Consider the following 57,671-nt stretch of genomic DNA (forward strand, 5'->3'; position numbering starts at 1 on the left):
GGCGGAACGCTCGGCGGCGGCGGCGGCGCGCTCGGCGGCGACCGCGGCGCGCTCGGCGGCCGAGGCATCCGCGCTCGGGGCCGTCGCGGGGGCGGTGGCCTGCGCCACGACGGCGCGCGTGGGCTTGTCCTCGCGCGCGGGCTCCTTCGGCGCGGGAGCGGGGGTTTGAGCCTGTAACGACGTGGCGAGCAGCAGTGCGGCGGAAAGCATGACGACTCCGTGAAGGCAGTGAGTGGTGGGAGGGCTGGCGAGCGCAAGCCCCCTCGCCCGAGGGGTCTTTCTTAGCGCAATGCCGCCAGCATCGGCCCCCTCCTTTTGCGGACCGCGCGAGCTGCTGCGCCCCGGCAAGTCCACGGGTACCCTGGGCCCCATGCACCTGGTCCTCGCCACCGCTGCGCAGAAGGCACAGCGCGACGCCGTCACCCACGCCGCCTGGGGCTCACCGCTCACCGTGGCGCAGTTCCAGGGGCGCGAGCTGCGGCTGCGCTCCCATCCGTGGTGCCGCGCGGGCATGAAGACCTGGCTGTGGGTGGGGGACGACGGCGCCGTGCTCAGCTCGTGCGAGTCCTTCTCCAATCACAGCCATCTGCGCGCCCCGGACGGCACCCGCGAGGCCGGTGAGAGCTTCTCCATCGCGAGTGTCTATACAGAGCCCCACCTGCGCGGCCATGGCCACGCCACGCGGATGATGGACGCGGTGGCCCAGGAGCTCGGGCGCCTGTCTCCGCGCGCGCACGCCGCGGTCCTCTTCTCCGACGTGGGCGCCCCGCTCTACCGCCGCTCCGGTTACGTGGAATCGGCCGCCTGGGATTGGACGGCGCCGTCGGAGGGCGCGCCGCCTGGACGCGCGGAGCGGCTCGGCGAGCACGACGTGGCCTCGGCGCTGGCGCGGCTGCGCGTCCCGGATGCGCCCCTCGTGCTCTGGCCCAGCGCCGCGCAGCTCGACTGGCATCTGGAGCGCGAGCGCATCTACGCGGAGCTGCTCGAGCGGCCTCGCCCCCAGGCGTGTGGCGCGGTGGTGGGCGACTCCACGGCGCTGTGGTGCATGATGGCCCGCTATGGCGAGTTGGTACTGTTGATGCTCGACGCGCGCTCGCCCGCCGACGCCGAGGCGCTGCTCACAGAGGCTCGCCGCGTGGCGCAGGGGGCTCGACTGCCGCGCGTGGTGGTGTGGGAGGAGCCGGGCACCGCCGAGGTGCTCGCCGCCGTGGCGGGCCGGGTGGGTCTCACCCGCGCGGCCCGGGATGGCGCGCTGCCCATGACGCGGCCCTTGCACGCTCGGCTTCCCGTCGTGGAACCCGTTCCCTTCTCGCGCGCCCTCTGGGTGTAACGGCGGATAGGATGCGCGCATGGCCAAGCGGACCCGCATCATCGAGGGCACCTGGAACTGCACGTCCTGCGATGCGAAGAAGATTCTCGCGCGTCACAAGCGCTGCCCCTCTTGCAAGAACCCTCGCGAGCTGACGGGCAAGGAGTCCGAGTTCGACTTCGGCGAGGTGGACCACGCCTCCGGGAAGTTCCTGCGCGAGGGCGTCACGGACGAGAAGGCCCTGGACCTGGCGGGCGCGGGAGCAGACTGGTTCTGCTCCTTCTGCGAGGCCTCCAACCGCGGGGACGGCAAGCAGTGCACGCACTGCGGCGCCGAGCGCGACTCGGACGCCAAGGAGGCCCACGCCGACCCCGACGAGGACGAGGATGAGAAGCCGTCCGAGAAAGCCCCGGCGCCTCGGCGCTTCAGCCGCAAGACGATGTTCCTCCTCGTCGGGGCCCTGTTCTCGTGCTGCTTCGGCTCGTGCCTGTTCTCGCAGTGGGCGCGCGCGACGCACGAGGAAGACGCCGAGGTGGCTCGGAGCACCTGGCGGCAGGTCATCATCCGCGAGCGCTTCACGCCCATCACGCAAGAGGACTGGCAGGGCAACCTGCGCCTCACGGCCGCGGTGATGCCCGTCAATGGCGCGGGCGAAGTGCCGGGCGTCGCGGACATCCGCGCCTGCACGCGCAAGCAGCGCTCGACCCGCCGGGTCGCCGACGGCACCGAGCGCGTGTGCTCATCCAGGACGCGCCGGGTCGCGTGTGGCACGGAGGAGAAGTGCTCCCGCCGGAGCAAGGGCAATGGCTTCTCCGAAGAGGTCTGCCACGACGTGACGAAGTATTGCAGCGAGAGCTACCAGGACTGCCGCGACGAGACGCGCTACCGCACCGAGCCTGTCATGGACATCTCGTGCACCTATGACACGCATGAGTGGCAGCAGGTGGAGCGCACCGAGGCGACGGGCTCGACCGAGGAGCCGCGCTGGCCCGCCGTGGCGCAAGGCCCGCTGGAGCGGCTGCGCCGCGAGGGCACGTACGGCATCACGCTGCGCTATGCGCAAGGCAAGAAGGAGTACGAGCTCACGCCGAAGACCGAGACGGAGTACCTCCAGTGGCGCAAGGCCCCTGGGGCGCGTGTCACGGTGACGAACATGGGCAAGGCGCTGAGCGCGGTGCCTCGCTGAGGGATTCATGGAATGCACCCGCTGTGGCGCCTGCTGCGTGGCGCCGGACATCGCCGCGTTGGACAAGCCGCTGGGGCTGCGCTGCCCGCACCTGACGGAGGACAACCTCTGCTCCGTCTATGAGCGGCGCCCCCAGGTGTGCCGCAGCTACGAAGCGGACGAGGTGTGCCGGCGCATCGAGGCCCCCACGCTGGAGGAGCGCGTGCGCAAGTACCTGGACCTGTTCGGGCTCGCGGCGGAGGCTGAGGCCGTGAGCCAAGGCGGCTGTGGCTCCATGCGCGCGGCGCGGAAGCTTCGCCCAGGCGACGCCTGAGTGAACGCGGGCGCCCTGCTCGCTTGTGCCCCGCGGGCGCGGGCGCTATCTGACGCGAGGTGAGCTTCGAGCCGACCGAGCCCTTCGTCCCCGCGTCCGGATTGAGCAACACGCACGCACAGACCATCTACGCGTCCCTCGTGCGCCCCACCCACGTGCCGCCCCTGCGGCGCGAGCGACGTGAGTTGCCCGACGGGGACTTCGTGGACCTGGACACCTTCGATGGGGCTCGCGGCGCGCCCCACGTGGTGGTGCTGCACGGGCTGGAGGGGTCGTCCCGCGCCGGCTACGTCACCGAGGTGCTGCGCGGCGCCGCGAAGCGCGGCTGGGGCGCCACCGCGCTCAACTTCCGCTCGTGCAGCGGCGAGCCCAACCGGCTGGCGCGCTCGTACCACTCCGGTGAGATTGGGGATGCGCTGACCATCCTCCAAGACGCGCGCACACGGGCCACGGGGCCGCTGCTCGCGGTGGCCTTCTCGCTGGGCGCCAACGTGCTGTGCCGCCTGCTCGAGGAGACGGGGAATGACGCTCCGGTGGACGCGGCCACGGCCATCAGCGCGCCGTACGACCTGGACGCGTGCTGCCGCAAGCTCGATGGCGGTGGGGCCTTCCACCTGCTCTATCGCCAGCGGTTCCTCAACACGCTGAAGGACAAGGCCCGCGACAAGCTGCGGCGCTTCCCGGGCGCCTTCGACGGCCGCGCCATGGAGGCCGCGCGCACCATCCGCGCGTTCGATGACGCCGTGACCTCGGTGCTGCACGGCTTCCGCGACGCGGCCCACTATTACGCCGAGGCCTCGTCGGGCCCTCGGCTGAACGCCATCCGCCGGCCCACGCTGCTGCTCAGCGCCGCGGATGACCCCATGCTCGAGGCCCCCGTGATTCCGCTTCAGGCGCGGGACAACCCGCACTTGAGCGTGGCGCTGACGCCGACGGGAGGCCACGTGGGCTTCGTCGGTGGCAGCCCGTGGCGCCCTCGCTTCTGGGCGGAGTCCCAGGCGTTCGCGTTCTTCGAGTCCCAGCTCGGACTCGCGGCCTCCGCATAGTCGCGCTCAGAAGAAGAAGAGCGCGAAGCCCAGCTTGGCCGAGGGCCGCAGCTCGAAGAGGCCCCAGGGCTTCTCCTCGGCGGGAGACACCGCGTGGCGGAAGGGTTCGTCGAGTCCCGCGAGTCCTCGGGCTTGCAGTTGCACGCAACTGACGCCGCCTCGCACGAAGAACGTGAGCCGGCGAGAGGCGTGCAGTTCGAAGCCCACGAGCGCGCTGGCGTACGTGTAGCCCACGCCCTCCATGGACGATGAGGGCGGCTGGGTTCGGTCCTCCAATCGCCGCGACAACGCTTGCGCATCGGCGGGCTGTGCGTGCCCGGCCTCCAGCGTCAGCGAGGGTGACACGTTGCCTCGCAATGGGAGCAGCGTGAGGCCCGCGCGGGCCGCGCCTCGCAGGCCGTTGTGCGCGGCCCCGAGATGAAGCTGCAGATGTGGCGAGGGGCGGAACGCCACCGAGAAACCAGCGCCTCCCGGCATGCCCGCGTCCAACATCAATCCGAATGGCGACAACCGCTCCGGGTCCTGCGGAGAGCGCCCGGGCTCTCGATTCTGCGCCTGCACTCCTTGTCCCGCGAGGACCATCACCACCGTGGCGAGCACGGACACCGGCCCCATGAGCCCATCCCCCGTCCCTGGCGTCACGCAAAGCGCGACGCGCCCCCTCCCCCATCCTCGAGGACGAACCGGATGCCCAGGACCACCGCCATCCGAGCCCGGCGCCGTTCCCCGCCCGCGCTACCGCATCGCGACCGCCCATCCCCTGACCAGCGAGCCCCTCCCCCTCCGCCCCTGCGCCGCCCTGCCCCACCCGACCTCACTGCTCCCGCCCCGCCACTGTCCGCAACGCCCCTTGTACGGCCTCTCGGCGCGCAGCGGCGCGGCTCATCCCCGCCGCCATCCAGCCCGCTCACCTTTGCGGCGCTCCGCGAGGCGGCTCATGCGCGCCGCCACCCGCGCTGCTCGCCTGTCCTTCGCGGTTTGAAGCTGCGCTGCCTGCCCTCGCTCCTGATGGCCGTCCCGCCTATCCTCGCTCCTAGCAGCCGCCATGCCGTTCTCCGTGGATGAGAAGGACACCTCTTTCCAAGTGGTTGCAGTGTCCTGCGGCGCGTCCTGTGCCCCACTTCCTGAGCGTCCGGAAAAAAGTCCTGCCCCTCCAAGTGACCGACCTAACGTCTGGCGCGTCCGTTGAGGGGAGGATGGAGAGAACCGTGCGCCTGCTCGCGACCGTCGCCGTGCTGCTCCTGGCCGCATGCTCGCGGTCCATGGAAGGTCCCCAGCCCACGCTGCGGGGCGTCACCAATCCCTTGCAACGCGCCGAGACGCCCGCGCGAGTCTGCAACGCCCAAGGCGGACCGCAGGGCTGGCCCCTGGAGTTGATCGGGACGCGCTTCATGCCCGTGCCTCGCGACGCGCTCACCGACACGCCCACCGTCGAGCTGCCCGAGGTCACCCTGCGCGGGCCCCTCGTCGTCACGCTGGACGACACGCGGATCCACCTCGACAGCCCCGAGCTCTTGCGCGTGGACATTCCCACCCGAGACTCGTCCCCCGCGCAGGAGCTGCCCCCCGGACTCTACGCAGTGGACGTGACGAACCCACTGGGCGGCGCCGCCTCTCTCGACGGAGCGCTGCGCGTGGTGCTGCCTCCCACGGTGACTCGCGTGACCGCGCCCCAAGGCTTCACGCGCGCCGCGGGCGGACCGCTCGTCATCGAGGGCACGGACTTCCAGCCTGGCGCCCCACCCACCGTGGTCCTTCGCCGCCCAGGCGCGCCCGACGTACCCCTCGCCGTCTCGGGAGCCCCCTCGGCCACGCTCCTCGACGCGCAGGTTCCTCCGGGCGCCCCGGAGGGCGTTCATGATCTCGTCGTCACCCGCGCGGAGGGATGCAGCGTCACCCTGGCCCGAGCCGTCGACGTCGCCTATGCGCGCGTGGGGCCGCTCGACAGCAGCGCCCTGCCGCCCGAGTCCGGGGCGGCCCCATGAGTGCGCTGGGCTGGTTGCTCGTCGCGGCGCTCGCGGCCTCTCCACGGACTCCGAAACGCGCTCCTGAAGAGGGCGCGTCGAGCTTCGTCTTCCTCGCGCCCAAGGTGGGCTTCTTCAAGTCCACCACGCGGCTGTCGGGAGATCTCTTCATGGGCCTGGAGGTGGGCTACCTCCTGCCCGTGCTTCAGCGCCGGCTCGCGCTGGTCGCGGAGGTCAACTACCACCGGCCCCAGCACACCGGCACGCTGGACGACGCGCGGCTCTCCGAGTCGAGCGACCGCCGCTACACGCTGGCCGAGCGCGAAGTGGGATTGCTCGTGTCCGCCATCTTCCGCTTCGATGACGCGTGGGGCCCCATCACGCCGTATGCGGGCGCGGGCCCCGGGCTGTACCTGCACCGCGCCACGGTGGAGGTCCTCGGCGAGACGGCCTCCGAGAGCGGCGGACGCTGGGGCTTCCAGGTCCTCGGCGGCGCGGAGATGCGCGTGGGCCCGGGCGGCCTCTTCGTGGAGACCCAGTACCACCTCGCACCGCTGCGCTTCCTCACCACCGGCGAGGTGAACGTCGGCGGCTTCCTCGCGGCCAGCCTGGGCTACCGCGTGCGCCTGTGAGGTCCTTCAGGCCTTCCCCACGGGCGGCTTCAACGCCCCGAGGAGCGCGTGGGCGCACACGTCGCTGACCGCGCGCTTGAGCGCCACGAGCATCTGGTGCAGGGCCTCGGCGGAGTCGCCGGGCGCGTCGACGACACGCTCCTCCCGGCCGTCGAAGACACGCAGGCGTCCGGGAATCAGCGCGATGACAGGCAACGTCGGATGCCGCTTGCGCAGCAGCCCGATGAACAGCGAGGGGTCCTCATCCGGACGACGCAAATCCACCACGACGAGCGCGGGGCGCTGGGCCGTGATGGCCGTGAGCGCCTCATCCACGTCACCCGTCGCGCGGACGGTCAGGTGGGTGTCCGCGAGGATGCGGCCCAACAGCTCGCGCGAGGCCGTGTGGCCACTGACGATGAGCAGGTTCACGTCAGCCCTTCCAGACCGCGATGGCGGCCCCAGCGAAGGCCACCACCGAGCCGACGATGCGCGCGGCGGTAGCGGGACGGTTCTCCACGAGCGCATCCCAGACGAGCCCGGCCACGAGCTGCGCGGCGATGAGCAGCAGCACGGACTGCACCGCGCCCAGGCGGCTGATGGCCAGCGGCATGCCCGCGACGATGACGACGCCGCACAGCCCCGGCAACACGTGCCACGGGGTGAGACTCCCGAAGCGCGTGAGCACCGAGCCGCCCCCTGGCAGCACTCCCGGAGCCCAGCGCAGCAGCGCGTACACCGAGAAAGTGGCCACGAGCGCGACCGTCATGTTGAGCAGGGCCGCGCTCCACAGGCCCCACTGGCCCGCGAACCGACGATTGAGACCGCCCTGCGTCACCACGGCGAGGCCGCAGAGCAGGGGGACAAGCGGTATCCAACGCATGCCCGGCTGCTATCGCGAACCGCACCGCCGCCGCAAGACGGCCCGCGTCCCCGGGAACGGTGGCGGCCCGGGAGACAACCGGATACTTCCCCCCTGTCCCCATGACTCCCGCCTCCGCCGGGCCCCCGCCCACCGAGCTCCACTTCGACTGCGGCACCCTGGTGGCCCCGACGCTGCCGGAGGACTCGCGCCTGCGGACCCTCTTCCAGAGCGACCCGCGCACGGGGGTCCAGCGCGCCCCCGCCTGGCACTACCGCGAGGTGGTGCTGCGGCTGCGCGAGCGAGGCCTGCCCTACGAAGACAAGGCGCGCCGCTTCGAGCCGCTGGCGCTGTCCCTGGCCACGCCCATCACCCCCTTCCCCCATCAGCGCGCGGCGCTCGACGCCTGGACGAAGGCGGGCGGCCGGGGCCTGGTGGAGCTGCCCACGGGCGCGGGCAAGACGCTGCTCGCGGTCCTGGCCATCGCCTGGGCGAAGCGGCCCACCTTGGTGGTCGTGCCCACGCTGGACCTGATGGCGCAGTGGCAGAGCGTGCTGGCGCGGCACTTCGCGGTGCCCGTGGGCATGGTTGGCGGAGGCGTGACGGACCGACAGGCCTTGACGGTGACGACGTACGACTCGGCGGCGCTCCAGATGGAGTTCACCGGCAATCGCTACGGCCTGCTCGTCTGCGATGAGTGCCACCACCTGCCCGCGCCCCGCTACCGCTTCATCGCCGAGGCCGCCCTGGCGCCGTTCCGCCTGGGCCTCACCGCCACGCTGGCCCGCGCCGACGGCGGCGAGCGCGTCTGCGAGGAGCTGCTCGGGCCCTTGGTGCACCACACCGGCATCCACGAGCTGCAGGGCGAGTACCTGGCGCCCTACGAGGTGCGGCGCATCGAGGTGGAGCTGACGCCGGAGGAGAAGGCGCGCCACGACGAGGCCCGCGCGCGCTACCTGGCGTTCGTGCGGAAGCTGAGCGTGCCCTTGGCCTCACCGGATGGCTGGGCGCGCTTCCTCGCGCAGAGCCAACGCAGCGACGAAGGGCGCGCGGCCTACCAGGGCTACCGCGAGCAGCGCCGCATCGCGCTCACCTCCAGCGGCAAGCTGCACGCGCTGTGGCGCATCCTGGTGGAGCACCGCGAGGACCGCGTGCTCGTCTTCACCGACGACAACGAGACGGTCTACACGCTGGCGCACCGGCTGCTGTTGCCCGCGCTCACGCACCAGACCCCCATCCCCGAGCGCAAGGCGCTCCTGGCCGCCTTCGCCCAGGGCGAGCTGCCCGTGCTGCTCACCTCCCGCGTGCTCAACGAGGGCGTGGACGTGCCCGAGGCGCGCGTGGGCGTGGTGCTCAGCGGCAGCGGCAGCGTGCGAGAACACGTGCAGCGCCTGGGGCGCATCTTGCGCAAGCAGCCCGGGAAGCGCGCCCTCTTGTACGAAGTGTGCACCGCGCAGACGGCGGAGAGCGGCATCAGCGAGCGCCGCCGCCAGCACAGCGCCTACCAGGAGGGCGGCGAGTGCTGACGCGCGAGCTCTTGAACTCCCGCGTGCGGGACGGCGTGCTGCGCCCCACCTTCGTGAAGCGCGACGACGCGGCGCTGCTCGCGCTGGCCACGGAGCTGCTCGCGGACATCGAGGCCGCGAAGGGCCATCCTCGCGACGAGGTCGAGGAGGCCCTGGCGCTGAAGGCCGGCGCCTTCGCGCGCCCCAAGGTGGCGCGGGGCCTGGTGAAGCTGCTGCTCGACCGCGTCGTCTTCGACGAAGCCGAGGCCGGTGTCGCCGAGACGCGCTGGAGCCACCTGCGCACCGCGGTCCAGGTGCTGCGCGCGCTGCCACCCGACGCGACGCTGGAGACCTACGACGCCCGACTGGAGTCCGCGCTGGGCACGCCGCTCGGCGCCGTGCGCGAGGCGCTCTACGTGGACCTCCCCGGCAGCCGCGCGCTCCTGGGCTGGGATGGCGAGCGGCTGTCCGCGCAGGACCTGGTGGACCGCTACAACCTCGCGCTCGCGCAGGGCCCGCTGATGGGCGCGCGCCGCCTCACCTTGCGCGCGTTCGCGCCGGAGCTGCTGCGGGTGCGCAAGCTCCTGCGCTGGCTGAAGTTCTGCCGGCTGGTGGCCGAGGTGCGGCGCGTGGGCGACGACTGGACCCTGGAGGTCGAGGGCCCCGGCGCCATGCTGGCGCTCCAGAAGAAGTACGGCCTGCAGCTCGCGAGCTTCCTGTCCGTGGTGCCCGTGCTGGCGCACTGGGAGCTGAGCGCCGTGGTGGATGACGGGCGACGGCGCGCCACGCTCGCGCTGAGCAACAAGGATCCGCTGCGCTCGCCGCTGCCCGCCGCGCTGGGCCACGTGCCGCCCGAGGTGGCGTCGCTGGCGTCGGGCTTCGAGGACGCGGACTGGGAGCTGGACCTCACGCCGCTGCCGCGGCACATGGGCGCCGCGGGACTCTGCGTGCCGGACCTCACGCTCCGACACCGCGTGAGCGGTCGCGAGGTCGCGCTGGAGCTGTTCCATGCGTGGCACGCGGCTCCGCTCGACCGACGGCTGGCGGAGCTGCGCTCGCGTCCGGACGCGGGGCTCCTGCTCGGCGTGGATCGCGCGTTGGCGCGCGATGAGGGGCGGAAGGAGACGCTCGAGGCCCACCCCCAGGTGCTGCTGTTCAACGGCTTCCCCTCGGCGAGGAAGCTGCGCGAGCGGCTCGCCCTGCTGGAGCCCGCGCGCAGAACGTGAGGGGTGTGCTCAGCCCTTCGGTTTGAACTGCGAGGCGAGCACGCTGAGGATGCGGATGGAGCCTCGGTCCAACTGCTTCGCGCGGCGCAAGAGCCGGCGCAGCTCGGCGGACTCCCCGGAGTCGGACGGGGGCTCGGCGGCCCACTTCACGTCCTGCGACGGCTTGAGGCCCAGCGCCTCGTCCGCGGAGATGGACAGCACCACGCACAGCCGGCGGAAGGTCTGGATGCTCGGGAGCATGTGGCCACGCTCCAGTCGCCCGTAGACTTCGCTCGCGATTCCGATGCGCTCCGCGACATCCGCCTGGGTCAGGTTCAGGCGGCTCCGAGCGCTACGCGCTGCTCCTCCAAGTCGGGTTGCGAGGGTCTTTTCCATGGTCGTTAACCTACCGGGTTCGCCCATGTCGATATGACTTGAGAGGTTGGCATCCAAGAACTTCCGGGGTAGTCTTGAAGCGGTCCAACCCCTTGCGTTACGCCGTCCGAACCCACCCTCGCGCATGGCCTCGCACGACCCCAATCGCCCTCGGTTTCTCTTCGTCGAAGCGGATCCACGCGCGCTCGCGGCGCTGCGCCGACTGGCGCGCGAGCTGCCCGGACCCCAGCTCTTCGCGGACTGCGCGCGGCAGGCGTGCGCCCTCGTGAAGGAGCGGGAGCCCCGGGTGGTGGTGAGCGGCTACGGCCTGCCGGATGGCGACGGGCTGGCGCTGCTGGAGTGCGTGCGCGCCAGGGACCCACGCACCGCCTGCGCCCTGCACACCGCGCAGCCGCCCGCGCGCCTGCGGGAGTCGCGGGGCATTGCCTGGATGGATCGCGCCGCGCCGCCCCGACAAGTGCTCGCGCTGCTGGACGCCCTGGCCGCAGATGTGCCCAACGGCTCGACGTGACACGTCATCCCTGACCCAGGGACGCAACAGGTGCGCCACGGCGCCATGCCGGTGAGCGAGGTGCGCGTTAAGGTGCGAGTTCGCGCCATGAAGCTCTACGCCATCAGCGACCTGCACTTGCGTCACGCCGACAACCGCGCGGCCCTGGAAGCACTGGCCCCGCATCCGGAGGACTGGCTCATCGTCGCGGGTGACGTGGGCGAGACGCTCGCGGACATGGACACCATGCTGCGCACCCTCACCCCGCGCTTCGCGAAGCTCGTGTGGGTGCCCGGCAACCATGAGCTGTGGAGCATGCCCACGGAGAAGCCCGCGCTGCGCGGCGAGGCCCGCTACCTCCGGCTGGTGGACTTGTGCCACCAACACGGCGCGCTCACGCCCGAGGACCCCTACCCGCGCTGGCCCGGCGAGGGGCCGCACCGCATCCTCGTCCCCATGTTCCTGGGCTACGACTACACGTTCCGCCCGGAGCACGTCCCCCCGGACAAGGCGCTGGAGTGGGCCTGGGAGGAGGACCTGATGTGCACCGACGAGGTGCTCTTGCATCCGGACCCCTACCCGAGCCGGCAGGCCTGGTGCGCGGCGCGCGTGGAGCAGACCCGCGCCCGGCTGGAGCGCCTGCCCCCGGACGCCACCACCATCCTCATCAACCACTACCCGCTGCGCTACGAGCACGTGCGGCTGCCCCGCATCCCCCGCTTCTCCATCTGGTGCGGCACGCGCCTCACCGAGGACTGGCACACCCGCTACCGCGCCGAGGCCGTCGTCAGCGGCCACCTGCACATGCCCGCCACCCTGTGGCGCGACGGCGTGCGCTTCGAGGAGGTGTCGCTCGGCTACCCCATGCAGTGGCGCCACCGCGGCGAGGTGGACCGGATTCTGCGCGAAGTCCTCCCCGGCCCCACATCCCCTGCCAGGTAGTGGACCTGGGAGGTTGACGACCGGCATGGGCGGGCATCTGCTGCCGCCATGCCCGATTCCCCTTCTCTCCCCGCTGACCCGCCTCGCGCGAAAACCGAGGCCGGCCCAGTAGACACGTCCGAGCGCCTCACGCTCCTGGACGCCCTGCGCGGCTTCGCGCTGTGCGGCGTCTTCGTCTCCAACTGCTTCGGCTGGTTCAGCGGCCGCGCGCTCCTGTCCCGGGAGCAGGCGCTGGCGCTGGCGGCGCCGCTCCAGGAGACCGTGGTTGCCTCGCTCTACCAGTTCTTCGTGAACCAGAAGTTCGTCACCATCTTCTCGTTCCTCTTCGGACTCGGGTTCTCCATCCAGCTCGCCCGGGCGGAGTCGCGCGGCACCTCGCTGGTGCCCCTGTATGCGCGGCGCCTGTCGGTGCTGCTGGCCATGGGCCTGGTGCACCTGTTCGGCCTGTGGATGGGAGACGTGCTCTCCACCTACGCGGTGGTGGGCTTCGTGCTGCTGCTGTTCCGCCAGCGCTCGAACAAGACGGTGCTCACCTGGGCCCTGGTGCTGATGGTGTTGATGACGCTGGTGGTGCCGCTCGCGCAGCGCTTCATCCCCATCCTGACCCTGGGCGCACAAGCCGCGCTGGAGGCGTCCCGGGCCGCGCAGGTGAAGGACGCCGCGCATCGCGCCGGCTTCCTGGCGGAGCTGGCCAGCGACTCCTTCCGCGTCACGCAGGCCGCGAACGCGCGCTTCGCGGCGAGCAACTTCCTGGGCCCGGTGCGGCTCGTGTGGATGGGCGTGGTGCTGGCCAACTTCCTGTTCGGACTCCTGGCGGGGCGCCTGCGCTTGATGCAGGACGTGGCGGCGCACCGCGGCCTGCACCTGAAGCTCTTGCGCTGGGGGCTGGTGGTGGGCGGGGTGTGCAACGGCGCGACCGTGACGCTGATGCGCCTGCGCTCCCTGGGCGTCATCGACCCGGACGTGGCGCGCTGGACGTCCCTCACGCCCTTCATGATGGAAGCGGGCTTCCTGGGGTTCGCGGCGGCGTACGTGGCCAGCTTCGCGTTGTTGTTCGAGCGTGAGACGTGGCGCCGAATCCTCGGCGTGCTGGCGCCCGTGGGCCGCATGGCGCTCACCAACTACCTGATGCAGACGGTGATGGGGCTCGTCCTCTACGATGGATGGGGCCTGGGGTTGGTCGGGAAGACGCCGCCGGCCCTGTGCGTGGCGCTCGCGCTGGGCGGCTTCGCGCTGCAGGTGCCGTTCAGCCACCTGTGGCTCCAGCACTTCCGCTTCGGCCCGGCCGAGTGGCTGTGGCGCTCGCTCACGTACGGGCGCATGCAGCCCATGCGCGTGAAGGCGCCCGCCGAGGTGAGCGTGGCAACCTGACCCCGGACGAACGAAGCCCCGGGCGCCGCGAGGAAGCGGACACCCGGGGCTCCGCGGCGCGACTCACGCCGCGCCGTGACAGCGGACTACTTCACCTTGTACGAGGCACCCAGGACCGTCTTGATGTAACCGTTGACGGTGGTGTCCTTCAGGCTCTTCGCGCCGAAGACCTGGATGTAGTAGCGGCCGGCGGGCGCGTCCTTCAGGACGACGCGCTCAGTGGCGCTCTCGCTGACGCTGCGGCCGTCGTACGAGCTCTGGTTCGGGGCCGAGCCGCGCTGCACGTACAGGTCGGCGTTGCCCTCGCCCTCGCCCAGGACCACGGACAGGGTGTTGGTGCCGGAGCCCGTCTTGAACTCGGGCATCTCGATGACGAACACCTGCGACGAGCCCGGCAGACCTTCCAGGTTCTCGATGCGCGTCTCGTTGCCGATGTTGATGTAGCCACCCTTCCAGGTCACGGTCAGCGTGGTGCCGGAGTAGGCGGTGAAGCCCACCAGCATCACGTACCACTCACCCTGCGCCGGGGCCGCGAACGCGCAGGTCTCGTTGTTGCCGGCCTTGTACGGGCGGCAGTCGTAGGAGGACGTGGTCGGAGGCGTCCCGGCGCGGACGTAGAGGTCCGCGTCACCCGTGCCACCGGACAGCGTGAAGGTCAGGTCCGTGGCGCCCTCGGGCAGCGTGACGGAGAAGTACTGCTTCGCGCCGCGCGCACCGGACAGGTCCGGCACCGGGACGTTCTTCTGCAGCACGACGTGCTCGGGAATCTCGACGGGCAGACCCACGCCCACGGCCTTCCAGGCGTTGCCGGCGTCCGTGGCGTCGTAGCCAAGCTGCGTGGCCGCCTGCTCCGCGGCCGTCTTCGCGTTGGCGAAGGTGGAGTTGGGCAGCAGCAGGTCCACGTTCATCTTGTAGAAGATGCGCGCGGCCTTCTCGAAGCCCTGGCCCACGACGACCTGCGCGGACTTGTTGCGCGGGTGCGTGCCACCCTGCGACGTCAGGTAGAACGCCAGGTTGGAGATACCCGAGCTGTAGTGCACGTCGACGCTGTCGTCGTAGTCGGCGAACCAGTCGAGTGAGTCCCCGTCCTGCGTGGGGTTGTTCATGTAGCGCAGGCCGTCACCCGGGATGGACGGGGTCCAGACGTCGTCGCCGACGATCCAGGTGTTCGCGTCAACCACCTTGCCCTTGCTGTACCACTCGCAGACCGCGCCGAAGATGTCGGACATGGACTCGTTGAGGCCGCCCGACTCGTTGTCGTACACGAGGTCCGACTCGGAGCTGGTCACGGCGTGGGTCAGCTCGTGCGCCGTCACGTCCAGCGAGTTGGCCAGGTTCGACGCGTTCACGCCGTCGCCGTCGCCGTACACCATCTGCACGTCATTCCAGTAGGCGTTGACGTAGTTGGTGCTGTAGTGGACCGAGCTGATGAGCGCGGCGCCCGCGTTGTCGTACGAATCGCGGCCGAACAGGCTGTTGTAGCAGTTGTAGACGGTGCCGAGGTGGCCGTAGTTGTTGTTGACCACGGGGTCCGCGACCTCGGGCTGACCCTCGGAGCGCGCCAGCGTGCCGGGCAGGCTGGTGCCGTGCTTCAGGTCATACACGCGGCGCACGAGCGCCGAGTGGATGTGCGGGATGCGCTCGATGACGTCGCCGTTGAGGGCGTTGACGAGCACGGAGTCGTCGACCGGGGTCTTGTCCTCGAGCTCGCCCTTGACGCGAACCTCATAGACGAGGAGCAGCCGGTCGCCGTCACGCCAGTAGACGAGCTTCGCGTCGTCCGCCTTGGCGTCGCGAGGCGAGCTGCGATCCAGCGTGGCCGCCGACACCGCGGCCTCGGCCGCGATGGTGGCCTTCTCCGGCGCGGCCAGGTCGCCACGCGCGTTGGTGTTGGCCGCGAAGACCTTGCCGTTGCGCGCGTGCAGCCGCACCTCGGCGCCCTTCACCTCGGTGCCGTTCTTGCGGACGCCGTAGCGGAAGTGCGTGTCCCCATCGAAGCCGACATAGGCCTTCTTCAGGTACAGGTCGTTCGTGTCCAGGTGGAACACGGGCGCGACGTTCGCCAGGGTCGCGGTCAGCTGGGAGGCCTGGAGGGACTTGATGGACTCGGCGGTCGCCGGCGCCGTGCCCAGGTCACCCGTGATGAAGCTGGGAACCGCGTCCTTGTCGGCGGCCACCACAGTCTGGCCTCCGGCGAGGAGAGCGGCGGAGGCCTTCTGCTCCTTGGCCTCCTGGTTCGCTGCAGGGGTGCTGTCAGTGCAAGCACCCGCCATCATGGACAGCGCGATGAAACCGAGCGCGCTGCGAACTCGCTTCTCGACCATTTAATCCTCCTAAGTGGAAAGATTAGGAAGAAGAGTGTCACAAGAGAGCCGCAGTTTTCAAGTCTATGCGAGATTTCTGCTGTTTGCCTAATTATCATGATTTGATAGGGCAATCCAACTATCTGACTTAATTGGTTATTTCACACTTTAAGGACCTCTCCAGTCTGTAACTTCAAAGAGGACTCCTTGGAGTGTCAGAAGTGAAGCAGCGTGGCCGGACGCGGGTCTGGGGGGTCCGGCATGGCTTCCGGCGGCGGCGGGGGTGGGCTAGGCACGAGTGCTGGAGGAGACACATGCGCGCACTACAACTGCAGCGGCTGGAGGGGCCGGACGGGCTGGCGGTGGTGAACATTCCGGAGCCCGAGGCGGGGGACGGAGTGCTCATTGATGTGGTGGCCGCGGGCGCGAGCTTCCCGGATCTGCTCCTGACGCGGGGCCTGTACCAGATGCAGCCGCCGCTGCCGTTCGTGCCGGGGGTGGAGGTGGCGGGCGTGGTGCGCAGCGCGCCGGCGGGGGCCTCGGTGCGCCCGGGGGACCGGGTGATGGCGTTCACCTTCACGCTGGGCGGCTTCGCGGAGGTGGTGGCGGTGGCCCCCGAGATGACGTTCCGCATCCCCGAGCGCTGGAGCTTCGAGGCGGCGGCGGGGGTGGTGATGAACTACCACACCGCGCACTTCGCGCTGCACCGGCGTGGGCGCTTGAAGGCAGGCGAGGTGGTGGTGGTGCACGGCGCCGCGGGCGGAGTGGGCACCGCCGCGGTCCAGGTGGCGCGAGGCGCGGGCGCCAAGGTGCTGGCGGTGGTGAGCGACGAGCGCAAGGCGGAGGTGGCCCAGCGCGCGGGCGCGCACGAGTCGCTGTTGTCCACCGGGGATTGGATCTCCCGCGTGCGCGAACTGACGGATGGCCGGGGCGCGGACGTGGTGCTGGACCCGGTGGGCGGGGACATCTTCGACAAGAGCCTCAAGTGCCTGGCGCCCGAGGGCCGCCTGCTGGTCGTGGGCTTCGCCAGCGGGCGCATCCCCGAGGTGACAACCAACCGGCTGCTCTTGCGCAACATCGACGTGGTGGGCGTGGCCTGGGGCGCGTTCCTCCTCCAGGACCCGGGCCTCACGGCGCGCATCGCGGGCGAATTGGAGTCCCTGGCCGCGCGCGGCATCCTGGAGCCCCTGGTGGGACAGGTGTACCCGCTGGAGGAGGGCGCCCAGGCCCTGCGCGACCTGGAGGCGCGGCGCGCCACGGGAAAGCTGGTGCTGCGCATCCGTTGAGGGTGAGACAGACTTCTGTCTCATGCCTCGCGCCGTCGCCGCCCCCCTTCCCCCGCCTTCCCCCCTCACCCCCGAGGAGGCCCGGCGCTACCTGGTGGGGCACCTGGGTCTGGCCCGGCCCGCCTACCCCGCTGGGGCGAGGGGCGTGCGGGCGCTGCTCCAGGGGCTGCGGTGCATCCAGCTGGATCCGCTCGATGTCATTGGCACCAACGCGGACCTGGTCGCGCTCGCGCGCGTGGACGGCATCGCCCGGGGTGACGTGTACCGACACCTGCTGCCAGGACACGCCTTCGAGCACTTCGCCAAGGAGCGCTGCCTGCTACCCGGCAGCGCCTTCCCGTACTACCGCGAGCGCACGGCCCTGGCCCCGTGGCGACAGGCCGAGCGGCTCCGGCGCGTGCCCGAGGCCGTGCTCCACGCGGTGCTGGAGGAAGTGCGCGCCCGCGGCCCCGCGAGCGCCGAGGACCTGACCGACCACGGCCGCGTGGATCCGCTGGACTGGAGTGGTTGGAAGGGAACGGGCCGCGCCACCACCATGGCGCTCGAGGTGCTGTGGGCGCGCTGCCAGGTCGTGGTGTGTGGCCGAGGCTCCTCCGGCAAGGTCTACGACATACCGGGCCGCGCGCTGCCGCGAGTGGCCGAGGCGAAGCCCGCCGAGACCTTCGAGCGCTGGGCCGTGCGCGAGCGCGTGGAGGCCGCGGGGCTGCTGTGCCGCGTGGCCGGGCCGCACTGGTCCGTGCTCTCCGACATCCGCACCTCGGCGCTGCCGGATGAGCTGGTGCGCGAGGGTGAGCTGGAGGAGGTCGTGCTCCCGGGCTCACCGCGGCGCTTCCTCGCGCCGCGTGGCTTCCGCCAGCGCGAGGCCACCGCGCCGGATGACCGCATGAGAATCCTGGGGCCGTTGGATCCACTGCTGTGGGACCGCACGCTGGTGCGACTCGCGTTCGGGTTCGACTACGTGTGGGAGGTGTACAAGCCCGCCGAGCAGCGCCAATGGGGCTGGTACGTGTGTCCGCTGCTGTATCGCGGCGAGTTGGTGGGGCGCATCGAAGCGCGCGTGCGCGAGGACACGCTCCACGTGGAGAAGCTGTGGCGCGAGCCGAACGCCGTGCTCGATGACGCGGCGCTCGACGAGGCACTCGCGCGACACGCGAGCGCCTGCGGTGCCGAGCGCGTGCGGCGTCCGCGCTCCCGCAGCACGGCGCGGCGCGCGAGCTGACCTCGCGCTCGCGGACTGGAAGCCCGTCTCCACCGCCTGTCGGGGAGACATGCGGGCGCCCCCTGGTGCGCCGCGGCACGCGACACACGAGCCCTCGCACGACCTTCCGGACACATGCGCGATGAAACACGTGCGCGCGCTCCACCACATCCCTATCGGAAAAACACAGAACGACCGCAGTGCCGCGGCGTCGGAGGGACCTGTTGCTTCAAATACATACTCACACTGAAACGAAAACAAGAAAACCATGGATTAACTAGCGGGTGGTGAAACGCCCAGGGGTGGAGTGAGACACCCAATTCCGGGCGAGGGGTCTCTCCAACGCCTCTCATGCGTCGCATGGGCTGACGGTCCGCCGATTGATTCATGCCTGCCATCTACTGGACAGTCATTGGCCCGGCCTCTCCCCAGCGCCTGGAATAGGAAATCCCATCATGCCCTCACCGCTCGTCCTGCGGCTTCCCGAGACTTCGCAGGTTGTTTTTGGACACACGGTGCTGAATCAGCCGGAGTTGTTGCGGCGCGCGACGCTCATCGCCGAGCGGCTGCGCACGGACTTCGGAGTCGTGGCGGGAGACCGGGTGGGGTTGATGACCGTCCCCGGGCCAGACGTGGTGCCCGCCCTGCTGGGCATCTGGATGGCGGGGGCGGCCTACGTGCCGCTCGACCCCTTCCTCCCGGATGAGCGATTGCTGCGCATCGTGCGAGACGCGGGCCTGCGAGGCATTGTCACGCAGCGCGAGCACCGCATCACCCTGGGCCTGCTCGAGAGCTGGCTGGGCGGGGCCCTGCCCTCGTTCGCGGTGGACGCGGAGGAGGAGTTCTCCCAAGCGCCCGCCCGCGCGCCCTCCGCGGACCTGGAGGTGCCGCCCGAGCGGCCGGCCTATCTCATCTACACGTCTGGCAGCACGGGTGAGCCCAAGGGCGTGGTCTGCACCTTCCAGGGCGTGCACAACCTCATCCAGGCCGCGCGCCCCATCATGGCGCTGGGCTCCGCGACCCGTCATCTCCAGTTCGCGAGCATCAACTTTGACGCCTCGGTCTGGGAGCTGTTCCCCACCCTCTTCTGGGGTGGCACCGTGGTGCAGGGCAGCCGCGAGGAGCTGTTGCCTGGCCGCCGGCTGGCGCATGCACTGCATCACCATCGGGTGACCCACGTGTGCTTGCCGCCCTCGGTGCTGGGACAGCTCGGGCCGTTCGTGGACGCGCTGCCGGACCTCACCGACGTCATCATGGCCGGCGAGCGCTGCCCGCCTCCCTTGGCGGATCGCTGGCATGTCTCGGGGCGCCGCGTCTTCAACGCCTATGGCCCCACCGAGACCACGGTGTGCGCGACGATGTATCGCGTGCGCGGAGACGAGGCACCGGTCCCCATCGGGACCCCGCTGCCGGGGGTGCGCCTGCGCGTCATGCACGCCGGGGGCGAGGAGGCCCGCCCGGGACAGACGGGTGAGCTGTGGATTGGAGGCGCGGGCGTCGCCGCGGGCTACCGCAACCAGCCGGACAAGACGCGCGAGGCCTTCCCGCGCGATGCGGCCGGGGACGTCTGGTACCGGACGGGAGACGAGGTGGTGTACCGAGACGACGGCGAGCTCGTCTTCCTCGGGCGGCTGGACCACCAGGTGAAGCTGCGCGGATTCCGCATCGAGCTGGAGGCCATCGAGCAAGCGCTGTACGCCTTCCCCGGCGTCGCGCAGGCGGCGGTGAAGGTGTTCGAGGAGACGGACGCCCAAGGGCAGGTCTCCGGAGAGCTGGTCGCCTACTACGCCGTCCATGAAGGAGCCGCCGTCTCGCGCGACGCGCTGCGCGCGCAGGTTTCCGCGGTGCTGCCGGACTACATGGTGCCGCACCACTTCCAGTCGCTGCCGCGGCTGCCATTGATGCCCAACCTGGGCAAGGTGGACCGCCAGGCGCTGCCGCCCCCTCGGGACTGGAAGCGCGCCGACGCGGCCCGCCCTCCCAGCACCGCCAGCACCCCCATGGAACGGCTGTGCCGCGTGTTCGAGCAGACGCTCCGCGCGGCGCCGGGCACCTTCACCGAGTCCACCCACTTCTTCCATGCCGGCGGGGACTCGCTGGGCGTGGCCCGCGTGCTGGCGCGCGTGGAGGAGGAGTTCGGCGTCTCGCTTCCCTCTCGACAGCTCTACTCCCACCCCACGCCCGCCGCGCTGTTGCCCTTCTGCGCCACGGATGGCGGCGCGCTCCCCCAGCCAGACTCCGTGCGCGACACGCTGCTGGCGGACGCGGCCTCCGTGCCGTCGCTCCGGCTGAACGCCCGGGGGACTCAGGATGCGCGCCCACCGCGCGCGGTGCTGCTCACCGGGGCCACGGGGTTCCTGGGCATCCACCTGCTCGCGGCGCTGGCCTCGCGCGTGGAGCGCGTCTACTGCCTGGTGCGTGCCCGGGACACCGCCGAGGCCCAGGCCCGCGTGCGCGCCACGGCGGCCCGCTACGCCGTCACCCTGCCCTGGAGCGAGGACCGCATCCGCGCGGTGCCGGGCGACATCACCCGCGAGTCGCTGGGCATGGAGCCGCTGCTGCATGACACGCTGGCGCGCGCGTGCGACGCGGTGGTGCACGCGGCGGCGAACATCAGCTACATCCTGCCGTACGCCGACGCGGGCCGGCCCAACGTCGCGGGCACCCAGAACGTGCTCGCCTTCACCGCCTACGGCCGGCTCAAGGCGCTGCATCACGTGTCCTCGCTCAGCGTGTACGGCGCGCTGGGCACCCTCAAGGACCGGCAGGTGGTGCCCGAGGACTTCGACCTCGACGAATCCCTGGACCTGATGCGCTACGAGAACGGCTACACCCGCGCCAAGTGGGTCGCGGAGCGGCTCGTCACGGCCGCGCGCGCGGCGGGGATGCCCGTGAGCATCTACCGCCCTGGCTTCATCGAGGGCCACAGCCGCACGGGCATCGGCAACGCGGATGACCTCTTGTGCCGGCTCCTGGTGGGCAACATCCAGATGGGCATCTACCCGGACTTCCCGCAGAAGTACTGGCTGCCCGTGCCGGTGGACTACGTGGCGACGGCCATGGCGCACCTCGTGGTCAACCAGCCACCGGGTGGCAACTACAACCTGGTGGCCGAACGCAGCCAGGAGCCCTCGCACAACGAAATCTTCGAGAGGCTCGGGGGCAAGGGGCATCCGCTGTTCCGCGTGCAGCCGCACGTGTGGCTGCGAGAGCTCACGCGGTTGGGACCGGACAACGCGCTGTTCCCCTTGGTGGGGTTCATGCGCGAGAAGGTCTACCACGGCACGCGAACGCTGCTGGAGCTGCACTACCGCTCCCCCATCGCCGACACGACGAACACGCGCGCGGCGCTCGCGGGCAGTGGCATCCAGTGCCCGGACATCGACGAGGCCCTGCTGCGCCGCTACCGCACGCACCTGCTCCAGCGACACCGCCACGCCGTCCGCGCGGCCTGAGGCAGACGGGGCCGCGTCGTATTAGAAGGCACTCCGCATGTCGTCCACCGCCCCCCGCCGTCGTGAGCCGCACGCGCCACCCCGCTCCTGGTGGCGGCAGGTGCTGGACTTCCTGGAGCTGTCCAGCCCCGAGGGACAGAAAGGCCTCGCCCTCGTGGTGGGCCTGCTCGTCGTCGGATTCGGGCCGCTGGTGCTGCTCGCGGTCCTGGACGTGAGTGGCCCTTTGCGCAAGCTGCTGGTCGCGCTGGGGCCCGTGTCCATCTGTCTGGGATTCGCGGGCCTCGTCCTGGTGTGTGGCTACCGGTATGGCGAGGCGCTCAAGTGGTCGCGCCGCCAGACGTGGGGACTCGCCGCGATGTTCGTGGGCCTGGGCCTGCTGGGTGGCCTGGGGCTCTGGTTCAGCGAGAGCTCGCCGGAGCACGGCCAGCGCCCGTCCTCGGTCGGGGACGAGCGCCCGTGAGCACCTGGAGCGGTCAGCCCTGCTCCGCGCCCTCGAAGACGACCTTCGCCTGGTTCATGACGTGCTCGACCGCGAGCAGGTACCAGCCCATCTCGGTGAGGCGCCTGGTCGTCTCCGGCGTCTCACGCAGGGCGGCGTGCACGTCCGCCGCGGTGAGCCCGAAGGGCTCCGTGGAGTCGCGGATCAACTGCTCCAGCTTCTCCGCCGTGAGCTGTAGCTTCGCGGCTTCGGTGACGGCCTTCAGCACGAGGCCAATGTGCAATCCGCGCTCGGCGTCCGCGCGCGTGGTCGGGTCGGTGAGCCAGCCGCGGAGCGCCTCTTGCTGCTCCTCGACGTCGAACTGGTACGCGACCATGGCCTGACCCTCGGCATGGACCCAACGGCGGCGGAGCTCCTCATCCACCAACGTCGGTGACAGCTCCACCGGAGCGCGCCGGGCCACCTCGTCCAGCACCAGGTCCTGGGCCTGCACCCACAGCTGCGCCGCGAGCGCGTCCTCCATCTCCTCACGCAGCTGGCTCATCACTTCATCCAGGGTGCCGCCCATGCCGAGCTTCGAGAGGAACTCGGGCGAGGTCTCCGGCAGCATCGTCACCTGGTGCGCGCCGAGGATGTCCACGAGGAAGCGCGCGGGCTTCCCCTGGAGCGACTCCACCGGATAGTCGTCCGGCAGCACGAGGGCGATCTGCATGGACTCGCCCACCTTGCCCCCTTCCGCGACGCCCTCGCAGAACCCAGGCAGCGCCTCGATGGGCGCCAGCTCCGTCCGCATTCCGAAGCGCGCGCTGAACGGGATGAGCGTCCCATCGCAGTAGCCCACGATGTTGAGCTGCACGTCGTCGCCCAGCTCCAGCGACTCGCCGGCCTGACGCTCGCGCGTGGTGGCCACGGCCCGGCGCTTCTCGTGGAAGTTGCGCAGGAGGTCTTCCTCGGTCAGGTCCTCCGGAGTGGGGACGCGCACGGAGAGCCCGTCCAGGGACGGGGCCTTCACGTGGGGGAGCTTGAGGGCCTCGGCGGAAGCGCTGCTCACCACCGGGCTCATCTTGAGCAGGCGCTCGACACCCCGACCTGATGATTGCTTGCTGCTCACGGATGCTCCCGGGAGATAGGCGTGCCAGCGCCCGCGCCAATGGGGAACAAAGCGACGGCTCGGCATGGACCCAAGGCTTAGTCCAGCCGAGCCGCTCTGACAAACGACGAAGCGGTGAGGCTTACTTGAAGAAGGCGCCCACGATGCTGGACACCGTGGAGACCGCGGCGCCGACCTGGCTGACCACCGGGATGTTGGTGGCCGCGGCGATGGAGCCCACCGCGGTGATGACAGACGTCACCTTCTTGCCCACGCCCGCGTTCTTGTCCATCAGCGTCGCGCCCGCGTTGGCCACATCGACGGCCGCGATGGCGACGTTGACGCCCGGAGCGAACCGGCCCAGCGCCTTGGCGGCGGTGCCAGCGGCGGCCTTCGCGCCCGCCTTCACCGCGACCTCACCGGCCTCCTTGCCCACCGCGGACAGCGCGGCCTTGGCGGCCGAGCGGGTGCCGCTGCCCAGGATGCCCTTGGCCAGGGAGCTGCCCGCCTTGGCGGCATCGCCCGCGGCGGTGCTGATGGCGCGACCCACCGTCTTGGCCGTGCCGGACTCGAAGAGGCCCTTGGTCGCCGCGCCCTTCACGGCCTTGAGCACGTCCTCGCTGGCGTGCGGCAGCGCCTTCTTGAAGGTGTCGAGCGCCTTCTTCCCGGCGTCCAGCTTGCCCTTCATGATGTTGCCGCCCAGGATGCCGCCCATCACCTTGCCGCCGACGATGCCGCCCGTCGTGGCGGTGATGCCCGCCTTGGCCGCGTCCATGCTCGACCGCGTGGCGGCGAGGATGTCGTCCTTGCTGCCCGTGCGGATGGCCTGACGGATGTCCTTGAACGCCGTGGCGCCCGCCATCGCCGCGCCGGGGATGCCCGCGTAGCGCATGGCCGCGTTCATCTTGGCGCCGAACTGGGTCACGCCCTTGAACGTGCCCTGCGCGAACGTCGGGTTCCGGACGAAGTCCAGGTTCGTCTTCCCGAGCAGCCCCTCAGCGCCCTGCTTGAGGTTCTTGATCTGCTGGAAGGCGTCCTTGCTGAACGCGAAGCCCTTCACGCTCTGGCTGGCGACAGCGACCCCGCCCTTGATGAGTTCCTTGTTCTCCGACAGCGTCTTCTCGACGGTCTTCTGAACGTTGGTGCGGACGGTGTTGAAGGTCTTCTTGATGTCGGGGAAACCCATGGCGGGGCCTCGCGAATTGGCGAAAGGGATGGAACCTGCCTGGATTGTCGTCCCCAATTCCTGAGAGTTGCGTCAGGACGCTCGAGGCTCGATGGCAGCCTGCGTCATCCGCCTGCGAGTGGCGCAATTCGTTGCATGGTCAACCATTGCGTGCGGTAGGCCCGCAAGAGTCCGCCTGAGCTGTTCTTGCAACGCTTGCCTGCCTGGGTCAGTGGCGGCCGGACGGCGCGCTCGCGGCCTCTCGGAGCCGGTAGTGGGACAGCACTGGCTGGTGGTCCGAGGACTCGGTGGAGCGATCCACCTCGAAGAGCACGGGCTCCAGGCTGGGGCTCGCGTAGAAGTTGTCGAACCGCTTGCCGGTGGCGGGAACGAGGCCCGCTTCATCCGGCAGGGACGACAGCGTGGCGCAATCCGCCACATCCTGGAGCCGCAGCCACTCCTGACCGCCGCGCGCGACGTGGCCCGAGCGCAGCGCCTCGCGCGCCGCGTGGGGCGTCATCACCGAGCCATCCGCGAGGCGCACGTGCACCTGCGCCGCGTGCGCGATGGTCTCGGGCAGCGCGTGCTCCAGGTGGTGGAGCGCGTGGCGCAGGCGCGGATCCGCGATGTTGCCCACGCCCCAGTCGCCCACCGTGGCCCTCGGCGTGCCGTACCGGGCGCGGTACTCCTCCACCGTGTCCGTGTCGTCGTACGCCCCCCAGTGGGCCCACAGCCAGGAGCCACCGCGCTTGATGGCGGTGTTCGCGTTGAAGTCCCCCAGCACCACCGCGTCCGCGTCCTCTCGGTGCCGCAGCAGCACGTTGAGCTGCCGGAGGTTGTGCGCGTTGATGCCCGAGTCTCCCAAGGCGTGGTGCAGGTTGTAGAGAGACACCGAGCGCCCCGCCACGTCGATGCGCGCCCAGAGCACGCCTCGGTCTTCCACCAACTCGCCGGGCTCACCCTGTCGCGCGATGGCCGCGTCGCGCTCCGCGTCCGCAATGACATACGTGAAATGCGCCGCGTCCCGCAGCGGATGCCGACTGAGCAAGGCCTTGCCATTCACCAGCCGCGCCGCGCTGCCGCCGTCATTCCCCTGATAGGCGAGGTGGAAGCCGAACCGGGACGCCAGGAGCGCGGCCATGGGCACGCTGGCTTCCTGCAACCCGATGACATCCGGCATCCGCCCGGCCTTCTCCAGCTGCGCGAAGTACGCGAGCAGCGGCTCGCGGTACAGCCCGCCGAGCAGGATGTTGTAGCTCATGACCGTGAGGCCCGGACCTCGCGGCGGGGTCACGGCGGGGTGGCGAACCACCAGCGTGCGCCCGTCTCCCAGCCGGCGCTCGCCCGACGGCCGAGGCAGCGCGGTGAAGTCGGTGAAGCCCAGGGTCTCCTCGCGCCGAGGCCACTCCTCGGTCCCGCGCGCGAGCCGAGGCCCCACCGCGGGCAGGTGCTCCAAGAGCTCAGGGACCTTCATGCCGGGCCCCTCGCGCGGCGCGCGTGGGATAGCGAGAGTCTGGCAAGGTGAGCCTCCGGGGTTCTCCCCTCAAGGTCGGGGCGGGGACGCGGTCACGCCAGCGGCGAGGACCCTCCACCCTCACGTCCGGGCGGCGCCTCGCTCGCCACACGGCCATCCCCTCAACTGGCTCGACGCGCCGGCTCAGCGCGAGCGCAGCACGACGCCGTCAGGGCCCGCCACCACCACGTCCGTGGCCAGCCCCAGGAACAAGCCATGCGCCAGGATTCCCGCGCGCGCATCGAGCCGCGCGGCAAGCTCCACGGGCTGCGCGATGGGCCCGAAGGCACAGTCCAGCACCGGGTTGCCCTGGTCGGTGAGGAACAGCGCGCCGTCCGCGCCCACGCGCGGCACCGCCTGCGCGCCCAGGGATTCCAAGAAGCGCGCCTCCACCCGCAGCGCCATGGGCACCACCTCCACGGGCACCCTCGCGCGCGTGCCGAGACACGGGGAGAGCTTGGCCGCGTCCACCACGATGACCTCGCGGCGGCTGGCCTGCGCGACGACCTTCTCGCGCAGCATCGCGCCGCCCGCGCCCTTGATGAGCGAGAAGTCCGGGGCCACCTCATCCGCGCCGTCGAGGGTGAGGTCCACCTCGGGCCTCGCCTCCAGCGTGGTGAGGGGGACGCCCAGCTCTCGCGCCAGCCGCTCGGTTTCGATGGACGTCGGCACGCCCACCACGTCGAGCAGGTGTCCCTCGGCGCGCAGCACCGCCAGCCGACGCACCGCGAACGCGGCGGTGCTGCCCGTGCCCAGGCCCACCACCATGCCCGGCTGGATGAGCTCCACGGCCCGCTCGGCGGCCTCGCGCTTGAAACGGGACGTGGCGCTCACATCGAGGGTCATGCGGGCGCTCCGGTGTCCAGGTGGGAGGGCAGCGCGTCCATCTTCTGCGCGATGCACTCCATCAGGCGATCCCAGGATGCCACGAACGCGTCCGCGCCCTCGCGCTGGAGTTGCTCGGCCAGCGCGTCCACGTCCACGCCATCCGCGGCGAACGCGGCCAGCACCTCCTCCGCGTCACCGCCATCCCTCGCCATCAGCTGCCCCACCCGGCCGTGGTCGGCGAAGGCCTTCAGCGTGGGCTCCGGCAGCGTGTTGATGGTGAAGGGCGCGGCGAGCGCCTCCACATACAGCGTGTCCCGCGCCGCCGGGTCCTTGGTGCCCGTGCTGGCCCACAAGAGCTGCTGCACGCGCCCGCCTTTGTCCACCAGTCGACGCATGGACTCGCTCTCGCGCAGCTGCGTGTAGGCGCGGTAGACGCGCCCCGCCATGGCGATGCCCAGCCGATTGCGCAGCGCGGGCGCCACCTTCTTCTCCACCGCGCGGTCCCACCGGCTGATGAACAGCGACGCCACCGAGGGCACATCGGGAGAGCGCCCCGCCGCGAGCCTCCGCTCGATGCCCAACCGGTACGCGTCCGCGGCGGCCAGGTACTGCTTGGCGGAGAAGAGGAGCGTCACGTTGACGGGCACACCCGCGAAGGTCGCGTCCTCGATGGCGCGCATTCCTGGCGGCGTGCCCGGAATCTTGATGAAGAGGTTGGGCAGCCCCGCCAGCGCATGCAGCCGCACGGCCTGCTCCACCGTCCTCGCCGAGTCGTAGGCCAGGAGCGGCGAGACCTCGAGCGACACCCAGCCATCCCGCCCGCCCGTCGCCTCGTGGATGGGACGGAACAGCTCGGCCGCGCGCGTCAGGTCCTCCAGCGCGAGCGGGAAGAAGGCCGCCTCGCCCGTGCGCCCTTGGTCGCGCTGCTCCAGGATGGAGGCGTCGTAGGCATTCCCCTGGCGGATGGCCAGGTCGAAGATGCTCGGGTTCGAGGTCAGTCCGCTGATGCCGTACGCCTCGGCGTAGCGTGCGAGCGTCCCCTCGTCGAGCAACCCGCGGGTGATGTTGTCCAGCCAGAGACTCTGGCCCAGCTCACGAAGAATCTGGGTGGCGAGCATGCGCCCCCTCCTTGTCCACGGCCGCGCGGAGCGACCTCCTGTCGCTCAAGGTGCGCACGCCGCACGCGAGGGACAGGACCCTCGCGCTCCGCGTCATGGGGTGTCACGGATGACAGGGCCGCGAGAGGACGCCATGGGTTGGGTGGAGTCTTGAGATGCGGGGCCCGCAGCGTCTATGACGCGCTCGCCCCCCCAATGGGGGCGCTCGCTCAAGGACCGACCATGCTCAAGAAGATTCTTCTGGGTCTCGCCGCCGTGATCCTCATTTTCGTGGGCATCGTCGCCACGCGCCCCGCCACCTTCTCCGTCAGCCGCACGGCGACGCTCCCGGGCACGCCGGACATCGCGTTCGCGCTGGTCAATGACTTCCACCAGTGGGGGCAGTGGTCGCCGTGGGACAAGTTGGATCCGAACCTGCAGCGCACGTTCTCCGGCGCGGAGACCGGCGTGGGTGCCGCCTACGCCTGGACCGGCAACCCGCAGGTGGGCGAGGGCCGGATGAACATCGAGGAGAGCGTCGCGGACACGTCCATCCGCATCAAGATTGAGTTCCTCAAGCCCTTCGTGGCCACCAACACCAGCCGCTTCACGTTCAAGCCCGTGCCCGAAGGTGTCTCCGTCACGTGGAGCATGGAGGGGGAGAACAACTTCATCAGCAAGGCCTTCTCGCTCTTCTTCGACATGGACAAGCAGATCGGCGGGGACTTCGAGAAGGGCCTCGCGAGCCTGAACGCCCTGGCGAAGGCGGAGTCCCTCAAGCGCGCCGAGGCCGCTCACGCCGCCGAGGAGAAGGCCGCCGCCGCACAGGCGCCCGCCACGGGCACGCCGGCCGTCGCCGCGCCCACGCCGTAGCCCCTCCCATCGCATCTTCCCGGGGGCGCGCCGCGACCTCGCGAGCGCGCCCTTTCTTGTCTGGCTTGGCGCGCATGCCTCGCGCGCTGTTCAGCCGGTGGATCTCTTCGGGACCCGAGGGTCATGGACCTGGGGGGTCGCGCCTCGCATCGTCCGCGCTCCGCCCCATGGGGGCGCCTACCTGGAGCGCGCGGTGCGATGGACTATCCTCGGACGCGGCTGGCCCCTCTTGCTCGCGCTGACCTTGGCGAGCGGCGCGGCGGCGCAGGACGCGCACTACTGGTCGCGACAGTTCGGCAATCGCGCGTGGCTGCTCGGCGGTTCGCTGATGGGCGCGCCCGCGGACATCAGCGCCGTCTATTACAACCCGGGCGCGCTCGCGCTCCTCACCACGCCCGAGTTCGAGCTGTCCGGCTCCGTCGTCGAGTACTCGCGCATCACCGTGGCCAACGGGCTCGGGCCCGGCAAGGACCTGACCACCTCGCGAATCAACGTGCCGCCCGCGCTGCTCGCCGGCACGCTGCGCTTCGGCTGGCTGGGCCGAGCCCGCATGGGCTACGCCTTCATCACGCGCGAGGGTTTCGACACGCGACTGCAGCGGCAGGACACCTTCTCGGGGATGGACGTCCTGGGAATCAGCGGGCTGCAATCCCTCTCCACCGACGTGCGGCTGGAGCAGGGCGTGCGCGAGTACTGGACCGGCGTCAGCCTCGCGTACCCCCTGGGGCGATTCCTGGGCGTGGGCATCACCCCCTTCCTCGCGGTGCGGGACGAGCACGCGTCGCTGCTCGCCATCTCCCAGGGCGCGGGGAACGAAGGCCAGCTGCTGCTCGCCACGCTGAACCGCGACTACCGCATGCAGCACGCGCGCTTCCTCGCCAAGCTGGGCATCAGCTACCAGGAGCCGAAGTGGGCCGTGGGCCTGACCGTGACGCTGCCCAGCCTGAGCCTGTGGGGCAAAGGCGAGGCGACCTTCGAGCGGGCGCTCGCGCACGAGGGGCTCTCGCTGGGGCCGCTGACGCGCGTGTCTGACTTCCAGCAGAACACGCGCGCCACGTTCCGCTCACCGCTGGCGGTGGGGCTGGGTGGCAACCGCACCTTCGGCAGCACCACGGTGCACGCGGCGGTGGAGGCCTTCGCGAAGGTGGCGCCCTTCCGGATGGTGGACACCCGCCCCATCGAGCTGCCCGACGGGGAGGAGCTGCCCAGCGCCGACATCTTCTATGGGCTCGACCCCGTGGTGAACGCGGCGGTGGGCGTGGAGCAGCGATTGGCGGAATCGCTGCGGGCCTACGTGAGCTTCCACACCGACTTCAGCGGCGCGGTGGACCTGCCCAACACCAGCTCCCTGCTGTCCACGTGGGACCTGTACCACTGGGCCATGGGGTTCTACTTCCGCGTGGGGTACTCGCGGGTGACGCTCGGCACGGACCTCGCGTGGGGACGCCGCACCACGCAGCGCCTCACCGAGCTGCTCGCCCAGTCCGGCCTGCCGCCCACCAGCGAGGGCCAGGGCGTGCGCTACTTCCAGGCCACGCTCATCCTCGGCGCTACTTTCGGACTCGATGACCCTCGGCCCTTTCAGTGAGGCGGGGTCCCCTTACCTTCCGGCGTGGGGCGCGACGGCTTTCGAGGCCCCCCGCGCGCGGAGGACATCGGGCCGGCGAACAACAGGCCCTCATCCACCGCGCCGCGCATGAGCGGGAGGGCGCGGGGGTGCACGCGTCGCCACTCCTGCTTCCACTTCCGACGGCGCGCGCGGTGGACTTCCTGGAGGACGACTTGCGTGGCGGCGGCCACGGGCACGGCGATGACGGCGCCCAGGAGCCCGGCCATTCCGGCGCCCACCAACACCACCACGGAGATGAGCAGCGGGTTCATCTTGACGGCGCGGCGCTGCACGAGCGGCCCGAGCAGGTGGGACTCGAGCTGTTGGTACAGCATGAACAGCGCCAGCGCGATGAGGGCGCGGCGCAGCCCGACCGTGGCGAGCGTGGTGAGGCTGACGAGCAGCGCGCTGATGACGCTGCCAATGTACGGAATGACACCGAGCACCGCCGTCATGAGTCCGAGCGGGAGGAAGTACGGCACGCCGAGCACCAGGGACACCAGCGCGGTCATCGTGCCTCCGAAGGTGGAGACGAGCAGCGTGCCGGCCAGGTAGTTGCCCACGGCCTCGCGCATGCGGCCCACCACGCGGCGGACTTGCACGCGCCGACGCGGGCGCACCCAGCCGAGCATCGTCGCGTAGAGGTCCTCGCCGAAGAGCAGTCCGAACACGGCCAGCGCCAGCATGGTGATGCCGGCGCCCACCAGGGCCAGTGTCGACGAGAGGACATCCACGAGGGGCTTGGCCAGCTCTCCGGGCGCGACGTCGAAGGCCTCCTGCGGGCGGGTGAGCACGCCGTAGCGTTCATCCAGTCGGTGGATCCACTCGATGCGAGACAGCTCCGCCACGAAGCTCGGCAGCGCACGCACGAGGCTCTGGAGTTGGTTGACGAGCATGGGGACGAGCGTGAAGACGAGCAGCCCGGTGAGCGCCAGGAGGAGCAGCGCGACGAGCGCCACACCCGGGCCCCGGCGCACGCCCCAACGGCCGAGGAGGCGGACGAGCGGATCCATGGCGAGGGCGAGGAGGAGCGCCAGCGACAGCACGGTGAGGACGGGCCCCAGGTGGCGCAGCGCGGTCCCGACCAGCACCAACAGCACCACCTGGGCCCCGACGGCCCACACCGTCCGAGGCGGCACGTAGACGGGAATCTGCCGACGCGAGGCCTTCATGCGCCACAAGGTAGGGAGCGGCGACGGCATCGCGCCGAGCGAACGGCCGCGCCCTCATGGGCCGCCCCGTATCCCTCTTGCCATGCGAGCAAGCATGGGGTGCTTCGTGGCGGGTCATGCTAGGCACGCGGGCGCATGGACCAGGTCAGTCAGACGATGACGTCTTTCGTGAAGGTGTTGGTGACGGACGCGGAGCGCTCGGCGCGTTTCTATGAGGCGCTCGGCTTCGAGCGGATCAGCGCGGAGCCGCCGTTCATCCGCTTGCGGTGGGGAGAGCAGGCGGACCTGTACCTCATCACGCCGCCGCCGGGAGTGACGATGGAGGGGCGCAAGGGGATGGGCGTGCTGCTTGGCTTCCGCACCGGCGAAGGCGGAGTGGACGCGCTGCTCGAACGCGCGCGAGCCCAGGGCGCGCAGGCCGACGGGCCCACCCGGCAACCCTGGCACACGCGAGAGATCATCGTCACGGATCCAGACGGCTATCGCCTGAACTTCATCGAGCCCGCGTAGGCAAACGCACGGCTGAAGCTGGCACACTGCGCCAGCCCCAAAGTCGCATGCGTATTGGGACCACATCTGCGTCAACGGGCATGTCTGACCAACGTGATAGCCCAAGGGCTTGGCCCTGAAGCAGAAACGGGTCTGGAGGACGACATGCTGCCGAAATGGGGGGGAGCACTTCTACTGGGGTTTCTTCTCGTTGGCTGTGCGACGAGCCGTGCGGTGCGCCTGGATACAGGGCAAGGAACGCCCATCGTCTACACTCCACCGACGAGGGCAAGCCCCGTTGAGATCCACGAGCGCGAGTTTCGACGAGCCATGGCCATGCTCCTCCTGGACATGCGCTTCTCGCTCCGTCCCACCGAGGAACGAACCCCACCTGTTCAGCGCGCGTCGTGGGATACCTCTGACCGTCACCATGGCCAGGACTATGACAGTTGGTGTTTCCGACAGGTCAATCCCGGCGAGTGCCGAGCCCTGCTGGGGCGCGGCCTCACCCTCATGGACGGCCCAGCACGTCGCGACCTGGCACTGTCCTTCGCATGGGATGGGGTCTGGGCAGGCGCTCAGGATGTCGTGAGTGAAGTCATCAATCCGCTCGCGCTCAAGGTCATGATCACGTCGGCCATGGCGACCTACATGCTGCTCGTTGTGGCCCCTGAGCCCATCACCAAACTCGTGGCAATTGCTCTGACGACCTATGTCATCGCGTACATCGGACTGGAAGCCTTCACCAGCTTGGTGAAGGGCTGGCAGCAGCTGACGTTCGACTCAGAACGAGCTCTTACTTTCGATGAACTGGAGGATGCAGGCCATCGGTTTGGACAAGTGATGGGGCAGAACGGCGCACGCGTCCTCATTCTCGCGCTGACAGCTGCGCTGGGTGGAGGTGCATCCAACATGGCCTCGAAAGGCCCCATGCTACCGGGATTCGCAAGCGCGGCGCTGGCGGCAGAAACGAACATCGGCATTCAGGTGTCCGCAGCAATGTCGGGCGGAGTTCGCGCCATTGCGTTGACCGAGGGAGCATTGGCAGTGAGCCTCGCGCCCAATGCAGTCGCCATGGCGGTGCATGAGGGGGCTGCTGGAAATCACCCGCCAGCATCGACTAGCGAGCATCAGGGCAAACTTCTTGCAAACCAGCAGCCTCGGCTTCTCGCAACTGAACTGGAAACCGCACAACGCCTTGGCATCAGGCCAGCATCCTCGACGGATCCAGCGTTCCTTCAGTATGTGAATGAGGGCCGGATCAAATGGGTCGTCACTGAGGAAGGCGTTCTGCGAATCGTTCCTCATTCCTGGCGAGGAATCGAAATCTCTCACGCGGTCGCCAGCAATGGCCGCTCAGTCCTTGCTGCAGGTGAGGCCGACATCGCCGTTCATGGGGGCAGTCGCGTCGGAATCGAAATCTCGTCTCAAAGTGGACACTATCTAAACGGCGCATCCTCGGCGGTGAGCGCCCGAGCGCTCGAAATCGGGCGACAAGCGTTCGCCAACTTGGGCATCATCTTCCCTCCGTAACACAGGGCCCCATGGACACGACGCAAGACGTGCTGAGCGCAATCCTGACCCGTTCCCCAGAGGAAGTGGAGGCATGGCTCGATGGGCAATCCATTGGCGAAGACGTTGATGGCTCCCAATTCAACTGGGAGGTGTTCGCATTCACGGCGGCGGCCCGGGCGGGCGACGAGCGCAGCACGGCTTGGGCCCGCATCGCTCTGCGCATCTATGCGGCGCTTGCCGCGCGAGCAGCGCCCCGCATCGCACATGCATACCGGTTCTCGGCGATGAACTTGCGTGCGCGAATGATCTCCGAACTGGGCGTGCGCGACGGCGATCGAGTCCTGGACCTCCAGCCTCTCATCGACTGGTTCCAACGACTCGCCACCGTCTCGCTCGATGAGGCCACCTCGCTGGCGACCACCTCGGAGCTTCGCGCCATTTCACCGACCCACCTCGTCACACTCAGAGACCTCAAGAACGCGTTGAATGTCCTCGCCTTGCTCGCGATCTCCGGCGAGGTGCCGGGACATCCAGAGCTGACGGGATGGCTCCAGCTCAGGCCCCGACTGCCCTGACCCCGCTGCTCCTGTCCTGCCAGCCGGACTTTCGCCTCGGGGCTCGCGCTCCTAGAGGGGCAGAGCGTCATGGAATCCGCGCTCGCTCAGCGGGCTGGGGAACCAGCCCTCGCCCTTGATCGCCCGATGGGCATGCGCGAGCCTTGGGATTCCGCCTTGAGCCCGCCCCGCTACTTCATCCCCCACGCCGCCAGCCCCGCCGAACCGGCGCGGATGGACGCGTCCGCCATGACGCACGCGGTGGATGCCTTCACCCTGGACGCTCCCTACCTGGGCGACCAGGAGTTCATCGTGGGCACCGACATCGTCGGCAACGTCCTCGTCGTCCCCGCTCGAGAACGCGACACCCTCGCCTCCTCCATCCAGGCGCAGCTCGCACACCACGAGGTCGCATCCGCCCGGCCGCCTCGGCGCGTCGATGCCCATGCGCTGTTCTTCTTCTCCATCGAACTCGTCGAGCACCCCGCCAACGCCGAGGGCCTCAACGACCCCGTCTATCTCTACGGCACCCTCACCGGCCCCTGGCCCGGAGAGTCCGCCGCGCGCGTCCCAGGACAGCTCACCGTCACGCGCGGCGATGTGCTCGCGGCCTTCACCCGCTGCGCCCCCGATGCCTTCCAGTACGCGCGCGACGCCGAGAGCAAAGACGTGCCGCGCGGCTTCCACGCCCTCCTGCCGGGAGATCGCCCGGCCGCGCTCGCGGAAGGTCGCGGCCTCGTGCTCGCCTACCCTGCCGTCCCCGCCGAGCTTCAGTCGAGCCACGCCGCGAATGGCCCCCAGGTGGCGTCCCTCCTCCACGATGTGCTCGCGCGGCTCCAGGCCGATGCGCGCGAGCACGGCGGAATGTCCGCGTTCGCCTCGCGCGAGCTGCCGGTGCCGAGCCGCGCCCTCGCCATCGCGGAGCTGGAGCTTCGCGGCTACGAGGTGACCGGCGACGTCGCGCAGCAGAAGAGCTCGCGGCCCGGGCTCGCGGGCAAGCTCGCGGAGTGGCTCCACGGTGAGAAGGTGAAGGTGCCACGCGAGGCCCCGCCCGTTGAGTTCCTGGAGCTGGCCCAGAGCGCGCTCGAAGCGCTCCCTGGCTGGCCCAGCGAGACCGAGCGCACGCTGCGCGCGCGCAGCCGTCCGGGCACGGGGGGACCCGCTCCCCGCGTCGTGCCCGCCGCACCATCCGCGCCGCCGCGCGTGATTCCGCCGCGCGCGCCCCAGCCGCCGCCGCGCCCCAGCGACTGGATGCAAGACTTCCTCGACGCGCACGCCACCCAGCGCGGCGCGAAGTCGACCGTCACGCGGCTGCAAGCCCCGGCGCGCGCGCCCGAGCGCAAGTCGAGCGCGCCCGAGCGCAAGTCGAGCGCACCCGAGCGCGAGTCGAGCGCGCCGGATTGGATGACAGACTTCGCCTCCGGACCTCCGGTGCCCGCTCGACCTCGCGCCGAAGCTCCGCGCGCCGCCCCCGCGGGTAAGCCGGATTGGATGAAGGACTTCGACGACTGACCGCAGAGGAACACCATGGGACACGAGAAACCCGTCGAGCCGTTTTCGGACCTCCACCTGGAAGAGGGGCGCGTGCGCGCCGTCCTGCTCCATGACCCCACCGTCGAGGGGCTGGACATGGCCATCTACGTGGATGCGTCCGGCAGCATGAAGAACGAGTACGCCTATACTCAGCCCACCCGCACCTTCCTGGAGTGGCTGCGTGGCACGCCACTCAAGGAGGCCTCCAACCAGGTCGAGCCTCAGGTGCAGTGGATGCTCGAGTACCTGGCCACCAAGGACCGCAACGGCCTCTTGCGCGTGGCGTATTGGGCCACCGGCAACAGCGGCAAGGAGATTGAAGTCATCGGCGAGTTGAAGGGCACGGACGTCAAGCAGTACAAGTTCCCCGGCGCGAAGAAGCTCGGGGGCTACACGTACCTGGTGCCCGCGCTGAAGGACTACGTCCGCTATATCAAGGAGCAGACCAAGCAGGGCGCCAGGCGCGGCTGCGCCATCATCGTCACCGACGGGCGCCTGCATGACGCGGAGGAGGTGGAGCGGTTCTCCGCCGAGGTCGCGCGGGAGATCGCCGCCGGTCGCCTGCCTCGCCTCAACTTCGTGCTCGTGGGCGTGGGCAGCGGCGTGGACGAGGAGCAGCTCGAGAAGATCGCCCATCAGGAGTTCCCCGGCGTAGGTCACCTGTGGTGCCACCGCATCGCGAAGGAAATCACCCAGGTGGCGGAGCTGGTCGCCGTGCTGGTGGACGAGACCATGACCGTCGCGGCCGGCGGCACCATCTACGACGACAAGGGCAAGGTGCTGAAGACCTACGAAGGCCGCCTCCCCGCGGTGCTGGAGTTCGACGTGCCCGAGGGCGCGGAGAGCTTCACCCTGGAGGTGAATGGCCAGCGCTACACCCAGCCGCTGCCGGATGAAGACCACCACGACGAGGACGAGGACCACCACTGATGGCCGGGCATGAAGTCATCAAGCGTCCGTTCTCGGACGTGCACCGCATGGGCAACAAGGTCGTGGCCACGCTGCTGCACGACCCCACCGTGGAAGGGCTGGACGTGGCCCTCTACATGGACGGCTCCGCGAGCATGGAGAACGAGTATGGCCCTCGCGGCATCCTCGCCAAGCTCGCGCCGGTGAAGAACCAGGTCGAGCCGCAGATGCAGTGGATGCTGGAGTACCTGGCCAACAAGGACCGGGACGGCAAGGTGCGCGTGGCGTACTGGGCCACGGGCGACGGCACGCAGATCGAAATGGTGGGCGACCTCACCGGGCCCGAGGCCAAGGGCTACCGCTTCCCCGGCCCGCGCGCCTACGGCAAGGCCACCGTGATGCTGCCCGTGCTGCGCGACTTCGTGGCGCACATCAAGCAGCAGGTGCCCGTGGGCGCCAAGCGCGGGCTGGCCGTCATCATCACCGACTCGCAGCTCAACGACGCCCAGGACGTCATGGCCTACGCCACGCAGGTGGCCAAGGAGATCGCCTCGGGCCGGCTGCCTCGCATCAACTTCGTCTTCGTGGGCGTGGGCAGCAACGTGGACGAGGAGCAGATGGAGGAGGTCTCTCACACCAAGTACCCCGGCGTGGGCCACCTGTGGTGCCACCGCATCGCCGACCGCATGGAGGAGATGGCGGAGTTGGTGGCCGTGCTCGTGGATGAGACGATGACCGTCGCGGCGGGCGGCACCGTCTTCGATGAGCAGGGCGCCATCCTCAAGACGTACGAGGGTCGCCTGCCCGCGGTGCTCGAGTTCGACGTGCCCGCCCAGTGCAAAGCCTTCACCCTCGAGGTCGCCGGGCAGCGCTTCACCCAGCCCATCCCCGAGGACCACGACGACGACGACCACGACGAGGACGAGGCCGAGCCCCCACCCGCTCAGGCCCCCGCCCGTCCGCAGCGCGGTCACCGCCACTAAGACTCAGTCGCAGGGAGCACCATGTCGGAGCAGAACAAGAGTCCCTCCCGCTTCGGGCAACTTCGGATCCAGGGGGCCAAGAGCGCCACGCCGTCCCTCAAGGCCGCGCACACGCACGGCCCGGACTGTCAGCACGAGCACGACGGGCACCACGACAAACATGCGCACGGCCATGAAGGCCACGCGCATGGCGCTGCCTGTGACCACGAACACAGACATGCGCACGGCCATGAAGGCCACGCGCATGGGGCCTCCTGTGGCCATGGCCACGACCATGACCACGGGCACTCGGCGCGGCGGCTCCACCCGCCCGGGTATCGGGCCGCGGAGGGCGGAGGCATCGCGCTCCAACTCGACCTGGAGGCCACGCTCCCGGGCGAGACGGATGACCACGGCCGCTTCGAGAAGCTGGAGGCCGCGCTGGAGGCCCACCGGGGCATCATCGACGTGCACCTGCGCCGGGATGCGGGCCACGCGGAGGTATGCATCCACTATGACTCCACGCTCGTGAACGCCACGCAGCTGCTCGCGCTCGCGCAGAGCACGGGCACGAAGGTGGCGGAGCGCTACAAGCAGCACACGTGGTTCGTGCGCGGCATGGGCTCGGCGGACGCGGCGACCGTCATCGAGCACGCGGTGGGCAAGCTCCCGGGCGTCCTCACCGCGAGCGTCGCCTACGCGAGCGAGCGCCTGGTGCTGGAGTACGACAGTCAGGTCCTCGCGCTGAAGGACGTGGAGGCCCGCGCGCAGGCGCTCGGGTACGCGCTGGAGGTGCCGACCGCGGGGCACGCGTGCTCGCACCACGCGCACGGCGGCGGCCTGGCGCCCAAGCTGGAGCTGCCGTTGGTGGTGGCCTCGGGCGTGCTGCTCGCCTCGGGGTGGGTGCTGGAACGCTTCATCCCCGCGCCCCCCCTGGCGTCCGTGCTCGTGTGGGCGCTCTCCATGGCGAGCGGCGGGTTCTTCGCCATCCGCGGCTCGGTGCAGTCCATCCTCCAGCGCCGCATCGACATCGAGACGATGATGGTGGTGGCGGCGCTCGGCGCGGCGGTGCTGGGCGCGTGGTTCGAGGGCGCGTTCCTCTTGTTCCTCTTCAGCGCGGGACACGCGCTGGAGCACCGGGCCATGGAGCGCGCGCGCCGCTCCATCGAGACACTGGGCGAGCTGCGTCCCGAGGTCGCCCGCGTGCGGCGCGGCAACGACGTGGTCGAGGTGCCCGTGGCGGAGGTCCAGCGCGGCGAGCGCGTCGTGGTGCGCCCGGGAGACCGCGTGCCGCTCGACGGCGTCATCCGCGAGGGCAAGAGTTCGTTGGACCAGGCGGCCATCACCGGTGAGTCCATCCCCGTGGCTCGCAAGCCGGGAGACGAGGTGTTCTCCGGCACCATCAACTGCGAGGCCGCGCTGGAGGTGGAGGTGACGCGCGTCTCCTCCGAGTCCGTGCTCGCGCGCGTGGTGGACATGGTGGCGCAGGCCGAGGCCCAGAAGGGACGGCGGCAGCGCTTCGCCCAGCGGCTGGAGCGCACCTTCGCGCCCCTGGTGATGGGCGCCGCGGTGGTGTTCCCGGTGGTGCTGGTGCTGCTCGGCACGCCGCTGAAGGAGGCCATCCTGCGCGCGGTGGGATTGCTCGTCGCGGCGTCTCCGTGCGCGCTGGCCATCTCCACGCCGTCCGCCGTGCTGTCCGCGGTCGCGGCGGCGGCGCGAGGCGGCGTGCTGGTGAAGGGTGGCATCCACCTGGAGCTGCTCGCGGGCGTGCGCGCCGTCGCGTTCGACAAGACGGGCACGCTCACCGTGGGGCGGCCTCGGCTGCTCACCACGGCTCCGACGCCGGACTCGACGGCCGAGGAACTCTTGAGCACGGCCGCCGCGGTGGAGTCGCTCTCGGCGCATCCGCTGGCGCGCGCCGTGGTGGACGCGGCCCAGGCCGCGGAGCTTTCGCCTCCCGCTGGCAAGGACTTGGAGGCCATCCACGGACAGGGCATCCGCGCGAAGGTGGGCGAGGACACCGTGGAGGTGGGGAGCCTCGCGCTCTTCTCGGCGGCCCCCGTCCCCGAGGCGCTCTCGCGCGAGGTGAACCGTCTGGAGGAGCAGGGCCAGACGACCATGGTGGTGCGCCGAGCGGGGCGCTTCCTCGGCGTGCTCGGCGTGGCGGACACGGTGCGCCCCGGCGCGCGGCAGGCCGTGCTCGCGCTCAAGGAGCACGGTGTCGCTCGCACGGTGATGCTGTCCGGGGACAACGCCCGCGTGGCCAGCTCCATCGCCGCGCAGGTGGGCATCGACGAGGCCCGCGCGCCCCTCATGCCCGCGGACAAGGTCACCGCCGTGAAGGAGCTGGGCCAGGAAGGCCCGGTGGCCATGGTGGGCGATGGCGTCAACGACGCGCCCGCGCTCGCCGCGGCGGCCGTGGGCGTCGCCATGGGCGGCGCGGGTTCGGACGCGGCCCTGGAGACCGCCGACGTGGTGCTGATGAGCGATGACCTCTCGCGCCTGCCCTTCGCGCTGGAGCTGTCGCGCCGGGCCACCGCGGTGATGCGCCAGAACCTCGTCATCGCGCTCGGCGTGAGCGGCGTGCTCGTCCTCGCCACGGTGCTCGGCCTCACGCGCATCAGCCAGGCCGTGGTGCTCCACGAGGGCAGCACGCTCCTCGTCGTGTTCAACGGACTGCGGCTGCTCGCGCTGCGTCCGAGCGCGAGCACACCCGAGCCCTCCGCCGCGCCTCACGCCGCGCCCATCACCGGCTAGCCAGCGCATCGCGTCGGGCCCATGACTCCTCGCGGCATTGCTTGGGATGCCAAGGGCTCGGACGCTGCGACGAGACGAAGTCATGCAGGCGGTACGCGGTCCGCCTGCTTCGGCCGGAATCCGTCACATGTCCGCATCACGGCGGCCGAGCGTGCGAGCGAAGCGCCAGGGACGTGGCATGGTGCGCGCCCATGGCCGTCAGCGTCTTTGACCTCTTCAAGATTGGTATTGGACCGTCCAGCTCGCACACCGTGGGCCCCATGCGCGCGGCGCGGCAGTTCGTCACGCGGCTGCAGGACGCGGGGAAGCTGACGCGGGTGGAGCGGCTGAAGGTGGAGCTGTTCGGTTCGCTGGGCGCCACGGGCAAGGGGCACGGCAGCGACAAGGCGGTGCTGCTGGGCCTCCTCGGCGACACGCCCGAGGGCGTGGACGTGGAGGCGATTCCGGAGCTCATCACGCGCTGGCGCGCCGAGGGCCGCATCCGCCTCTTGCGCCAGCACGAGGTGCCCTTCCGCGACGGTGAGCACCTGGTGATGCACCGCCGTCGGGTGCTGCCCTATCACCCCAACGGGATGCGCTTCACGGCCTGCGCCGGGGACGGCACCGAGGTGGACACGCGCGTCTACTACTCCGTCGGCGGAGGGTTCGTGGTGGATGAGGCCGCGGCCGAGGGCCAGTCTCCGCTGCGCGCGGACGAGACGCCCCTGCCCTTCCCCTTCAAGTCCGCCGCCGCGCTCCTGGAGCACTGCGAGCGCGAGCGCGCCTCCATCAGCACGCTGATGCTGCGCAACGAGCGGGCGTGGCGGAGCGAGGAGGAGATTCGCGCGGGACTCCTGCGCATCTGGGAGGTGATGCAGTCCTGCGTGCGCCGAGGCTGCACCACGTCGGGAATCCTCCCGGGTGGCCTCAAGGTGGAGCGCCGCGCCGCGGCCCTGTATCAGCGCCTCTTGAGCCGCCCCGAGGCCGGGCTCACCAACCCGCTCACGGTGCTGGACTGGGTGAACCTGTACGCGCTCGCCGTCAACGAGGAGAACGCGGCGGGAGGCCGCGTCGTCACCGCGCCCACCAACGGCGCGGCGGGCATCATCCCCTCGGTGCTGCACTACTACTGGCGCTTCGTCCCCGGCGCCAACGACGACGGCGTCGTGCGCTTCCTCCTCACCGCGGGCGCCATTGGCGTGCTGTACAAGGAGAACGCCTCCATCAGCGGCGCCGAGGTGGGGTGCCAAGGCGAAGTGGGCAGCGCGTGCTCGATGGCCGCGGGCGCGCTCACCGAGGTGATGGGCGGCACGCCGCTCCAAGTGGAGAACGCGGCGGAGATCGCCATGGAGCACAACCTGGGCCTCACGTGCGACCCCATCGGCGGGCTCGTCCAGGTGCCGTGCATCGAGCGCAACGCCATGGCCTCCGTGAAGGCCATCAACGCCACGCGCATGGCCCTCTCCGGAGACGGCCGCCACTTCGTGAGCCTGGACAAGGTCATCAAGACGATGCGCGACACCGGCCGCGACATGAAGGACAAGTACAAGGAGACCGCGCGCGGCGGCCTCGCCGTCAACGTGCTCGAGGTGGCCAACCTCAGCGTGGGTCTCCCCGAGTGCTGAGCGGCTCGGCACCGCGCGGGTGAGCCGCGACGCCAGTCTCAGTCAAAAGGCAACGACATCCACGGAGTGTGAACAACCACACACTCCCGTCAGAGTCCGCACTAGCATTGGCGAGCCGGGACGGAGTGCCGGTTCCGGCGTCTCTGCGGCAAAGAGACACATTCACCTCAGGCACGGGGCGCGGCGCGTCCGCGCCCACGAGGTCGCTCGCCCATGTCCGCAATCCAGAAGAACCTCTCGCCCTGGCGCGCGCTCGCGCTGGGAGCCGCCCTCGCTGTCTCGGGCGGCTGTGAGTCCCCTCCCGAGGCCTCACCGCCCTCGGAATCCCTCTCACTCGAGGCCGCCGAGCCCGTGCTCCACCCGGAGCGTCGAGGCATTGGCGCCATGGTGCTGCCGCCGCGTGGCCCCTCCGCGATGTCCCTCTCGGTGGACTCGCGCAGCTCGCTCATCGTCACCGACACAGCCATCCTGGTGAACTTCAGCTTCCAGCGGGTGATGACCCAGTTGGTCGCGCAGTCTGGCGTCCCGGGGCTCACGCCGCTGCGCTTGTTCCAGGAGTGGTGGGACACGAACAACTCCGCGCCGGGCCTGGGGCTGGGCGGGCCACACTGCGATGACGCCGGCTTCGAGGGGCAGGCGGCGCTGAACCTGTTCCCCTATCTGTGCGCGCGCATCGAGGGGACGCAGGCCACCCTCAATCCGTTTGATCCCAACGCCAAGGCGCCAGCCTACGTGCCCGCCGCAGTGGTCAATCGCTTTGATCTGGCGCCCGCGAATGGCTCGGACTGCGGCGAGTACCGCATCGTCTTCGTCAAGCGCACCGGCATGACGGACCCGAGCAATCGCAACCTCCTCATCTTCGAGGCGGTGCTGCCCAATCCCAATCCCGCGCAGGGGCTCAATGGCTGCCGCCCCGTGGCGGACCTGTGGGCCAAGCTCAGCACCGTTCCCGACGCCGCGGAGCGCTCGAAGATGCTGTCCAACTTCTACTTCGAGGGGCTCGCGGGCTTCATGCCGGTGGTGCACATCGACAACTACGGCAACCGCTCGGGTCCCGTGGCCACGGGACAGGTGCGCACCAACCAGTTCATGGCGCCGCCCTGGACGCTGCGCGAGTACAAGGTCCGCCAGCAGTTCTGCTCCGGCGTCACGCCCTGCGCGATGCGCTTCATCCCGGTGACGGTGAAGACCAACCCGGGCGCCACGCTCTTCTCCCTCTTCTCGGGGCACCCGCAGGCACCCGCCTTCCAGAGCACGGCCTTTCCCTCGCAGGTTCCCTTCCTCGCCTTCAACGACCTCAACCTGTTCAACTACTCCGTCGCGGACAGCTTCAACAGCGGCGAGAGCAATGCACAGGGTACCGACAACGACTACATCCAATCCTTTGGCTTCAGCACCAGCCCGTTCCGAACCACCATCCAGGCGCGGCTCACGGCGACCGGCAGCACGCTGAGCCCGGTGGACATGATCGCGCGCGCGCAGGCGCTCTCCTGTGCGGGCTGCCACCAGCTCAGCAACGGCGCGAACCTGGGCGGCGGCCTCAGCTGGCCTTTCTCCGCGGGATTCACGCACGTGTCGGAGCAGCAGGAGACAGGCCCGTTCGGCCCGCGCTTCCAGATTTCCACCGCGCTCACCGGCACGTTCCTGCCCCACCGCAAGGCCGTGCTGGAGACGTTCCTCAACAGCTCCTGCGGCGACGCAATCTGCCAGCCGTGGGAGACGCACGCGGCGTGTTCGAAGGACTGCCCGTAGCCTCGCTCGGTGAGAACAGACGGGGCGGCCCATGTCTCATGGGGCCGCCCCGAGGGCCAAGGGTCATGGAATGGACTGGGGCCAGGAGCGTCCTGGAGGACATCTGTGGCGCCCTTCGCCAACCACTGCGCGATGAGAAGGGCGCAGCAACGTGGCGCACCGCCATACCCACGGGCGACTCCAGTTCCGGGCAGGCGTCTTCGTCGGTGAGCAGCATCAAGAGGAGTTCATTGCCGAGGCTGAAAGTGCTTGCTCCGCTGCGGTAACGAGCCCACTGAACGCCTGCCCCCGGACCATGGAGGGCCGGCGGTCATCGCCCGCGCCAAGTGTCGTGCGCCCCTCGAGTCTCGCCACATGTGGCGCATGGGTTGCGGCGTGAGTCTGGCGCCGCCCAGGTTATGTTCCTTTGCCCTTGAGCCAGAACGAGCGACCGTCGGCTGAGGTCAGTGCCCCTGCCAGGAACATCGCGAAGGAGGGCGTGATGACCGGGCAGTATTCGGGCTCGGGAAACATTTCGCGGTAGCCATCACGGATGGGGTAGCGGCCCTCACGCTGCGCGCTGACATCGACCAGAGCGTAGTTGGAGTCTTGGAGATCGCAGACGATGTACCAGTCTGGCGGACCCCATTCGTCCGTGTCCGCGAGGCCCATCACTGCCCGCGCTCGCACGATGTCCGCGAGCGGCCGGAACATGTAGGGCGAGTTCGGGCTCATGAACAGGGCTGCGCCGTCGCAGTGCAGATAGAAGGCGCGCAAGTCGTCGTCGAGCCGCCAGCCGATGCGCTTCTCGAACGCCTCGATTTGTGCCGGCGACGCGGGAGGATTCGGAAGGTGGTGGGCCGAGATCTCGCGCAGGAGGGCATCCATCGACACAGGCTCATTCACCATAGGGGTAATCCGCTCCAATGCGAGTCCACGGCGAATTGCCGGCGTAGCACTGGTTATAGAGGCCCCTCAGGGTGTTGTGTACGGCTGGGTCCATGGGGATGAGGTTGTCCCAGTCGGTCGGGTTTCCGCCGTGCCCGAGATCTCGGATGTGGTGCCCTGGATAGTTGTTGCCCTGGATGTCCTGCGGCCATGCCCCCATCTTCTTCGCCCATTGAGCGCGGAAGCCTTCGCGGATGGCTTCCCATCTGTCGCGGCGCGCCGCTATCTGCGCGCTGGGCAGCACGTCGTAGTTGCAGCAACAGTGGGTGATGCCCGCGCGAGAGCCCGCATCGACGAAGCGCCCGTTGAAATCCATTTTCACATCGGCCAGCCACATACAGCCCTGGAGCATGTAGCCCTCGCCCGAACACTTCTCGCGGCAGTACGTCCAGAGAGACTGACTGCATTCCCACGGGCCGTACCAGATGACGGTACGCCACTGCCCTCCGGCGCCAAGGCTGATGACCGGCCCCTCCCACTTGCGACCAGCACCTGTCGTGATGGGAGCCACCGAGCCACATCCAGCGACGGTGACCACAATTGTGGCAGGTACCGCGACGTGCCTCAGTACGCCAGTCATGCGCACAAACGCTAAGGCCGCATAACACGAAATCCAAGCCATGCGGTCCAGCGCACGGAGACTCCGTCCGGCGCGTCTTTCAGGCGGTTGGCTCCCTCGCCAATTCGGGCCCTGTCCCATCGTGGCGCCCCGAGTGGGAACCGCCCCGGCCGCATGCGACAGGGGGCGAACCCGACCCCGGCCTGCAACGAATTCACTCACAGAGTGTGAACAACCACACACTCGCGTCAGAACCCGCACTAGCATCTGCGGGCCAGGACGGAGTGCCGGTTCCGGCGTCTCTCCGACAAAGAGAGACACGCTCACCTCAGGCACGGGGCGCGGTGCGTCCGCGTCCACGAGGTCTCACACCCATGTCCGCATTTCCGAAGAGCCTCTCGCCCTGGCGCGCGCTCGCGCTGGGAACCGCCCTCGCCTTCTCAGGCGGATGTGAACCCGAGCCCGCGCGGGAATCCTCACCTCCCACCGACACCACCCCCACCGAAGCCGCCGAGCCCGCGCTCCACCCGGAGCGACGCGGAATTGGCGCCCTGACGCTGCCGCCCCGCGGCCCCTCCGCCCTGGCCATCTCGGTGGATCCGCGCAGCTCGCTCACCGTCACGGACACAACCATCCTGACGAACTTCACCTTCCAGCGCGTGATGAACCAGCTGGTCGCGCAATCCGGCGTCGCGGGGCTCACGTCGCTGCGGCTGTTCCAGGAGTGGTGGGACACCGCCAACCCAGCGCCGGGCCTCGGCCTGGGCGGGCCGCACTGCAATGACTCCATCTTCGCGGGCCAACCGGCGCTGAACACATTCCCCTATCTCTGTCCCCGACAGGAGGGCGTGCAAGCCACCACCAACCCGTTCATCAGCCCGGGCACCAACGCCGACGAGTACGTGCCGGCCGCGCTGGTGAATCGCTTTGACCTGGCGCCCGCGAGCGGCTCGGACTGTGGCGAGTACCGCATCGTCTTCGTCAAACGCTCGGGCATGACGAACCCCGGCAATCGCAACCTCATCATCTTCGAGGCCGTGCTGCCCAATCCCAATCCCGCGCTGGGGCTCAATGGCTGCCGCCCCGTGACGGACCTGTGGGCCAAGCTCACGTCGCTGCCCAACCCCACGGACCGCGCCAACCTGCTGAATGATTTCTATTTCAATGGGCTCCCCGGCTTCATGCCGGTGGTGCACATCGACAACTACGGTAACCGCACGGGCAGCGTGGCCACGGGACAGGTGCGCTCCAATCAGTTCATGCAGGGCCCCTGGACGCTGCGCGAGTTCAAGCTGCGCCTGCAAATCTGTAGCTCCACCACGCCCTGCGCGCTGCGCTTCATCCCCGTGACGGTGAAGACCAACCCGGGCGGCACCCTGTTCTCGCCCGCCTCGACCCATCCGCAGGCGCCGGCCTTCCAGGGCCCGGCCTTCCCCGCCGAGGTCCCCACCCTCGCCGTCAATGACATCAACCTGTTCAATCTCAACGTCGCGAATGTCTTCAACAGCGGCCAGAGCAACGCGCAGGGCCCGGAGAATGACTACCTCGCCGCGTTTGGCCCCGGCCCCAGCCCCTTCCACACCAACATTCAGACGCAGCTCACCGCGGCGGGCAGCACGCTGACGCCGCAGAACATCGTCGCGCGCGCGGAGGCGCTCTCCTGCGCGGGCTGCCACCAGCTCAGCAACGGCGCGAACCTCGGCGGTGGCATCGTCTGGCCTCCGTCCGCGGGCTTCGTTCACGTGACGGAGCAGTTGGAGCCGGGCCCGTTCGGAACGCGCTTCCGCATCTCGCCGGCGCTCACCACCACGTTCCTGCCGCACCGCAAGGCCGTGCTGGAGACGTTCCTCAACAGCTCGTGCGGCGACGCCACCTGCCAGCCGTGGGAGACGCACGCGGCCTGCTCGGCGGACTGCCCGTAGCAGCGACGCGAGCAGACACACCGCGCGACCACACATGAGCGCGGACTGCGCCGCGCCTCTCTACGCGGGGGGCGCGGCGCGCACAGGCTCGGTGGAGACCTCAGGACGGCGCAGGGTCGCGGCGGCCACGCCGCTCAAGCCCACCAGCCCCACGAGGTTGGGGAACACCTGCAAGCCATTCATCAGGTCGCCCCAGGCCCAGATGGTCTCCACCTTGCCCATGGCCCCCATCACGATGAGCCCGCAGTAGAGCCAGCGGTAGGGCTTCGTGACCCGAGGGCCCAGCGCATAAGACAGGAACTGCTCGCCGTAGTACGCCCAACCGATGAGCGTCGTGTAGCCGAAGAGGAACGCGCAGAACGCGACCACCCAACCGCCCACGGTGGGGATGACTGTCTCGAAGCCTCGCGCCACCGCGGCCGTGCTGGTCAGCCCCGAGGTCCACGCGCCGCTCACCAGGATGACGAGCGCGCTGAGCGTGGACGTGACGCACGAGACGATGAACACCTCCATCACCGCCTGGAGCCCCTGCCGCACGGGCTCCTCCGTCCGGGCAGAGCCATACGCCACCGCGGCGGTGCCATACCCGGCCTCGTTGGCGTAGATGCCTCGCGCGATGCCGTAGCGCAGCGCGACCATCATCCCCACGCCCGCCGCGCCTCCGCCCGCCGCGCGCATGGAGAAGGCCTCCTGCACGACGAGCGCGAGCACCTCGGGCAGCCGCGTCACGTGCGCGAGGATGACGATGAGCCCGCCCACCAGGTAAAGGCCCACCTTGAGCGGCGCCAACCGCTCCGCCGCGCGACCAATGCTCTTCACGCCGCCAATCACCACCAACCACGTGAGCACCGCGATGACCGCGCCTGATACCCACGGGGCGATGGCGAACTGGCTTTGCAGCACCACCGCCATGGAGTTGGGCTGGGTGAACGGCGTCGTGGTGAGCGCGGCCACGCCCGCCACCAGCGCGTAGACCCAGGCGAGACGAGGTGCACCGAGCCCGTCCTTCAAGTAGTGCATGGGCCCCGCGGACAGCCGACCGCCCTCCGCCACGCGGTAGCGGATGCCCAGCACGGCCTCGGTGAACTTGATGGCCGTGGCGAAGAACCCGTAGACCCAGATCCAGAACAATGCCCCCGGCCCACCGCTGACGATGGCGGTGGCCACGCCCGCGATGTTGCCCGTGCCGATGGAGGCGCCCAGCGCGGTCATGAACGCTTGGAAGGGACTCAGCGCCCCCACGCCTCGCCCCTCGGCGGGACGCATCGCGCGCAGTGCCTCGCGAAAGCGCACCACCTGCACGAAGCGCAGCCGCACGGTGAGGAAGACGCCCGTGCCCAGCAGGAGCGCGAGCGTCCAGGGCCCCCACACCGCGTTGCTCGCCACGTCGATGGCGACTCGCACCGGCTCGGGCAGGAGCACCATGGTCAGGGCACGGCCTTCTTCGCGGGCGCAGGCGGCTCCGCGGCGGGAGCCACGGGCAACAGCGGCACGCGGCCCTCGGGATAGAGCGCGGTGACGCGGTCACCCTTCAGCTCCAGCGCGGCCAGATGGTGCCCGTAGCCCGTGCTCAGGCCGGTGTCGATGATGAACACGCGACCTGCGAAGCGCACGTGGATGCGCCCGTCCTCCGTCGTGGTGTGGCCCAGCACCATCCGCCGCGCCCCGAAGGTGGCCAGCACCTTCGTGAGCCCCGCATCCCATTGGGACTCTTCATCCTGCGCGTAGCCTCGGAACCACAGCGGGCCATCTCGCGCCACGCCACCACCGGGCGGCTCTCCGGGCGTCACGTCCTGGAGCACCCAGCGGTTGAGCCCCGCGAGCGTCGTCTCGGGCACGCTGGGCGCCAGCCCCCCGTGCATGAAGAGCGTGTCGTTGATGCGCACCACGGCGGCGTGCGAGCGCAGCCACTTGCCGTAGCGACCGTCCGGCGCGTACGCCGCATGGTGCCCCGCCGTGCCCGGCGGATCCACCGGGTCGTCCGCGGCGGTGGATTGATCCGCGAACGTGGCGCGCTCCGCCGGCGTCACGTAGCGCAGGTCCCCGCGCATGTTCATCACTTCGTGGTTGCCCAACAGCGCGTGCACGCGTCCGCCCGCGCGCCGCGCCTCGACCTCCAGGCGCATGAGCAGCTCATACGCATCCCGGGTGTGCTCGCTCCGGTCCGGGATGTCTCCGGTCTGCACCAGGTGCGTCTTGCCGCCCGTCCAGTGCCCCGCCGCGTCGATGACGCCCGCCAGCTTCAGCACCTCGCGCAGCGAGTCCACATCCCCGTGGACATCGCCCACCGCGACCACGCGCTCCACCCCCTGGAAGGAGTAGGGGTCCTCGGGCTTCGGCGCCGCCGCGGCCAGCGCGGGCACGAGCAACAGCGCGGCCCAGCTCCATCGCGAGGGCGTGCTCATTTCCACGAGCACCCCTTGATGAGCGAGCAGTACTTCGCGTTCGTCGCCGTCTCGCACTTGGGCGGGATGCCCGAGCACATCTTGCTGCCGAAGTAGTAGATGCACCCCGGCTGCGTGTTGCAGAAGGTCTGCGAGTAGACCCCGCAGAACGTCGCCTTGCCCGTGCAGTGCCCACCCGAGGCATCGGTCACGGCGGCCTCCTTCTTGGTGACCTGCGTCGTCCCCGCATCCGGACGCGGGCCTTGTGCCCACGCGCCCAGCCCCACCACCCACACCGCGCAACCCACCAGGAGCCCGCTTCGCTTCAATCGTCGAATCATGGTGCCATTGTCTCCGCGCCCGCCCCGGCCCGCATTCGTCTCCGCTCGGACACTCGCGATTCTATGGGACTCCCCGCCAACCGCGCCAAAATGGCGGGAGCAGGGACACCCCCGGCGGGACGGTGTAGAGTCGCTGGAGCATTTGCCACCCTCCCAAACACCCATGCAGCAGAAGATTGCCGTCGACCTGTCGACGACCGCCGTGCGCAGCCAGGGGCCGCTTCCTCCGGCGCAGCGCATCGTGCCGGCGTTGACGCTCGTGTCTCACCCCCATCCGCAGCGCATTGGCGAGCGGCTCCTGTTTCAGGCCCTGGCCGAGGTGGGCCGCCCCGTCAGCCTGTCGCGCAACGCGCCGGACTTCTCGCGGCCGGATGGCCTGATGGCCCTGCCGCTGGGAGACCCGTTCCTCAGCCGCAAGCCCGTGCAGTTCGAGCCCGGGCCGCGCGGCGGCCTGCGGATGCTCGTGCCCGAGGACGGCACGCAGGTGCAGGTGGCGGGAGAGGCCGTCGTCGGCGGGCGCGAGTTCTCGCGCGAGGAGCTCCAGGCGGGCGTCCCCCTGGTGCTCGCCGAGCGCATCGTGATGCTCCTGCACCTGACCACCACGGGCCGCGCGCCCGCCGTCGGAGACCTGGGCATGGTGGGCCAGGGCGAGGCCATCCAGCAGGTGCGCGAGGACATCCGCCGCGTGGCGGATCTCCTCGTGCCCGTGCTCATTCGCGGCGAGACAGGCACGGGCAAGGAGCTGGTCGCCCGCGCCATTCATGAGCAGGGCCCACGCCGCGCTGGCCCCTTCATCAGCGTCAACCTGGGCGCGCTCTCCAAGGAGCTGGTCGCCGCCGAGCTGTTCGGCGCGCAGCGCGGCGCGTACACGGGCTCCACGCGCGAGCGAGACGGCTACTTCCGCGCGGCGCAGGGAGGCACCCTCTTCCTCGACGAAGTGGGAGAGGCCCCGCCCGAAGTCCAGGTGGCGCTCCTGCGCGTGCTGGAGACGGGCGAGGTGTATCCGGTGGGAGGCCATGCGCCGGTGCCCATCGACGTGCGGCTCGTCACCGCCACGGACGCGAACCTGGAGGCCCGCAGCGAGGAGGGGCTCTTCCGCGCTCCGCTGCTGCACCGCCTCGCGGGCTTCGAGATCCGCGTGCCGCCCTTGCGCGAGCGCCGCGAGGACATCGGGCCGCTGTTCCTTCACTTCGCCCGGCAGGAGCTGGAGACCACGGGCGAGGTGGCGCGCCTGTCCTCCGCCGCCGCGCGCGCCGAGCCCTGGCTGCCCGCGTCCCTGGCCCTGCGGCTGGTGCGCTTCGCGTGGCCGGGCAACATCCGCCAGCTTCGCAACGTGGCCCGCCAGCTCGTCATCGGCAGCCGCGGCCTGCCCGGCTTTCGCGTCGATGCGCGCCTGGAGCAGGAGCTGGATGGCGCGGCGAGCCCCGTGCCCGGCCGGACCCTCACCGACGCCACCCCGGACACGCCCGGCCCCGCCGAGGAGAAGCCCACCCGCCGCAAGCCCTCCGACGTGGGCGAGCAGGAGCTCCTGGAGGCCCTGCGCTCCTGCTCATGGGACCTCAAGGCCGCGGCGGACTGGCTGGGCATCCCCCGCTCCTCCGTCTACGTCCTCATCGACAAGAGCTCGCTTCTGCGCACCGCTCGCGACTTGAGCCCGGAGGAGATCACCCGCTGCTTCCACGAGTGCCAGGGGGACCTGGACAAGATGGTACAGCGGCTGGAGGTCTCCCGCCGCGCCCTCCAGCGCCGCGTGCGTGAGCTGGGATTGGGTGAGCCCTGAGCGCCTGGACGCGTCAACCCGCTGGGTGACACACCGCTGACGCGTCCGCGCCCGCGCCCTGTCGCCCGCGCGCGCCGCATCTTCGAGTGGCGGTGTCGTCGGCCGCTGCTGGTACGGTGCCTGCAACCTCACGTGGACCGCAGCATCCAGACTTCCCCACGTGGGGAATGGAGCCTCACCGCAATGGCGCACATCACCATCGAGATACGTCCGGATGACATCCGGTACTCTCCCAGTGCCCTGGTCAATCAGGGCGATACCGTGACCTTCCACCTCGACAGCATCATCGGGCCCGCCATCGTGTACTTTGACGACGGGACCTGTCTGACCGCGCCCAATCCGCTCACCCTGAATGGACAGACGCTCCAGCAGACCAACACCTTCGTGGCGCTCACCGCCCTGTCCGGGCCCTATCCGTTCACCGTGACGATCCCGGACATGCCGAGGCGGAGCAACAAGCACGGCGGAGAGCATGAAGTGAAGAAGGGCGGCCTGGAGGTCTCGACGGATCCGCCGAAGTAGTCGGCGACTACGGAAGCGCCGCGAGCCGGCCCTTCCAGACCGGCGCGAGGTTGGGGTTGTCCACCAACGCTCGCGCCAGCTCCTCACGGGCCTGAGTCCTCCACGCCTGCTGTTGCGCGGGGGACGCGGGCCGCGTCGCGCGCGCGCCCATGAGGCCCGCATGCAGCGCCGCCGCCCGAGCCCACTTCGGCCGCGCGGCGAGGACCTCCTCCACCCACGTCAATCCCTGCTGAAGCTCCGCCGTGGAGTCGCGGCCCTGGCGCGCCTTCCAGTCCGCCCAGACGCGTTGCAGGTCCGCCGAGGCCAGCCGCAGGTCCGCGCGCCGGGGGTCCAACTCCAGCGCCTGACGGAATGCGCTCGCGGCCCGCGCGAAGTCCTCCTCCACCGCCTGTCCCCGGGCAGCCCGCCCGCGCGCCCGCACGGCGAGCACCTCGCCCTGGGCCCGCCACGCCCCGCCCAGGCGCGGGTTGAAGCCCAGCGCCCGGCGCAGGGCCTCCTCCGCGGGACCCAGCTCCGCCTCCGGGTCTCCGCCCTGCTCCAGCACCCACGCCGCGCGGTGGACCCGCACGCGCGCCAGGCTCGTCCACACGTCCGCGTCCTCGGGCAGCAACGTGAGGGCGTGCGTGTACACCTCCTCGGCGGCGCGCACGGCGGGGCCCGGGTCGTCCCGGCGCGCGAGCAGGAAGGCCGCGCGGGACGACCACACCTCCCCCTGGTTGTTGTAGGCGAAGCCCTGCTGGGGCGCGACGTCGCGCGCCACGGTGAAGGCGCGCATGGCCTCCGCCAGGAGCGGCTCGGGGTCGCCGCCATCCTCCCAGCGCTGCTCCGCCTGCCACAGCAGCACCGAGCCTCGCCCGTTGTGCAGCTGCGGCAGCTTGGGGTTGATGGCCACCCCCTGTCCGTAGAGAGACAGCGCCTTCTCCAGGTCGGCCGTGAAGGGCTCGCCCCGGTCGCGATGTCGATGCGCGAGCTGCTCCGAGACGTCCGCCGCCTGGAAGCAGGCCGGGACGTTGGCGGGATTCAACGTGAGCGCGCGGGTGAGGGCATCGCGCGCCAGGGCCAGGTCCCCCGCGGCATCCGGCGCGCGCGGATTGGACGCCCGCGCGCGGTAGGCCCCCCCCAGGCAGATCCACGCGTCCGACTGCCCCTCCCGCACGCGGATGGCCTGAAGGCAGGCGTCAATGGCCTTGCCCTGATGGACGAGCGGCTCGCCGCCGTGCTCGCCCTCGTAGTCCGCCCACACCTGCCACGTCAGGCCCAGGTTGACGTGAAAGGCATAGTCGCGCTCCTCGGCGGGGATCTGCTCGAAGGTCTCGGTGGCCAGCCGGAGCTGCTCACGCGGGTCCTGCCCCTGGCGCTGCCGGTAGCGCGCCCACAGCCGATACGACAGGGCCTGCTCCAGCGGCACCCGCGCGCGCTTCGGCGCGAGCACCTGCGCGGCGCGCGCCGCCGCGATGGACTTGGCGAGGAGCGCCTCCACGTCCTCCCCCCCACGATTGGAGCGCTGCTCCGCGAGCCGGCGGTGGAAGCGCGCCTCCAGCACATGCACGCGGTAGTCATCCAGCGCGGCCACCCGGGCGCGGCTCAAGGCATCCAGCCCCCGCTCGTAGTGCGGCATCACGTTGCCCTCGCCGTACAGCTCCATGACGAGCGCGGCCAACTCCAACCGGCCCAGCACGTAGTGCGCGCCCGGCTGGCTCTCCGCGGTCGCGGCGGCGGCGAGATAGGCCTTCCGCCCCTCGTCCAGGTCCGCCTGAGAACCGGGCCGGTCGCCCTGGTGCCAGCGCTGCGTGGCGCGCGCCAGGAGGATGTCGCCGCGCAGGAGCGGGGACTCATAGAACCAGGGCTGCGCGCGGCCCATGTCCTCCAGGTGGCCGAGCGCCTCCTCGTAGCGGCCCTCGTAGAACGCGAACAGCGCCTTCACGTACAGCGGCGGCGCGGGGACATCCGGCCCCTCGGCCTGACGCAGATACGCGAGCGCCGGGTCGCGATAGCGCTGCTCCAGTTCGCGGCGCCGGGCCTCGCGCTGCTCGGGGCCGCGGCGCTCCACGTCCAACAGGAGCTGATCCCGATACAGGTTGCCCAGCACCAGCGCGAGCGCCCAGGCCACGCGCGGCTCCCGGTACCCCTGCGTCCACGCGGACTCCAGCCGCTCGCGCGCGCCCTCCAGGTCATCGAGCACCAGCAGCGCGCGCCCCAGGGCGTACTGACCGGGCCCTCGCGCCTGCACGCCCGCGTCGCGCACCTCCGCCTCCAGCGCGTCCATGCTCTGGCGCAGCGCCGCGCGGTCCTCGCGCGTGTCGTGCAGTCGCGCCAGCGCGGAGTAGCGCGCCGCCGCCTCGATGCGCTCCACCCGCTCGGTGAAGCGACGCGACAGCCGCTCCCGCTCGGCCACCTCGCGCCGGGCATGGAGCGTCTGCCCCACCGCGCCGGACACCAGGGCCAGCGCCGCCGCGCCCGTCGCGAGCGCGACCCGATGGCGCCGGGCCTTCTTGCGCAGCCGATACCCCAACCCCTGGCGCGCCTGCACCGGCTCGCCCTCGAGGAAGCGGTCCAGGTCCTGCGCGAGCGCGTGCGCCGAGTCGTAGCGGGACGGGCGCTCCTTCTCCAGGCACTTGAGGACGATGGCCTCCAGGTCCTGGGGAATGTCCGCGTCCAGCGAGCGCGGCGCCGCCGCCTCCTCGGTCTGGAGCCGCGCGATGATCTCCTGCGCGGTGGCGCCCGTGAACGGCGGGCGTCCGGTGAGCAGCGCGTAGAGCGTGGCCCCCAGCGCATAGACATCCACGCGGCGGTCCAGGCGGGCCACCTCGCCTCGCGCCTGCTCGGGGGCCATGTAGTGCGGCGTGCCCAGCACCACGCTGGCGCTGCTGCCCTCCTCGCGCCAGTCGTGCGCCAGACCGAAGTCCATCACGAAGGGCGCGAAGTCCCCGTCCTCGCCGCGCTCCACCAGGATGTTGCCGGGCTTGATGTCGCGATGGATGAGGCCGGCGCGGTGCGCGGCGTGGACGCCCTCGGCCGCCTGCCGCAGCACGAGCACCTTCTGCTCCAGCGTGAGGGACTCGGCGAACACGCCCAGCGGCTGGCCCTCCACGTACCGCATGGCGATGTAGCCACGACCCTGGACCTCGCCCACCTCATAGACCTCGCACACGCGCGCGTGGCGGACGCGGGCCTGCGCGCGGGCCTCGGAGAGGAAGCGGCGCGCCAGCTCCGGGTCCTCGCCTCGCACGAACTTGAGGGCCACGTTGCGGCGCAGCATCGGGTCATACGCCAGGAACACCCACCCCATGCCGCCCTGCCCCAGGAAGCGCACCGGCTGGTAGCGCTCCCAGTCCGGCACCGGAAAGGCGGGCGCACCGGACGACGGCGGCGGGGGGACACCGGGCGTGACGGGGGTCAGCGTGGCGGCCTCGTGCGGGAGCCCCGCGGCCTCGGCGACGGGCGACAGCTCGGGGTGGCCCAGTTCGCGCCGCAGCACCCGCAGGGTGTCCTCGGAGAGTCGCCCGCGCTCGCGCAGCAGCTCCAGGGGACCGCGCGACAGACGCAGCGCTTCCTGCCGAAGGACCGCCGCCTCCTCCTGGGAGAGCAGCCCCTCGTCCAGCGCGAGGAGCAACTCCTCCTCGTCGGCTCCTGTGTCGCGCCCCGCCATGTGCACGGGGTGCAGCATACCCAGGCACTCAGGAGACACGAGCGCGCTCTGGGAACTACCAGGCTCCGGGAAACCGAGAGTGGACACCGGGCCGGGTGCCCACCCTCATCAGTCTCCCGGAGCCTGCTTCACGCGCCGGGACTCAGGCGCGCTTGCGACGACGCAGGCCCAGCAGGCCGAGCAGGCCCAGCCAGGAGGCATCGGGGGCGACGCTGCAGCCCCCTCCCGCGAAGGCGCGGGTGAAGGCCACGGTCCACGTGTGGACGGCGGGGGTCGCGTCCACGTTGCCCGCGGCGTCCACGGCGCGCACCTTGAGGGTGTGCGTGCCGGGCTTCACGTCGTAGGTCGCCTGGCACTCGCCGTAGGCGCCGTTGTCGAGGCTGCACTCGTAGCGCACGTCGCTCTCGGAGGCGCCGTACTCGAAGCCCGCCTGCGGGTCCTCGGTGCGCTCCTCCGGCGTGCGCCGGAAGACCGTGTCGGGGGCCAGCGTGTCGATGCGGAACGTGTCGGCGTTCGAGGCGGGGCTCGTGGAGCCCTGCGGATTGGACGCCGTGGCCGTCACCGTGTGCGCCCCGTCCACGAGCGGCGTGGTCGGCTTGCAGCTCCACTTGCCGGTGTCATCCACCGTGGCGGTGCACACCACGGTGGAGCCCTCGCGCACCGTCACCGTGTTGCCGGGGGTCCCGGTGCCCTGGATGGCGGGCGTGCCGGTGTTCAACAGCGAGCCCGGGGCCGGGCCGGTGATGACCGGCGCGGTGGGCGGCTGGAGGTCCAGCACGAACGTCTTCGCCGGCGCCGTCTCGGTGGCGCTGACCACGGTGGACGTCACCACCGCGGAGTGCGTCCCGGAGGTCACGCCGGTGGCCGTGCAGCTCCAGTGGCCCGTGGCGTCCGCCGTGGCGGTGCACGCGGGCGTATTGCCGCCATCCAGGTACACCGTCACGGTGGCGCCCGGGGTGGCGGTGCCGCCCAGGTCCACGCCCGTGGTGCCGTGGGGCTGCGTCTGGGTGAGCGCCGGGATGAGCTGGCAGATGGAGAGCGAGTTGGCGCTCCAGGTGACCGCGGTGTTCGAGTTGTTGGCGAGGCCGCAGTCCGTGTCGATGAGGCCCACGCGCACATCCCCGGTCAGCGCGTCGAAGTCGCGCGACAGCCCGAAGCCCGAGGCCATGCCCTCCTCGCGCGTGAGCTTGGCCGTGACGGTGCCGCCGTAGCCCAGCGAGAACGCCTGGCCCGAGGCGTTGACGCCCAGGATGCCCGGGAGCCAGGACGTGTTGCCCGAGTAGCTGACCGCGCCCGAGACGTAGCGCATGTGGTAGCGGCCTGGGACGGTGAGCACCGGCTGGGCCAGCGACGCGTCCAGCGTCGGCGCCGTGGCGCTCGACACCTGCGTGCAGTCCGCCACCCCGCGGCGCGTGAAGTAGGCCTGCACCTGGGTGTTCTGGCACGCGAAGCCGGACTCCACGGCGCACGTGGCCGAGCAGCCATCGCCGCTCACCGTGTTGCCGTCATCGCACGCCTCGGAGGCCGCCTTGACGCCATCACCGCACGTCACGGCGCACACGGACGGGTTCTGGTTGCAGGTGTAGCCGGCCTCGACGGTGCAGCTCGCCGAGCAGCCGTCGCCCGCCTTGGTGTTGCCGTCGTCGCACAGCTCGCCGTCATCCAGCATGCCGTTGCCGCAGACGTTCGCCGCGACACACACGTGGGTGGAGGGGCTGCACATTCCGCTGTCGCAGACACCAGACGCCGCGCAGGCCTGGCCCACTTCCCACAGGCAGCGCGGAGAGCAGGTGTCGCCGCTGGACAGGTTGCCGTCGTCGCATACCTCGGAGCCGGCCACCACGCCGTCACCGCAGGACGTGCGGCACGCGCTGGGCGCGCCGCTGCACGAATAGCCAGACTCCACGGCGCACGAGGCCGAGCAGCCGTCACCCGCCTGGGTGTTGCCGTCGTCGCACGTCTCGCCCGCGTCCAGCTTGCCGTTGCCGCAGGAGTTGAAGCACGTGTTGCCCGGGGCCGGGCAGCTCCAGCCCGGCTCCACGGTGCACGTGGCCGAGCAGCCGTCACCCGCCTGGGTGTTGCCGTCGTCGCACTTCTCGCTGCCCGTGGTGATGCCATCGCCGCAGACCGTGACGCAGGCGCTGGGCGCGCCGCTGCACGAGTAGCCCGTCTCCACCAGACAGCCCTGCGAGCAGCCGTCGCCCGCCTTCTTGTTGCCGTCGTCGCAGGTCTCGTTCGCATCCACCGTGCCGTTGCCGCAGGTGGCCACGCACACGGACGGCCC

47 protein-coding genes and 1 pseudogene (1 of these 48 running past the window's edge) are annotated in these 57,671 nt (G+C 70.4%); 29 read left to right on the top strand and 19 right to left on the bottom strand.

The window, feature by feature from the left end; all coding sequences use genetic code 11:
- A pseudogene (locus KRR26_RS06485) lies at positions 1-210 on the bottom strand (DUF481 domain-containing protein); the annotation flags it as partial.
- 160 nt (positions 211-370) lie between these two features.
- Between KRR26_RS06485 and KRR26_RS06490 the strand changes: the two are divergent.
- From KRR26_RS06490 to KRR26_RS06505, 4 genes are read left to right on the top strand one after another with little or no spacing between them, the layout of a single operon-like run.
- Positions 371-1,330 (top strand): GNAT family N-acetyltransferase, encoded by a 960-nt coding sequence (locus KRR26_RS06490; protein ID WP_120203227.1) that lies wholly within the window; start codon positions 371-373, stop codon positions 1,328-1,330.
- Positions 1,331-1,349: 19 nt separating this feature from the next.
- Positions 1,350-2,495: a hypothetical protein gene (locus KRR26_RS06495; protein ID WP_120203229.1), complete on the top strand. Its 1,146-nt coding sequence runs from the start codon at positions 1,350-1,352 to the stop codon at positions 2,493-2,495.
- A gap of 7 nt (positions 2,496-2,502) precedes the next feature.
- A complete protein-coding gene (locus KRR26_RS06500; RefSeq protein ID WP_120203231.1) occupies positions 2,503-2,808 on the top strand; it encodes a YkgJ family cysteine cluster protein in 306 nt (101 codons plus the stop codon).
- A 59-nt stretch (positions 2,809-2,867) separates the two neighbouring features.
- Positions 2,868-3,854, top strand: a complete 987-nt coding sequence (locus KRR26_RS06505) for a hydrolase (protein ID WP_217079378.1) — start codon at positions 2,868-2,870, stop codon at positions 3,852-3,854.
- A gap of 6 nt (positions 3,855-3,860) precedes the next feature.
- Here KRR26_RS06505 and KRR26_RS06510 read toward each other — a convergent pair whose 3' ends face one another.
- Positions 3,861-4,469: a hypothetical protein gene (locus tag KRR26_RS06510; RefSeq protein ID WP_120203235.1), complete on the bottom strand. Its 609-nt coding sequence runs from the start codon at positions 4,467-4,469 to the stop codon at positions 3,861-3,863.
- Between the two features lie 581 nt (positions 4,470-5,050).
- Here KRR26_RS06510 and KRR26_RS06515 point away from each other — a divergent pair.
- The gene (locus KRR26_RS06515; RefSeq protein ID WP_217079379.1) at positions 5,051-5,839 is read left to right on the top strand and encodes a hypothetical protein; all 789 of its coding nucleotides are present in this window, start codon (positions 5,051-5,053) and stop codon (positions 5,837-5,839) included.
- Positions 5,836-6,450 carry an outer membrane protein gene (locus KRR26_RS06520; RefSeq protein WP_120203238.1) on the top strand — a complete coding sequence of 205 codons (615 nt, stop codon included), beginning with the start codon at positions 5,836-5,838 and terminating at the stop codon, positions 6,448-6,450. Before KRR26_RS06515 ends, KRR26_RS06520 begins: the two co-directional genes overlap by 4 nt.
- A gap of 6 nt (positions 6,451-6,456) precedes the next feature.
- Here the strand turns inward: KRR26_RS06520 and KRR26_RS06525 are convergent, their stop codons facing one another.
- Together KRR26_RS06525 and KRR26_RS06530 are read right to left on the bottom strand one after the other, a co-directional pair.
- Positions 6,457-6,861: a response regulator gene (locus tag KRR26_RS06525; protein ID WP_233576686.1), complete on the bottom strand. Its 405-nt coding sequence runs from the start codon at positions 6,859-6,861 to the stop codon at positions 6,457-6,459.
- Between the two features lies 1 nt (position 6,862).
- Positions 6,863-7,312, bottom strand: coding sequence for a DMT family transporter (locus KRR26_RS06530; RefSeq protein ID WP_120203241.1), 450 nt, complete (start codon positions 7,310-7,312; stop codon positions 6,863-6,865).
- Between the two features lie 101 nt (positions 7,313-7,413).
- On the opposite strand from KRR26_RS06530, the gene KRR26_RS06535 reads away from it, so the two are divergent.
- Positions 7,414-8,817, top strand: coding sequence for a DEAD/DEAH box helicase (locus KRR26_RS06535; protein ID WP_217079380.1), 1,404 nt, complete (start codon positions 7,414-7,416; stop codon positions 8,815-8,817).
- Positions 8,811-10,022, top strand: coding sequence for a DUF790 family protein (locus KRR26_RS06540; protein ID WP_217079381.1), 1,212 nt, complete (start codon positions 8,811-8,813; stop codon positions 10,020-10,022). The genes KRR26_RS06535 and KRR26_RS06540 overlap by 7 nt, the downstream gene beginning before the upstream one ends.
- A gap of 9 nt (positions 10,023-10,031) precedes the next feature.
- On the opposite strand, the gene KRR26_RS06545 is transcribed toward KRR26_RS06540, so the two are convergent.
- Entirely contained in the window at positions 10,032-10,397 is a 366-nt protein-coding gene (locus KRR26_RS06545; protein ID WP_120203247.1) for a helix-turn-helix transcriptional regulator, read from the bottom strand.
- Positions 10,398-10,521: 124 nt separating this feature from the next.
- On the opposite strand from KRR26_RS06545, the gene KRR26_RS06550 reads away from it, so the two are divergent.
- The 3 genes from KRR26_RS06550 to KRR26_RS06560 all read left to right on the top strand — a co-directional run bounded on the left by KRR26_RS06550 (position 10,522) and on the right by KRR26_RS06560 (position 13,200).
- Positions 10,522-10,908: a response regulator gene (locus tag KRR26_RS06550; protein WP_236068369.1), complete on the top strand. Its 387-nt coding sequence runs from the start codon at positions 10,522-10,524 to the stop codon at positions 10,906-10,908.
- 87 nt (positions 10,909-10,995) lie between these two features.
- The gene (locus tag KRR26_RS06555) at positions 10,996-11,829 is read left to right on the top strand and encodes a metallophosphoesterase family protein (protein WP_217079383.1); all 834 of its coding nucleotides are present in this window, start codon (positions 10,996-10,998) and stop codon (positions 11,827-11,829) included.
- Between the two features lie 48 nt (positions 11,830-11,877).
- Positions 11,878-13,200: a DUF418 domain-containing protein gene (locus tag KRR26_RS06560; RefSeq protein ID WP_120203252.1), complete on the top strand. Its 1,323-nt coding sequence runs from the start codon at positions 11,878-11,880 to the stop codon at positions 13,198-13,200.
- Positions 13,201-13,286: 86 nt separating this feature from the next.
- On the opposite strand, the gene KRR26_RS06565 is transcribed toward KRR26_RS06560, so the two are convergent.
- Positions 13,287-15,524 carry a M4 family metallopeptidase gene (locus KRR26_RS06565; protein ID WP_120203253.1) on the bottom strand — a complete coding sequence of 746 codons (2,238 nt, stop codon included), beginning with the start codon at positions 15,522-15,524 and terminating at the stop codon, positions 13,287-13,289.
- Positions 15,525-15,817: 293 nt separating this feature from the next.
- On the opposite strand from KRR26_RS06565, the gene KRR26_RS06570 reads away from it, so the two are divergent.
- The 4 genes from KRR26_RS06570 (at position 15,818) to KRR26_RS06585 (ending at position 21,902) form a co-directional block, all read left to right on the top strand.
- On the top strand, positions 15,818-16,789 hold the full coding sequence (locus KRR26_RS06570; protein WP_120203255.1) for an NADPH:quinone oxidoreductase family protein: 972 nt from the start codon (positions 15,818-15,820) through the stop codon (positions 16,787-16,789).
- A gap of 22 nt (positions 16,790-16,811) precedes the next feature.
- Positions 16,812-18,008, top strand: a complete 1,197-nt coding sequence (locus tag KRR26_RS06575) for a DNA glycosylase AlkZ-like family protein (protein WP_217079384.1) — start codon at positions 16,812-16,814, stop codon at positions 18,006-18,008.
- Between the two features lie 434 nt (positions 18,009-18,442).
- Entirely contained in the window at positions 18,443-21,442 is a 3,000-nt protein-coding gene (locus tag KRR26_RS06580) for a non-ribosomal peptide synthetase (RefSeq protein ID WP_217079385.1), read from the top strand.
- A 37-nt stretch (positions 21,443-21,479) separates the two neighbouring features.
- Positions 21,480-21,902: a hypothetical protein gene (locus KRR26_RS06585; RefSeq protein WP_217079386.1), complete on the top strand. Its 423-nt coding sequence runs from the start codon at positions 21,480-21,482 to the stop codon at positions 21,900-21,902.
- A gap of 13 nt (positions 21,903-21,915) precedes the next feature.
- Here KRR26_RS06585 and KRR26_RS06590 read toward each other — a convergent pair whose 3' ends face one another.
- From KRR26_RS06590 to tal, 5 genes are all read right to left on the bottom strand, one after another.
- Entirely contained in the window at positions 21,916-22,992 is a 1,077-nt protein-coding gene (locus tag KRR26_RS06590; protein ID WP_328707067.1) for a trigger factor, read from the bottom strand.
- A 121-nt stretch (positions 22,993-23,113) separates the two neighbouring features.
- Complete coding sequence (locus KRR26_RS06595; RefSeq protein ID WP_120203263.1) at positions 23,114-24,157, bottom strand: hypothetical protein; 1,044 nt, start codon at positions 24,155-24,157, stop codon at positions 23,114-23,116.
- Between the two features lie 208 nt (positions 24,158-24,365).
- A complete protein-coding gene (locus KRR26_RS06600; protein ID WP_120203265.1) occupies positions 24,366-25,610 on the bottom strand; it encodes an endonuclease/exonuclease/phosphatase family protein in 1,245 nt (414 codons plus the stop codon).
- Positions 25,611-25,793: 183 nt separating this feature from the next.
- The gene (gene rpiA, locus KRR26_RS06605) at positions 25,794-26,495 is read right to left on the bottom strand and encodes a ribose-5-phosphate isomerase RpiA (protein ID WP_217079387.1); all 702 of its coding nucleotides are present in this window, start codon (positions 26,493-26,495) and stop codon (positions 25,794-25,796) included.
- On the bottom strand, positions 26,492-27,595 hold the full coding sequence (gene tal, locus KRR26_RS06610; protein WP_217079388.1) for a transaldolase: 1,104 nt from the start codon (positions 27,593-27,595) through the stop codon (positions 26,492-26,494). The genes rpiA and tal overlap by 4 nt, the downstream gene beginning before the upstream one ends.
- 222 nt (positions 27,596-27,817) lie before the next feature.
- Between tal and KRR26_RS06615 the strand changes: the two genes are divergently transcribed.
- Together KRR26_RS06615 and KRR26_RS06620 are read left to right on the top strand one after the other, a co-directional pair.
- The gene (locus KRR26_RS06615) at positions 27,818-28,447 is read left to right on the top strand and encodes an SRPBCC family protein (RefSeq protein ID WP_217079389.1); all 630 of its coding nucleotides are present in this window, start codon (positions 27,818-27,820) and stop codon (positions 28,445-28,447) included.
- Positions 28,448-28,640: 193 nt separating this feature from the next.
- Complete coding sequence (locus KRR26_RS06620; protein ID WP_217079390.1) at positions 28,641-30,035, top strand: hypothetical protein; 1,395 nt, start codon at positions 28,641-28,643, stop codon at positions 30,033-30,035.
- Here the strand turns inward: KRR26_RS06620 and KRR26_RS06625 are convergent.
- The gene (locus KRR26_RS06625) at positions 30,029-31,228 is read right to left on the bottom strand and encodes an AI-2E family transporter (RefSeq protein WP_120203375.1); all 1,200 of its coding nucleotides are present in this window, start codon (positions 31,226-31,228) and stop codon (positions 30,029-30,031) included. The two genes, KRR26_RS06620 and KRR26_RS06625, sit on opposite strands and share 7 nt — an antisense overlap.
- Before the next feature lie 135 nt (positions 31,229-31,363).
- Here KRR26_RS06625 and KRR26_RS06630 point away from each other — a divergent pair, with 135 nt between their 5' ends.
- From KRR26_RS06630 to KRR26_RS06670, 9 genes are all read left to right on the top strand, one after another.
- Complete coding sequence (locus KRR26_RS06630; protein ID WP_407931710.1) at positions 31,364-31,738, top strand: VOC family protein; 375 nt, start codon at positions 31,364-31,366, stop codon at positions 31,736-31,738.
- A 144-nt stretch (positions 31,739-31,882) separates the two neighbouring features.
- Positions 31,883-33,250 (top strand): SitA5 family polymorphic toxin, encoded by a 1,368-nt coding sequence (gene sitA5, locus KRR26_RS06635; RefSeq protein WP_217079391.1) that lies wholly within the window; start codon positions 31,883-31,885, stop codon positions 33,248-33,250.
- Positions 33,251-33,261: 11 nt separating this feature from the next.
- The gene (locus tag KRR26_RS06640; protein ID WP_120203273.1) at positions 33,262-33,807 is read left to right on the top strand and encodes a hypothetical protein; all 546 of its coding nucleotides are present in this window, start codon (positions 33,262-33,264) and stop codon (positions 33,805-33,807) included.
- Between the two features lie 156 nt (positions 33,808-33,963).
- The gene (locus KRR26_RS06645) at positions 33,964-35,298 is read left to right on the top strand and encodes a hypothetical protein (RefSeq protein WP_120203378.1); all 1,335 of its coding nucleotides are present in this window, start codon (positions 33,964-33,966) and stop codon (positions 35,296-35,298) included.
- Positions 35,299-35,313: 15 nt separating this feature from the next.
- Positions 35,314-36,249, top strand: a complete 936-nt coding sequence (locus tag KRR26_RS06650) for a vWA domain-containing protein (protein WP_217079392.1) — start codon at positions 35,314-35,316, stop codon at positions 36,247-36,249.
- The gene (locus KRR26_RS06655; protein WP_120203276.1) at positions 36,249-37,211 is read left to right on the top strand and encodes a vWA domain-containing protein; all 963 of its coding nucleotides are present in this window, start codon (positions 36,249-36,251) and stop codon (positions 37,209-37,211) included. Before KRR26_RS06650 ends, KRR26_RS06655 begins: the two co-directional genes overlap by 1 nt.
- A gap of 21 nt (positions 37,212-37,232) precedes the next feature.
- Positions 37,233-39,947, top strand: a complete 2,715-nt coding sequence (locus KRR26_RS37365; protein WP_217079393.1) for a heavy metal translocating P-type ATPase — start codon at positions 37,233-37,235, stop codon at positions 39,945-39,947.
- 191 nt (positions 39,948-40,138) lie between these two features.
- On the top strand, positions 40,139-41,551 hold the full coding sequence (locus KRR26_RS06665) for an L-serine ammonia-lyase (RefSeq protein ID WP_120203279.1): 1,413 nt from the start codon (positions 40,139-40,141) through the stop codon (positions 41,549-41,551).
- 213 nt (positions 41,552-41,764) lie between these two features.
- Positions 41,765-43,303 (top strand): hypothetical protein, encoded by a 1,539-nt coding sequence (locus KRR26_RS06670; RefSeq protein WP_120203280.1) that lies wholly within the window; start codon positions 41,765-41,767, stop codon positions 43,301-43,303.
- A gap of 396 nt (positions 43,304-43,699) precedes the next feature.
- Here KRR26_RS06670 and KRR26_RS06675 read toward each other — a convergent pair whose 3' ends face one another.
- Both KRR26_RS06675 and KRR26_RS06680 read right to left on the bottom strand, forming a co-directional pair.
- The gene (locus KRR26_RS06675) at positions 43,700-44,170 is read right to left on the bottom strand and encodes an SMI1/KNR4 family protein (RefSeq protein WP_199723685.1); all 471 of its coding nucleotides are present in this window, start codon (positions 44,168-44,170) and stop codon (positions 43,700-43,702) included.
- A 10-nt stretch (positions 44,171-44,180) separates the two neighbouring features.
- Entirely contained in the window at positions 44,181-44,741 is a 561-nt protein-coding gene (locus tag KRR26_RS06680) for a hypothetical protein (RefSeq protein ID WP_233576690.1), read from the bottom strand.
- Positions 44,742-45,163: 422 nt separating this feature from the next.
- On the opposite strand from KRR26_RS06680, the gene KRR26_RS06685 reads away from it, so the two are divergent.
- Complete coding sequence (locus KRR26_RS06685) at positions 45,164-46,711, top strand: hypothetical protein (protein ID WP_120203282.1); 1,548 nt, start codon at positions 45,164-45,166, stop codon at positions 46,709-46,711.
- Positions 46,712-46,771: 60 nt separating this feature from the next.
- Here the strand turns inward: KRR26_RS06685 and KRR26_RS06690 are convergent, their stop codons facing one another.
- From KRR26_RS06690 to KRR26_RS06700, 3 genes are read right to left on the bottom strand one after another with little or no spacing between them, the layout of a single operon-like run.
- The gene (locus tag KRR26_RS06690) at positions 46,772-48,136 is read right to left on the bottom strand and encodes an alanine/glycine:cation symporter family protein (protein WP_217079394.1); all 1,365 of its coding nucleotides are present in this window, start codon (positions 48,134-48,136) and stop codon (positions 46,772-46,774) included.
- Positions 48,137-48,138: 2 nt separating this feature from the next.
- Complete coding sequence (locus KRR26_RS06695) at positions 48,139-49,116, bottom strand: metallophosphoesterase (protein WP_217079395.1); 978 nt, start codon at positions 49,114-49,116, stop codon at positions 48,139-48,141.
- Positions 49,113-49,436, bottom strand: a complete 324-nt coding sequence (locus tag KRR26_RS06700; protein ID WP_217079396.1) for a hypothetical protein — start codon at positions 49,434-49,436, stop codon at positions 49,113-49,115. The genes KRR26_RS06695 and KRR26_RS06700 overlap by 4 nt, the downstream gene beginning before the upstream one ends.
- Positions 49,437-49,599: 163 nt before the next feature.
- Between KRR26_RS06700 and KRR26_RS06705 the strand changes: the two genes are divergently transcribed.
- Positions 49,600-51,216, top strand: a complete 1,617-nt coding sequence (locus tag KRR26_RS06705) for a sigma 54-interacting transcriptional regulator (RefSeq protein WP_217079397.1) — start codon at positions 49,600-49,602, stop codon at positions 51,214-51,216.
- A gap of 183 nt (positions 51,217-51,399) precedes the next feature.
- Positions 51,400-51,738: a hypothetical protein gene (locus KRR26_RS06710; RefSeq protein WP_217079398.1), complete on the top strand. Its 339-nt coding sequence runs from the start codon at positions 51,400-51,402 to the stop codon at positions 51,736-51,738.
- A gap of 7 nt (positions 51,739-51,745) precedes the next feature.
- Here KRR26_RS06710 and KRR26_RS06715 read toward each other — a convergent pair whose 3' ends face one another.
- Both KRR26_RS06715 and KRR26_RS06720 read right to left on the bottom strand, forming a co-directional pair.
- Positions 51,746-55,405, bottom strand: a complete 3,660-nt coding sequence (locus KRR26_RS06715; RefSeq protein ID WP_217079399.1) for a serine/threonine-protein kinase — start codon at positions 55,403-55,405, stop codon at positions 51,746-51,748.
- Between the two features lie 124 nt (positions 55,406-55,529).
- Positions 55,530-57,671 carry the 3' portion of a DUF4215 domain-containing protein gene (locus KRR26_RS06720; protein WP_217079400.1) on the bottom strand. 1,662 nt of this gene lie beyond the right edge of the window, so 2,142 of the gene's 3,804 nt are visible here — the last part of the coding sequence; its start codon lies beyond the right edge, outside the window; the stop codon is at positions 55,530-55,532.

This window comes from Citreicoccus inhibens (genome assembly GCF_019039035.1).
Lineage (GTDB): Bacteria > Myxococcota > Myxococcia > Myxococcales > Myxococcaceae > Citreicoccus > Citreicoccus inhibens.

Coding starts and splice junctions, on each gene's coding strand:
- KRR26_RS06490 (WP_120203227.1), top strand. CDS start 371: ATGCACCTGGTCCTCGCCACCGCTGCGCAGAAGGCACAGCGCGACGCC.
- KRR26_RS06495 (WP_120203229.1), top strand. CDS start 1,350: ATGGCCAAGCGGACCCGCATCATCGAGGGCACCTGGAACTGCACGTCC.
- KRR26_RS06500 (WP_120203231.1), top strand. CDS start 2,503: ATGGAATGCACCCGCTGTGGCGCCTGCTGCGTGGCGCCGGACATCGCC.
- KRR26_RS06510 (WP_120203235.1), bottom strand. CDS start 4,469: ATGGGGCCGGTGTCCGTGCTCGCCACGGTGGTGATGGTCCTCGCGGGA.
- KRR26_RS06515 (WP_217079379.1), top strand. CDS start 5,051: ATGGAGAGAACCGTGCGCCTGCTCGCGACCGTCGCCGTGCTGCTCCTG.
- KRR26_RS06520 (WP_120203238.1), top strand. CDS start 5,836: ATGAGTGCGCTGGGCTGGTTGCTCGTCGCGGCGCTCGCGGCCTCTCCA.
- KRR26_RS06530 (WP_120203241.1), bottom strand. CDS start 7,312: ATGCGTTGGATACCGCTTGTCCCCCTGCTCTGCGGCCTCGCCGTGGTG.
- KRR26_RS06535 (WP_217079380.1), top strand. CDS start 7,414: ATGACTCCCGCCTCCGCCGGGCCCCCGCCCACCGAGCTCCACTTCGAC.
- KRR26_RS06545 (WP_120203247.1), bottom strand. CDS start 10,397: ATGGAAAAGACCCTCGCAACCCGACTTGGAGGAGCAGCGCGTAGCGCT.
- KRR26_RS06550 (WP_236068369.1), top strand. CDS start 10,522: ATGGCCTCGCACGACCCCAATCGCCCTCGGTTTCTCTTCGTCGAAGCG.
- KRR26_RS06555 (WP_217079383.1), top strand. CDS start 10,996: ATGAAGCTCTACGCCATCAGCGACCTGCACTTGCGTCACGCCGACAAC.
- KRR26_RS06560 (WP_120203252.1), top strand. CDS start 11,878: ATGCCCGATTCCCCTTCTCTCCCCGCTGACCCGCCTCGCGCGAAAACC.
- KRR26_RS06565 (WP_120203253.1), bottom strand. CDS start 15,524: ATGGTCGAGAAGCGAGTTCGCAGCGCGCTCGGTTTCATCGCGCTGTCC.
- KRR26_RS06570 (WP_120203255.1), top strand. CDS start 15,818: ATGCGCGCACTACAACTGCAGCGGCTGGAGGGGCCGGACGGGCTGGCG.
- KRR26_RS06575 (WP_217079384.1), top strand. CDS start 16,812: ATGCCTCGCGCCGTCGCCGCCCCCCTTCCCCCGCCTTCCCCCCTCACC.
- KRR26_RS06580 (WP_217079385.1), top strand. CDS start 18,443: ATGCCCTCACCGCTCGTCCTGCGGCTTCCCGAGACTTCGCAGGTTGTT.
- KRR26_RS06585 (WP_217079386.1), top strand. CDS start 21,480: ATGTCGTCCACCGCCCCCCGCCGTCGTGAGCCGCACGCGCCACCCCGC.
- KRR26_RS06595 (WP_120203263.1), bottom strand. CDS start 24,157: ATGGGTTTCCCCGACATCAAGAAGACCTTCAACACCGTCCGCACCAAC.
- KRR26_RS06600 (WP_120203265.1), bottom strand. CDS start 25,610: ATGAAGGTCCCTGAGCTCTTGGAGCACCTGCCCGCGGTGGGGCCTCGG.
- rpiA (WP_217079387.1), bottom strand. CDS start 26,495: ATGACCCTCGATGTGAGCGCCACGTCCCGTTTCAAGCGCGAGGCCGCC.
- tal (WP_217079388.1), bottom strand. CDS start 27,595: ATGCTCGCCACCCAGATTCTTCGTGAGCTGGGCCAGAGTCTCTGGCTG.
- KRR26_RS06615 (WP_217079389.1), top strand. CDS start 27,818: ATGCTCAAGAAGATTCTTCTGGGTCTCGCCGCCGTGATCCTCATTTTC.
- KRR26_RS06625 (WP_120203375.1), bottom strand. CDS start 31,228: ATGAAGGCCTCGCGTCGGCAGATTCCCGTCTACGTGCCGCCTCGGACG.
- KRR26_RS06630 (WP_407931710.1), top strand. CDS start 31,364: ATGGACCAGGTCAGTCAGACGATGACGTCTTTCGTGAAGGTGTTGGTG.
- sitA5 (WP_217079391.1), top strand. CDS start 31,883: ATGCTGCCGAAATGGGGGGGAGCACTTCTACTGGGGTTTCTTCTCGTT.
- KRR26_RS06640 (WP_120203273.1), top strand. CDS start 33,262: ATGGACACGACGCAAGACGTGCTGAGCGCAATCCTGACCCGTTCCCCA.
- KRR26_RS06650 (WP_217079392.1), top strand. CDS start 35,314: ATGGGACACGAGAAACCCGTCGAGCCGTTTTCGGACCTCCACCTGGAA.
- KRR26_RS06655 (WP_120203276.1), top strand. CDS start 36,249: ATGGCCGGGCATGAAGTCATCAAGCGTCCGTTCTCGGACGTGCACCGC.
- KRR26_RS37365 (WP_217079393.1), top strand. CDS start 37,233: ATGTCGGAGCAGAACAAGAGTCCCTCCCGCTTCGGGCAACTTCGGATC.
- KRR26_RS06665 (WP_120203279.1), top strand. CDS start 40,139: ATGGCCGTCAGCGTCTTTGACCTCTTCAAGATTGGTATTGGACCGTCC.
- KRR26_RS06670 (WP_120203280.1), top strand. CDS start 41,765: ATGTCCGCAATCCAGAAGAACCTCTCGCCCTGGCGCGCGCTCGCGCTG.
- KRR26_RS06675 (WP_199723685.1), bottom strand. CDS start 44,170: ATGGATGCCCTCCTGCGCGAGATCTCGGCCCACCACCTTCCGAATCCT.
- KRR26_RS06685 (WP_120203282.1), top strand. CDS start 45,164: ATGTCCGCATTTCCGAAGAGCCTCTCGCCCTGGCGCGCGCTCGCGCTG.
- KRR26_RS06690 (WP_217079394.1), bottom strand. CDS start 48,136: ATGGTGCTCCTGCCCGAGCCGGTGCGAGTCGCCATCGACGTGGCGAGC.
- KRR26_RS06695 (WP_217079395.1), bottom strand. CDS start 49,116: ATGAGCACGCCCTCGCGATGGAGCTGGGCCGCGCTGTTGCTCGTGCCC.
- KRR26_RS06700 (WP_217079396.1), bottom strand. CDS start 49,436: ATGATTCGACGATTGAAGCGAAGCGGGCTCCTGGTGGGTTGCGCGGTG.
- KRR26_RS06705 (WP_217079397.1), top strand. CDS start 49,600: ATGCAGCAGAAGATTGCCGTCGACCTGTCGACGACCGCCGTGCGCAGC.
- KRR26_RS06710 (WP_217079398.1), top strand. CDS start 51,400: ATGGCGCACATCACCATCGAGATACGTCCGGATGACATCCGGTACTCT.
- KRR26_RS06715 (WP_217079399.1), bottom strand. CDS start 55,405: ATGCTGCACCCCGTGCACATGGCGGGGCGCGACACAGGAGCCGACGAG.